The organism is Methylomonas rivi, assembly GCF_024505165.1.
In the GTDB taxonomy this organism is placed as follows: Bacteria; Pseudomonadota; Gammaproteobacteria; order Methylococcales; family Methylomonadaceae; genus Methylomonas; species Methylomonas rivi.
This window is the reverse complement of sequence record NZ_JANIBK010000003.1, coordinates 1-57,671: the sequence shown is the minus strand read 5'-3', so window position 1 is coordinate 57,671 and position 57,671 is coordinate 1. Positions and strand designations below refer to the sequence as shown.

Annotated in this window: 56 protein-coding genes (1 of these 56 running past the window's edge); 46 read left to right on the top strand and 10 right to left on the bottom strand. The window is 52.7% G+C overall.

The window, feature by feature from the left end; translation table 11 throughout:
• From NP596_RS01335 to NP596_RS01290, 10 genes are all read left to right on the top strand, one after another.
• Positions 1-289, top strand: partial view of a homoserine dehydrogenase gene (locus tag NP596_RS01335; RefSeq protein WP_256613401.1) — the 3' end only. The gene continues 1,022 nt to the left of window position 1, outside the view; 289 of the gene's 1,311 nt are visible here — the last part of the coding sequence; the start codon falls outside the window, past its left edge; it ends in the stop codon at positions 287-289.
• Positions 290-292: 3 nt separating this feature from the next.
• Positions 293-1,387 carry a threonine synthase gene (thrC, locus tag NP596_RS01330; protein ID WP_256613400.1) on the top strand — a complete coding sequence of 365 codons (1,095 nt, stop codon included), beginning with the start codon at positions 293-295 and terminating at the stop codon, positions 1,385-1,387.
• A 54-nt stretch (positions 1,388-1,441) separates the two neighbouring features.
• On the top strand, positions 1,442-3,187 hold the full coding sequence (gene recJ, locus NP596_RS01325) for a single-stranded-DNA-specific exonuclease RecJ (RefSeq protein WP_256613399.1): 1,746 nt from the start codon (positions 1,442-1,444) through the stop codon (positions 3,185-3,187).
• A 7-nt stretch (positions 3,188-3,194) separates the two neighbouring features.
• Positions 3,195-4,712 (top strand): ArnT family glycosyltransferase, encoded by a 1,518-nt coding sequence (locus tag NP596_RS01320; protein WP_256613398.1) that lies wholly within the window; start codon positions 3,195-3,197, stop codon positions 4,710-4,712.
• A gap of 1 nt (position 4,713) precedes the next feature.
• Positions 4,714-5,418, top strand: a complete 705-nt coding sequence (locus tag NP596_RS01315; RefSeq protein ID WP_256613397.1) for a phosphatase PAP2 family protein — start codon at positions 4,714-4,716, stop codon at positions 5,416-5,418.
• A complete protein-coding gene (locus NP596_RS01310; RefSeq protein ID WP_256613396.1) occupies positions 5,415-5,870 on the top strand; it encodes a YaiI/YqxD family protein in 456 nt (151 codons plus the stop codon). The genes NP596_RS01315 and NP596_RS01310 overlap by 4 nt, the downstream gene beginning before the upstream one ends.
• A 71-nt stretch (positions 5,871-5,941) precedes the next feature.
• Entirely contained in the window at positions 5,942-6,817 is an 876-nt protein-coding gene (gene dapA, locus NP596_RS01305) for a 4-hydroxy-tetrahydrodipicolinate synthase (RefSeq protein WP_256613395.1), read from the top strand.
• A gap of 3 nt (positions 6,818-6,820) precedes the next feature.
• Positions 6,821-7,681 (top strand): NlpB/DapX family lipoprotein, encoded by an 861-nt coding sequence (bamC, locus tag NP596_RS01300; RefSeq protein WP_256613394.1) that lies wholly within the window; start codon positions 6,821-6,823, stop codon positions 7,679-7,681.
• A gap of 87 nt (positions 7,682-7,768) precedes the next feature.
• The gene (gene purL, locus NP596_RS01295) at positions 7,769-11,713 is read left to right on the top strand and encodes a phosphoribosylformylglycinamidine synthase (protein ID WP_256613393.1); all 3,945 of its coding nucleotides are present in this window, start codon (positions 7,769-7,771) and stop codon (positions 11,711-11,713) included.
• Between the two features lie 12 nt (positions 11,714-11,725).
• Complete coding sequence (locus NP596_RS01290) at positions 11,726-11,974, top strand: hypothetical protein (RefSeq protein WP_256613392.1); 249 nt, start codon at positions 11,726-11,728, stop codon at positions 11,972-11,974.
• Positions 11,975-11,985: 11 nt separating this feature from the next.
• Here the strand turns inward: NP596_RS01290 and dtd are convergent, their stop codons facing one another.
• From dtd to greB, 3 genes are all read right to left on the bottom strand, one after another.
• Positions 11,986-12,426, bottom strand: coding sequence for a D-aminoacyl-tRNA deacylase (gene dtd, locus NP596_RS01285; protein WP_256613391.1), 441 nt, complete (start codon positions 12,424-12,426; stop codon positions 11,986-11,988).
• 57 nt (positions 12,427-12,483) lie between these two features.
• Positions 12,484-12,888: a gamma-glutamylcyclotransferase family protein gene (locus NP596_RS01280; protein WP_256613390.1), complete on the bottom strand. Its 405-nt coding sequence runs from the start codon at positions 12,886-12,888 to the stop codon at positions 12,484-12,486.
• Between the two features lie 178 nt (positions 12,889-13,066).
• Positions 13,067-13,558 (bottom strand): transcription elongation factor GreB, encoded by a 492-nt coding sequence (gene greB / locus NP596_RS01275; RefSeq protein ID WP_256613389.1) that lies wholly within the window; start codon positions 13,556-13,558, stop codon positions 13,067-13,069.
• Positions 13,559-13,611: 53 nt separating this feature from the next.
• Between greB and NP596_RS01270 the strand changes: the two genes are divergently transcribed.
• The 15 genes from NP596_RS01270 (at position 13,612) to gspD (ending at position 26,937) form a co-directional block, all read left to right on the top strand.
• Complete coding sequence (locus NP596_RS01270; RefSeq protein ID WP_256613388.1) at positions 13,612-14,088, top strand: FKBP-type peptidyl-prolyl cis-trans isomerase; 477 nt, start codon at positions 13,612-13,614, stop codon at positions 14,086-14,088.
• 156 nt (positions 14,089-14,244) lie between these two features.
• On the top strand, positions 14,245-15,222 hold the full coding sequence (gene hflK, locus NP596_RS01265) for an FtsH protease activity modulator HflK (protein WP_256613387.1): 978 nt from the start codon (positions 14,245-14,247) through the stop codon (positions 15,220-15,222).
• Positions 15,219-16,181 carry a protease modulator HflC gene (gene hflC, locus NP596_RS01260; protein ID WP_256613386.1) on the top strand — a complete coding sequence of 321 codons (963 nt, stop codon included), beginning with the start codon at positions 15,219-15,221 and terminating at the stop codon, positions 16,179-16,181. The genes hflK and hflC overlap by 4 nt, the downstream gene beginning before the upstream one ends.
• Positions 16,182-16,251: 70 nt before the next feature.
• Complete coding sequence (locus NP596_RS01255; RefSeq protein WP_256613385.1) at positions 16,252-17,628, top strand: AAA family ATPase; 1,377 nt, start codon at positions 16,252-16,254, stop codon at positions 17,626-17,628.
• The gene (locus NP596_RS01250; protein ID WP_256613384.1) at positions 17,625-18,101 is read left to right on the top strand and encodes a hypothetical protein; all 477 of its coding nucleotides are present in this window, start codon (positions 17,625-17,627) and stop codon (positions 18,099-18,101) included. The genes NP596_RS01255 and NP596_RS01250 overlap by 4 nt, the downstream gene beginning before the upstream one ends.
• 30 nt (positions 18,102-18,131) lie before the next feature.
• The gene (locus NP596_RS01245; protein WP_256613383.1) at positions 18,132-19,349 is read left to right on the top strand and encodes a type II secretion system F family protein; all 1,218 of its coding nucleotides are present in this window, start codon (positions 18,132-18,134) and stop codon (positions 19,347-19,349) included.
• Between the two features lie 13 nt (positions 19,350-19,362).
• The gene (gspG, locus tag NP596_RS01240) at positions 19,363-19,788 is read left to right on the top strand and encodes a type II secretion system major pseudopilin GspG (RefSeq protein WP_256613382.1); all 426 of its coding nucleotides are present in this window, start codon (positions 19,363-19,365) and stop codon (positions 19,786-19,788) included.
• Between the two features lie 6 nt (positions 19,789-19,794).
• Complete coding sequence (locus NP596_RS01235; RefSeq protein WP_256613381.1) at positions 19,795-20,256, top strand: GspH/FimT family pseudopilin; 462 nt, start codon at positions 19,795-19,797, stop codon at positions 20,254-20,256.
• Positions 20,240-20,671: a type IV pilus modification PilV family protein gene (locus tag NP596_RS01230; protein ID WP_256613380.1), complete on the top strand. Its 432-nt coding sequence runs from the start codon at positions 20,240-20,242 to the stop codon at positions 20,669-20,671. Before NP596_RS01235 ends, NP596_RS01230 begins: the two co-directional genes overlap by 17 nt.
• A complete protein-coding gene (locus tag NP596_RS01225; RefSeq protein ID WP_256613379.1) occupies positions 20,668-21,345 on the top strand; it encodes a prepilin-type N-terminal cleavage/methylation domain-containing protein in 678 nt (225 codons plus the stop codon). The genes NP596_RS01230 and NP596_RS01225 overlap by 4 nt, the downstream gene beginning before the upstream one ends.
• Positions 21,335-22,315, top strand: a complete 981-nt coding sequence (locus NP596_RS01220) for a type II secretion system minor pseudopilin (protein WP_256613378.1) — start codon at positions 21,335-21,337, stop codon at positions 22,313-22,315. The genes NP596_RS01225 and NP596_RS01220 overlap by 11 nt, the downstream gene beginning before the upstream one ends.
• The gene (locus tag NP596_RS01215) at positions 22,287-23,483 is read left to right on the top strand and encodes a PilN domain-containing protein (protein ID WP_256613377.1); all 1,197 of its coding nucleotides are present in this window, start codon (positions 22,287-22,289) and stop codon (positions 23,481-23,483) included. The genes NP596_RS01220 and NP596_RS01215 overlap by 29 nt, the downstream gene beginning before the upstream one ends.
• Positions 23,476-24,054 carry a type II secretion system protein GspM gene (gene gspM, locus NP596_RS01210; protein WP_256613376.1) on the top strand — a complete coding sequence of 193 codons (579 nt, stop codon included), beginning with the start codon at positions 23,476-23,478 and terminating at the stop codon, positions 24,052-24,054. Before NP596_RS01215 ends, gspM begins: the two co-directional genes overlap by 8 nt.
• Positions 24,051-24,662, top strand: a complete 612-nt coding sequence (locus NP596_RS01205; protein ID WP_256613375.1) for a hypothetical protein — start codon at positions 24,051-24,053, stop codon at positions 24,660-24,662. The genes gspM and NP596_RS01205 overlap by 4 nt, the downstream gene beginning before the upstream one ends.
• Positions 24,643-26,937, top strand: coding sequence for a type II secretion system secretin GspD (gspD, locus tag NP596_RS01200; protein WP_256613374.1), 2,295 nt, complete (start codon positions 24,643-24,645; stop codon positions 26,935-26,937). Before NP596_RS01205 ends, gspD begins: the two co-directional genes overlap by 20 nt.
• A gap of 125 nt (positions 26,938-27,062) precedes the next feature.
• On the opposite strand, the gene nadB is transcribed toward gspD, so the two are convergent.
• A complete protein-coding gene (nadB, locus tag NP596_RS01195; protein WP_256613373.1) occupies positions 27,063-28,709 on the bottom strand; it encodes an L-aspartate oxidase in 1,647 nt (548 codons plus the stop codon).
• A gap of 137 nt (positions 28,710-28,846) precedes the next feature.
• Here nadB and rpoE point away from each other — a divergent pair, with 137 nt between their 5' ends.
• Genes rpoE through NP596_RS01155 form a run of 8 tightly spaced genes read left to right on the top strand, consistent with a single transcriptional unit; the run spans position 28,847 to position 36,322 of the window.
• Positions 28,847-29,437, top strand: a complete 591-nt coding sequence (gene rpoE / locus NP596_RS01190) for an RNA polymerase sigma factor RpoE (protein ID WP_256613372.1) — start codon at positions 28,847-28,849, stop codon at positions 29,435-29,437.
• 10 nt (positions 29,438-29,447) lie between these two features.
• Positions 29,448-29,951 (top strand): sigma-E factor negative regulatory protein, encoded by a 504-nt coding sequence (locus tag NP596_RS01185; RefSeq protein ID WP_256613371.1) that lies wholly within the window; start codon positions 29,448-29,450, stop codon positions 29,949-29,951.
• Between the two features lie 8 nt (positions 29,952-29,959).
• Entirely contained in the window at positions 29,960-30,904 is a 945-nt protein-coding gene (locus NP596_RS01180; protein WP_256613370.1) for a MucB/RseB C-terminal domain-containing protein, read from the top strand.
• Positions 30,905-30,949: 45 nt separating this feature from the next.
• Positions 30,950-32,347, top strand: coding sequence for a DegQ family serine endoprotease (locus NP596_RS01175; protein ID WP_256613369.1), 1,398 nt, complete (start codon positions 30,950-30,952; stop codon positions 32,345-32,347).
• Between the two features lie 14 nt (positions 32,348-32,361).
• Positions 32,362-33,267, top strand: coding sequence for a cysteine synthase A (gene cysK, locus NP596_RS01170; protein WP_256613368.1), 906 nt, complete (start codon positions 32,362-32,364; stop codon positions 33,265-33,267).
• A gap of 31 nt (positions 33,268-33,298) precedes the next feature.
• On the top strand, positions 33,299-34,552 hold the full coding sequence (locus NP596_RS01165) for a hypothetical protein (RefSeq protein WP_256613367.1): 1,254 nt from the start codon (positions 33,299-33,301) through the stop codon (positions 34,550-34,552).
• Positions 34,549-35,619 carry a hypothetical protein gene (locus NP596_RS01160; protein WP_256613366.1) on the top strand — a complete coding sequence of 357 codons (1,071 nt, stop codon included), beginning with the start codon at positions 34,549-34,551 and terminating at the stop codon, positions 35,617-35,619. The genes NP596_RS01165 and NP596_RS01160 overlap by 4 nt, the downstream gene beginning before the upstream one ends.
• Entirely contained in the window at positions 35,612-36,322 is a 711-nt protein-coding gene (locus NP596_RS01155) for a DUF4136 domain-containing protein (RefSeq protein ID WP_256613365.1), read from the top strand. The genes NP596_RS01160 and NP596_RS01155 overlap by 8 nt, the downstream gene beginning before the upstream one ends.
• 35 nt (positions 36,323-36,357) lie before the next feature.
• On the opposite strand, the gene NP596_RS01150 is transcribed toward NP596_RS01155, so the two are convergent.
• The gene (locus NP596_RS01150) at positions 36,358-37,191 is read right to left on the bottom strand and encodes an HDOD domain-containing protein (RefSeq protein WP_256613364.1); all 834 of its coding nucleotides are present in this window, start codon (positions 37,189-37,191) and stop codon (positions 36,358-36,360) included.
• A gap of 272 nt (positions 37,192-37,463) precedes the next feature.
• On the opposite strand from NP596_RS01150, the gene NP596_RS01145 reads away from it, so the two are divergent.
• Both NP596_RS01145 and NP596_RS01140 read left to right on the top strand, forming a co-directional pair.
• Complete coding sequence (locus NP596_RS01145) at positions 37,464-37,859, top strand: CBS domain-containing protein (protein ID WP_256613363.1); 396 nt, start codon at positions 37,464-37,466, stop codon at positions 37,857-37,859.
• A 34-nt stretch (positions 37,860-37,893) separates the two neighbouring features.
• On the top strand, positions 37,894-38,562 hold the full coding sequence (locus tag NP596_RS01140) for a Crp/Fnr family transcriptional regulator (protein ID WP_256613362.1): 669 nt from the start codon (positions 37,894-37,896) through the stop codon (positions 38,560-38,562).
• Here NP596_RS01140 and NP596_RS01135 read toward each other — a convergent pair.
• Complete coding sequence (locus NP596_RS01135) at positions 38,559-38,738, bottom strand: hypothetical protein (protein WP_256613361.1); 180 nt, start codon at positions 38,736-38,738, stop codon at positions 38,559-38,561. The two genes, NP596_RS01140 and NP596_RS01135, sit on opposite strands and share 4 nt — an antisense overlap.
• A gap of 170 nt (positions 38,739-38,908) precedes the next feature.
• On the opposite strand from NP596_RS01135, the gene NP596_RS01130 reads away from it, so the two are divergent.
• From NP596_RS01130 to NP596_RS01090, 9 genes are all read left to right on the top strand, one after another.
• On the top strand, positions 38,909-39,073 hold the full coding sequence (locus tag NP596_RS01130; protein ID WP_256613360.1) for a hypothetical protein: 165 nt from the start codon (positions 38,909-38,911) through the stop codon (positions 39,071-39,073).
• A gap of 814 nt (positions 39,074-39,887) precedes the next feature.
• Complete coding sequence (locus NP596_RS01125; protein WP_256613359.1) at positions 39,888-40,583, top strand: SDR family oxidoreductase; 696 nt, start codon at positions 39,888-39,890, stop codon at positions 40,581-40,583.
• 538 nt (positions 40,584-41,121) lie between these two features.
• Positions 41,122-44,760 (top strand): pyruvate:ferredoxin (flavodoxin) oxidoreductase, encoded by a 3,639-nt coding sequence (gene nifJ, locus NP596_RS01120; protein ID WP_256613358.1) that lies wholly within the window; start codon positions 41,122-41,124, stop codon positions 44,758-44,760.
• Positions 44,753-45,766: a dihydroorotate dehydrogenase-like protein gene (locus tag NP596_RS01115; RefSeq protein ID WP_256613357.1), complete on the top strand. Its 1,014-nt coding sequence runs from the start codon at positions 44,753-44,755 to the stop codon at positions 45,764-45,766. The genes nifJ and NP596_RS01115 overlap by 8 nt, the downstream gene beginning before the upstream one ends.
• A 420-nt stretch (positions 45,767-46,186) precedes the next feature.
• Positions 46,187-47,071, top strand: coding sequence for a diguanylate cyclase domain-containing protein (locus NP596_RS01110; RefSeq protein WP_256613356.1), 885 nt, complete (start codon positions 46,187-46,189; stop codon positions 47,069-47,071).
• A 29-nt stretch (positions 47,072-47,100) separates the two neighbouring features.
• Positions 47,101-48,894 carry an HD domain-containing phosphohydrolase gene (locus NP596_RS01105; RefSeq protein ID WP_256613355.1) on the top strand — a complete coding sequence of 598 codons (1,794 nt, stop codon included), beginning with the start codon at positions 47,101-47,103 and terminating at the stop codon, positions 48,892-48,894.
• A gap of 4 nt (positions 48,895-48,898) precedes the next feature.
• Positions 48,899-50,314, top strand: coding sequence for a TolC family protein (locus tag NP596_RS01100; protein ID WP_256613354.1), 1,416 nt, complete (start codon positions 48,899-48,901; stop codon positions 50,312-50,314).
• Positions 50,315-50,442: 128 nt separating this feature from the next.
• Positions 50,443-51,315: a PhnD/SsuA/transferrin family substrate-binding protein gene (locus NP596_RS01095; protein ID WP_256613353.1), complete on the top strand. Its 873-nt coding sequence runs from the start codon at positions 50,443-50,445 to the stop codon at positions 51,313-51,315.
• A 119-nt stretch (positions 51,316-51,434) separates the two neighbouring features.
• Positions 51,435-52,337, top strand: coding sequence for a PhnD/SsuA/transferrin family substrate-binding protein (locus tag NP596_RS01090; protein WP_256613352.1), 903 nt, complete (start codon positions 51,435-51,437; stop codon positions 52,335-52,337).
• A gap of 232 nt (positions 52,338-52,569) precedes the next feature.
• Here NP596_RS01090 and NP596_RS01085 read toward each other — a convergent pair whose 3' ends face one another.
• Positions 52,570-53,139, bottom strand: a complete 570-nt coding sequence (locus NP596_RS01085; RefSeq protein WP_256613351.1) for a c-type cytochrome — start codon at positions 53,137-53,139, stop codon at positions 52,570-52,572.
• 121 nt (positions 53,140-53,260) lie between these two features.
• Here NP596_RS01085 and NP596_RS01080 point away from each other — a divergent pair, with 121 nt between their 5' ends.
• Complete coding sequence (locus tag NP596_RS01080) at positions 53,261-54,928, top strand: putative transporter (RefSeq protein ID WP_256613350.1); 1,668 nt, start codon at positions 53,261-53,263, stop codon at positions 54,926-54,928.
• Between the two features lie 10 nt (positions 54,929-54,938).
• Positions 54,939-55,532 (top strand): alpha-ketoglutarate-dependent dioxygenase AlkB family protein, encoded by a 594-nt coding sequence (locus tag NP596_RS01075; RefSeq protein WP_256613349.1) that lies wholly within the window; start codon positions 54,939-54,941, stop codon positions 55,530-55,532.
• An 89-nt stretch (positions 55,533-55,621) separates the two neighbouring features.
• On the opposite strand, the gene NP596_RS01070 is transcribed toward NP596_RS01075, so the two are convergent.
• The 3 genes from NP596_RS01070 to NP596_RS01060 form a co-directional block, all read right to left on the bottom strand.
• Complete coding sequence (locus NP596_RS01070; RefSeq protein WP_256613348.1) at positions 55,622-56,413, bottom strand: PP2C family protein-serine/threonine phosphatase; 792 nt, start codon at positions 56,411-56,413, stop codon at positions 55,622-55,624.
• Positions 56,414-56,427: 14 nt separating this feature from the next.
• Positions 56,428-57,189, bottom strand: a complete 762-nt coding sequence (locus NP596_RS01065) for a M48 family metallopeptidase (protein WP_256613347.1) — start codon at positions 57,187-57,189, stop codon at positions 56,428-56,430.
• 4 nt (positions 57,190-57,193) lie between these two features.
• The coding region (locus NP596_RS01060; RefSeq protein WP_256613346.1) for a hypothetical protein at positions 57,194-57,671 on the bottom strand (478 nt) is incomplete at its 5' end.

Here is a 57,671-nt window from a genome sequence, read left to right as displayed (position 1 = left end):
TATGCCGGTATTGTCCGCCGACGACATCAAAACCGCTTATTACCTGCGCCTGACCGCCGAGGACAAACCCGGCGTGCTGGCCGATGTGACCCGCATTCTGGCGGCGCACCAAATCAGCATCGAAGCGCTGATTCAGAAAGAACCCTTGGCGGGCGAGTCGTCGGTGCCGATTATCATGCTGACGCAGCAGACCCTGGAAAAAGAAATGAACGCGGCGATTGCCGAAATCGAGGCCTTGGCAACCGTTACCGGCAAAGTCGCCCGCATTCGCCTGGAAACTTTAGGATAAAACATGGCAACACAACAACGTTATACGGGGCTCATCGAACGCTACCGCAGCCGCCTGCCGGTTTCCGCCAGCACCCGCTTGATCAGTCTGTGCGAAGGCAACACGCCGCTGATCCGGTTAGAGAATATTCCGCGCCTGATCGGCAAGGACGTGGACATTTATGTGAAATTCGAAGGTTTGAATCCGACCGGTTCGTTCAAGGACCGCGGCATGACCATGGCCGTTACCAAAGCGGTGGAAGAGGGTAGTCAGGCCATCATTTGCGCTTCGACCGGCAATACCTCGGCGTCGGCCGCCGCCTATGCGGTTAGAGCCGGCATCAAAGCCTTCGTGTTGATTCCGGAAGGTAAAATCGCCTTGGGCAAATTGGCGCAAACCTTGATGTACGGCGCGCAAATCATCCAGATCAACGGCAATTTCGATGCCGGCATGAACATCGTCAAGCAAATCGCCGACCATGCGCCGGTTGCCATCGTCAACTCCATCAATCCGTTTCGTTTGCAAGGGCAGAAAACCGCCGCCTTCGAAATCATAGACGAATTGGGTGGGGCGCCGGATTATCACTGCTTGCCGGTCGGCAATGCCGGCAATATTTCCGCCTATTGGATGGGCTATACCGAATACGCGCAAGACCTGCCGGGTTTGCCGGCCGTTACCGATAGACGTCCCATCATGTGCGGTTACCAAGCCGCTGGCGCGGCGCCGTTCGTGGCCGGTAAAATGATCGATCATCCCGAGACCGTGGCCACCGCCATTCGTATCGGCCATCCGCAATCCTGGGATCTGGCCTGGAAGGCGCAACAGGAATCCGGCGGCTGGTTCGATTCGCAAACCGACCAGCAAATTCTGGCGGCGCAAAAAATGTTGTCGCAATATGAAGGCGTATTCTGCGAACCCGCTTCGGCAGCCTCTCTGGCCGGCGCCCTGCAGGACATTGGCAGTGGAAAAATCCCCGAAGGCAGTCGTATCGTCTGCACCCTGACCGGCAACGGCATCAAGGATCCGGATATCGCCATCAGCCAATGCAAGGATGCCCATCCGGTGACCATAGAAGCGAACCTGGAAGCGGTGAAAAAAGCCATTCTGGACTCGATGTAATCGCCACCATGATTATGCAAAAGCCGGCGTTTGCCGGCTTTTTTATTCGCTGATATGTACCTGCAAGGCGTCAAAAAAATCATAGCGCAGCGGCCGCAAGCGGCCGGAAAGCTCCAGCTCGGGGACATCGATCCGGTATTGCAGCGCATATTCGCCAGCCGGGGGGTTCAACAAGCGGACGAGTTAGAACGCTCTCTGGCCAAATTGCCTTCGCCCTGGTTGTTGAGCGGCATGCAAAACATGGTGGAACAGTTGATTGCCGCGCTTCAACAGCAAAAAGCCCTGACGGTGGTAGCGGATTTCGACGCCGACGGCGCCACCAGTTGCGCGCTGGCCATCAAGGGCTTGGCCTTGCTGGGGATGAAAAATCTGAATTTCGTGGTGCCCAACCGCTTCGAATACGGCTATGGCCTGACGCCGGAAATCGTCGAGCTGGTCAAGCGGCAGCGCCCCGACATCATTCTCACCGTCGATAACGGCATTTCCAGTATCGAAGGCGTCAAGGCCGCCAAGGCCGCCGGCATGCAGGTGCTGATTACCGACCATCATTTGCCCGGCCATGAATTGCCCGCCGCCGACGCCATCGTCAATCCCAATTTGCCGGAAGACAAATTCCCCAGCAGCAATATCGCCGGCGTGGGGGTGATGTTTTATGTGTTGATGGCCTTAAGGATACGCCTGCGGGAATTGCATTGGTTCGAAAAGAACGGACTGGCCGAACCCAATCTGGCGCAATTGCTCGATTACGTGGCGCTAGGTACGGTGGCCGATGTGGTGGCGTTGGATCATGTCAATCGGGTTTTGGTGCATCAAGGCTTGTTACGGATACGCTCGGGACAATGCCAATGCGGCATCAAAGCCCTGGTGGAAATTTCCGGCCGCCAGCTGGCCAATATCCACGCCGCCGATTTGGGCTTTGCCATTGCCCCGCGTTTGAACGCCGCCGGGCGCATGGATGACATGTCCTTGGGTATTCAGTGCTTGCTGACCGAGGATGCCGGTTTAGCGAAGGATATAGCTGTGCAGCTTGACGCCTTGAATCAGGATAGGAAAGAGGTCGAAGGGCAGATGAAAAACGAGGCGATGGCCTTGCTGGCGGACATGCGGGCGCTGGACGAGCAGCACGTGCCGGCGGGCGTGTGTTTGTACGATGCCAACTGGCACCAGGGGGTGATCGGTATTCTGGCTTCGCGGATCAAGGACAGGCTGCATCGGCCGGTGATCGCCTTTGCCCCGGCGGAAACCGGCGAGTTGAAAGGCTCGGCCCGCTCCATCAACGGCGTGCATATCCGCGATGTGTTGAGCGATATTGCCGCCAGGCATCCGCAGTTGTTAAGCAAATTCGGCGGCCACGCCATGGCGGCCGGCTTGACGATCAAACTGCACGATTATCCGCATTTTGCCTTGTTGTTCGCGGATGCTGTAGCCGCCAAGCTGACGCAAGTCGATCTGGAACAAAAAGCTTGGTCCGACGGCCAGCTGGACCAACAGCATTTGACCCTGGAATTTGCCGAGCAATTGCAGCAGGCTGCGATTTGGGGACAAGCGTTTCCCGAGCCGGCCTTCGACGGCGTGTTCGATGTCTATCAATGCCGTGTCGTCGGCAAGCAACATCTGAAATTCGTCTTAAAGCTGCCTTTCAGCAATTTACTGATAGACGCCATCGCTTTTTTTGCCGATAAACCGGAAATTTGGTTGGGTTGCCGCAAGGTTAAGGCCGTTTATAAGCTGGATATCAACGAATATCGCGGCCAGCGCAGCCTGCAATTGCAACTGCATTATCTGGAAAAACTGGAGTAGAGCCTTTATGTTGGAAAAAGCCTTACGCTGGATCGATGCCCATCTACTTATCGTGCTGGTTGCGGTACTGGCGTTGCGGAGCGGATTTTTGTTCGGCAACGGCTTGAATTTGATCGGCGACGAAAGTTATTACTGGGATTGGTCGCGGCGGCCCGACTGGTGTTATTACAGCAAGCCGCCCATGGTAGCCTGGCTGATAGGCGCCGCTACCTGGCTGTTCGGCGACTATACGGCCGTGGTGCGCTTGCCCACGCTGGTGTTGGGGACGGTGTTTCTGGCCTATTTTCATGCTACCGCCAAGGCATTTTACGGTTCCCGCGCCGCCGCCATGGCGTTATTGCTGATGCTGGCCACGCCGATCAATGTGTTGGCCAATTTTTTGATGACCATAGACCCGCCGTTGTATTGCTTTTGGATCATGACTTTGTATTACCTGCGCAGGGCCTTGTTCGATGGCGATGCCAAAGCCTGGCTGTGGGCGGGTTGCGCCAGCGCGGCCGCTTTGTTGAGCAAGCAGGCGGCCATGGCCTTGCCGATCATGTTGCTGGTTTTTTTGGCTTGCGACCCGCGGCGCCGGCACTATGTAAAAAGCGAGTATTGGTTGTATCTGCTGCCGATGCTGTTGGCCGCCGTGCCTATTTTGTGGTGGAACCAGCAGCATGACTGGGTCATGTTCGGGCATAGCAAAGGCCATTTCGGTAGTCACGAAGCCACCAGTTTGGCCCGGCATTTTCAGCATGCCCGCGATTTTATGTTGTATCAGTTATTGTTGTTGTCGCCGGTCATCTGCGTCCTGGTGATATGGACCAGTTTACAAGCGGCTTGGGGATTCAAGCGCCTGGATGCCGAGCAACAATTTCTGTGGCTGATGGGGCCGGTGCTGGTGCTGGGGGTTTTGTTATTGAGTTTCCTGCAAAAAGTCCAAGGCAACTGGCCCATGCCGTTTTATATCAGCGGACTGATTTTGCTGGCCGGTCGCTGGGCCGCCGGCGCCTGGAAGAAAACCGTTAAATTTGCGCTCGGTTTCGGCTATTTGCTGGTAGCGATGACGTATATATTGCCGGTATTGCTGCATGCCTTTCATTTGAAAGGCACGGCCCTGGATCCGACCAAACGCTTCGAAAGCTGGCAAGAGCTGGCAACCAATGTGCATTTCGAACGTTTGATCGCCCAGCCCAACTTGGATGACGCTTTTATCGTGGCGTTGGGGCACCGCTATCTGGCCAGCGAATTGGGCTTTTACTTGCCGGACCACCCGCGGGTCTACCGTTATGAAGAGTCGGGCCGGATCATGAGCCAGTACGAAGTGTGGCCCGGTCCCGATCGATATGCGGGCAAAAATGCCTTTATCGTCGGCGAAAGGCCGGCGGAAGCCGTGCCCCAAGCCCTGAAAGACGCCTTCGCCCGCTTTAGTTTCGTGGCGGAAGTGGCCAATCCCAATAATCCCGCTTCGCCTTATTTTATCTATCTGGGCGAAAATTTACTGGCTTGGCCGGATCCGGCTAAGCCAACCAACCAGGAATAATATGCCGCATCGGAAAATCAAGCGGGCCAAGCTGGAATTGCTGGTATTGTTGTTGCTGGCTGTCTCTACTACCTTGCTGTTTTGGCTGACCGACCTGGATTTCAGGTTGGCCGCGCTTTTTTATTATCCAGGACATGCGCTTGCCGATTGGCCCGTGCAATATTGGCCGCCGATTAAATTTCTGTATGACTACGCTTTTCCGTTTACGGTAATCGCCGGACTATCGGCCTTGACGGTATTTGTAAGCGGCCATTTTCATAGTTTTACCCGGCGGTTTCGCAGGCGGGCGCTGTATGTTTTACTGGTGATCGCCATCGGCCCTGGCTTGGTGGTTAATCTGGTCTTCAAAGACCATTGGGGGCGGCCGCGGCCGGTGCATATCCAGCAATTCGGCGGCGAATATGCCTATGTGCCGCCCTTGAAGCCGGGCCACACGCCGGACAAGTCGTTTGTTTGCGGGCATTGTTCGGTGGGATACGCTTTCTTTGTGCTGTATTTTCTATCGCAGAACCATAAAGTCTTCTACTTTACGTTGACGTTGGTGCTCGCCTGGATCATGGGGTTTACCCGCATGACCGCCGGCGGCCATTTCGTCTCGGATATTTTATGGTCGGGTTATTTGGTGTTTCTGGTGGCCTATGCCCTGTACTACGGCTGGTTTGTACGTAAAAGTTTGGGGCACACCAGTTCGGACCGTATCCCATGAGTCCGACTATCTGGGTGGATGCCGACGCTTGTCCCAATCCGGTTAAAACCGTGCTGTTCCGGGCCGCGCAAAAAAGACAGCTCGATACTGTGTTGGTGGCCAACCAATTCATCGGCGCGCCGCCTTCGAAATACATTCGGACCGTCCGCGTCGGCGGCGGTTTCGATGCGGCGGACGATTATATCGTCCGGCACATGCGGGGCGGCGATCTGATCGTTACCGGCGATATTCCGCTGGCGGCGCAAGTCATTCAACATCAGGGTTTTGCCCTTAATCCGCGCGGCGAGTTGTATAGCAAGGACAATATCGGCGAAAAGCTGGCCATGCGGGATTTCATGGCGCAAATGCGCGACAGCGGCATGGTAACGGGCGGAGCGGCCGCCATGGCGGCCAGGGACGTGCAGAATTTTGCCAACGCCCTGGATCGTTTTCTGGCCGGCAAGCAAATATAACAGGCTGGGTTTTACGGTTTTGCTTGTTATAATGCCGGCTGTTTTTGGAAAAATTCTGACGAGAGATGTGCATGATTCAAGGTAGTATCGTTGCTTTGGTAACCCCGATGACTGAAGACGGCGCGGTGGACAACGTGAGTCTGAAAAAGTTGGTGGAGTTTCATGTCGAGCAAGGTACGGATGCGCTGGTCGCGGTAGGCACCACCGGCGAATCGGCCACCTTGGACGAAGACGAGCACTGCCAAGTCATCAAAACCGTAGTGGACTACGTGGCGGGCCGCATGCCCGTCATCGCCGGCACCGGCGCCAACTGCACACGGGAAGCGATACGCCTGACCCAACGCGCCAAGCAAGCCGGCGCCGACGCCTGTTTATTGGTAACGCCGTACTACAACAAGCCGACCCAGGAAGGTCTATACCTGCATTACAAAGCCATTGCCGAAGCGGTCGATATTCCGCAAATTCTGTACAACGTGCCTGGCCGGACCGGCTGCGACCTCTTGCCGGAAACCGTGGGCCGCTTGTCCCGCATCGATAATATTGTCGGCGTCAAGGAGGCCACCGGCAAACTGGAACGGGTCAAACAAATCCGCGAGCTGACCGGCGAGAATTTTGCCCTTTATACCGGCGACGATGCCACCAGCCTGGAGTTTTGCCTGTTGGGGGGCAACGGCAGCATCACGGTGACCGGCAATGTGGCGCCTAGATTATTGCGCGACATGTTGGCCGCCGCTCTGCGGGGCGACCGGGCAACGGCCGAAGCGCTGGACGCTAAATTGACCGGCTTGCACAGCAGCTTGTTTATTCAGTCCAATCCGATCCCGGTGAAATGGGCGGTGGCGGAAATGGGTTTGATGGGTAAAGGCATCCGCCTGCCGCTGACCTGGCTGAGCGACGACTGCATCGCTCCGGTCCGCGCGGCCATGCAGCAGGCCGGCGTTTTATAAATTATGAATAAAAACATGATTCTGCGCGGGATGGCCGGCAGTTTGATCCTGTGCGGGCTTTCCGCCTGCGGCACGATCAAGAGTTGGTTTCCGGATAAAGAAAGGGATTATCAGTTTACTTCCGAAATACCCGAGCTGATCGTGCCGGACGATTTGAAAAACAAAGGCTTGGCCGGCGCGATTGCGCCCGAACCGGCGGTATCGGCCGACGAAGCCGGCACGGTTTCGGATGCCGCGGCATCCAATCCGGAAGCGGAGGCTGTTTCCCTTGCCGCCGCAGCCGGTCCGGAAAATGACCGCTCCGGCGTATCCAAGGCCGAGCCGCCCGGATCCGAAACCGCCGAAATAAATGCCGAACCGCAAGCCGTTCCGGAAAATGCCGAGCCCCAACAGGCGGCGCTTCCCGAGACTCATGCAACCGGCGGCGTCAGCAGTTTGCAAATCGATCAAGCCAAAATGCAGGCCACCCGTATGGTGGGCCGGGCCTTGACCCGGCAAAAAGTCGAAATCGTCGAGCGTAATATCGATAAAGGCTATTTTTACGTTAAATACGACCCGAACGCGGTTGAAGCCCGCGATGAAAGCATCTGGGACGAATTCAATTTTCTGTTCGGCGACGATCCGAGCCAGGAACGGGAATACCGCATCAGTGTGCGGGGGGTAGGTGCGCAAATGAGCGAGGTCACCGTCCGGGACGAGCAAGGCAAGGCGCTGTCGACCCCCGCCGCCAATGCCTTGTTGAAATTGATCACCGAAGGCATCAACCAAGCGGTCGATCAGGATAAGGCCGCCGACGAGCCCGAGCAGCCGGCCGCCGAACCTGTCAGGCAGCCAATCACTGAAAACCCGGTCATACATGACTAGCCAGGGTTGATTCGGATCGGCATTTTTCAGCCTGTTAATCCCCCCCAGTTCTTCCGTAACCCGCTTTACCATTTATTCGAAACCGCCATGTTGACTATTCCCGGAACCGCCGCCCTTTCTTCGTTTCGCATCGAAAAGCTACTCAGCCGGTTGCAAGGCTTGGATGCTTCCATCCAAGCCGTATCGGCCCGTTTCGTGCATTTTGCGCAACTGGAAGGCCCGCTTACCGATACCCAAACCCAAATGCTGTCGCGTCTGCTGGATTACGGCGATGTCGCCCAGGAAGCGGCCGCCGCCGAAGATACCCGGGCCGAGACTGTTTTTACGGCGTCATTATGGGTTGTGCCCAGACTGGGCACTATTTCGCCCTGGTCCAGTAAAGCCACGGAAATTGCCGAACGCTGCGGCCTGTCCGCGGTGAAACGCCTCGAACGCGGAATTGAATATACGTTTACCGGCTCCGTTCAACTGAACGCGGACGCCTTGCACATCTTAGCTACCGTGCTGCACGACCGCATGACCCAGCAAGCCGTGACCGACCCCGCGCGGTTGGATTTATTTGCCGAGCACGATCCCAAGCCCTTGCAAAGCGTCGCCATCATCGAACAAGGCCGCGCCGCGCTGGTCAAGGCCAATACCGAACTGGGGCTGGCTTTGTCGGCGGATGAAATCGATTACCTGACCGACAGTTTTACCCAACTGGGCCGCAACCCGACCGACGTCGAGCTGATGATGTTCGCCCAGGCCAACTCCGAACACTGCCGGCACAAAATTTTTAACGCCAGCTGGACTATAGACGGCGAGGAACAGGCTAAGTCGCTGTTTGCGATGATACGCAACACCCATACCCAACATCCGGAAGGCATTTTGTCCGCCTACAGCGATAACGCGTCCGTCATGGCAGGCCCGGAAGCGCACGTATTTATCCGCGACGCCGGCAGCCATGCCTATGGCTACGTGGAAGAAGCCGCGCATATTTTGATGAAGGTGGAAACCCATAATCATCCGACCGCGATTTCGCCGCATCCGGGCGCCGCCACCGGTTCCGGCGGCGAGATACGCGATGAAGGCGCCACCGGACGGGGTTCCGCCACCAAGGCCGGCCTGACCGGTTTCAGTGTTTCGCATCTGAAAATTCCCGGTTTCGCACAACCGTGGGAGGCCGATAACGGCAAGCCGGAGCGTATCGTTTCCGCGCTGGACATCATGCTGGAAGGGCCGATCGGCGGCGCGGCGTTCAACAACGAATTCGGCAGGCCCAATATCGCCGGTTATTTCCGCAGTTTCGAACAAAATGCCGAAACCGGAGAGCCCAATACGTTTCGCGGTTATCACAAGCCCATCATGATCGCCGGCGGCATGGGCAACATCCGTCCCATGCTGGTCGATAAACATCCCATTCCGGCCGGTTCGTTGATCATCATTCTGGGCGGGCCGGCCATGCTGATTGGCTTGGGCGGCGGCGCCGCCTCCTCGCAAACCTCCGGCGAAAGCGCGGCCGAACTGGATTTCGCCTCGGTGCAACGCGAAAACCCGGAAATGGAGCGCCGTTGCCAGGAAGTGATCAACCACTGCAATTCGCTGGGCGACAACACGCCGATCATCTCGATTCATGACATTGGTGCCGGCGGCTTGTCCAATGCGGTGCCGGAAATTATTCACGATTGCAACCGCGGCGGCCGCTTCGAGCTGCGCAAGGTCAACAACGCCGATAAAGGCATGTCGCCGATGCAAATCTGGTGCAACGAAGCGCAGGAACGTTATGTGGTGGCCATCAAACCGGAGTCGCTGGCGCTGTTCCAATCCTTCTGCGAACGCGAACATTGCTTGTATGCTGTGATCGGCGAGGCTACCGACCAGGAACATTTAACACTGAGCGATGAATGGCTGGGCGGTCGCTCTCAGCATCCTGCCTCCCGCGACACTGGCACATCCGTGTGCGTCGGTAACCCGGTGGATCTGCCGATGTCGGTGTTGTTCGGCAAACCGCCGAAAATGCACAAAGATGTGTGCCGCCTGACTAAAACCTTGCCGGAACTGCAACTGCAATCCGTGCAGCTGGCCGACGCCGTTAAACGGGTGCTGGCGTTTCCGGCCGTGGCGGATAAAAGCTTTTTGATTCACATCGGCGACCGCTCGGTGACCGGTTTGGTGGCGCGCGATCAGATGGTCGGTCCCTGGCAAGTCCCCGTGGCGGATGTGGCCGTAACCGCTTCCGGTTTCTATGCGCATAGCGGCGAAGCGATGGCGCTGGGCGAACGCACCCCGTTGGCGTTGATCGACGGCCCGGCGTCCGGACGCATGGCCATAGGCGAGGCCTTGACCAATTTGGCCGCGGCCCGCATCGGTAAACTCGGCGACGTCAAATTGTCCGCCAACTGGATGGCCGCCGCCGGCAGCCCCGGCGAAGATGCGGTGCTGTTCGATACCGTCAAGGCCGTCGGTATGGAACTGTGCCCGGCCTTGGGTATCGCCATTCCGGTGGGCAAGGATTCCTTGTCGATGAAAAGCGTCTGGCGCGAAGACGGCTGCGATAAAGTGATGACTTCGCCGGTGTCGTTGATCATTACCGCATTCGCGCCGGTCCGGGACGTCCGCCGCACCCTGACGCCAGAGTTGCGATATACGGACAGTGTGCTGTTGCTGATCGATCTGGGGCAGGGCAAAAACCGCCTCGGCGGCTCGGTATTGGCGCAAGTGTACAACCAGCTCGGCAATCAAGCGCCGGATCTGGACGACCCCAAGCTGTTCAAGGCTTTTTTCGACACTATTCAGACCTTGAACCAGCAAGGCCTGTTGCTGGCGTATCACGACCGTTCCGACGGCGGTTTGCTGGCTACGCTAGCCGAAATGCTGTTTGCCGGCCGCAAGGGCGTTGACATTGATCTGTCCGTGTTGGGTGGCGACGTCTTGGGAGCCTTGTTCAACGAAGAATTGGGCGCGGTGATCCAGATCAAAACCGCCGACCTCAACCAAGTCGCCAGAATCCTGGATCAAGCCGGACTGGACGATTGCAGTTTTCAAATCGGCCGCGTGGTATCCGGGCAGCAACTGCAAATCAAACACGGCGGGCAGTTGCTTTACTCGGCCGGACGCGCCGAATTGCAACAGACTTGGTCGGAAGTCAGTTACCGCATGCAGGCCCTGCGCGACAATCCCGATTGCGCCCGCCAGCAATTCGAGCGTATCGCCGATGACAACGATCCCGGTTTATCGGCCTCGCTGAGTTTCGATATCAACGACAACATCGCCGCCCGCTTCGAGCGTACCGTCAGGCCGAAAGTGGCGATTTTGCGCGAGCAGGGCGTCAACGGCCATGTCGAGATGGCGGCGGCCTTCGATAGGGCCGGTTTTGCGGCCATCGACGTGCATATGACCGACATCATTGCCGGCCGGGTCGGTTTGGCCGATTTCACCGGCTTGGTCGCCTGCGGCGGTTTTTCCTACGGCGACGTATTGGGCGCGGGCGGCGGCTGGGCCAAATCGATCCTGTTCAACCCCAAGGCCCGCGACGAGTTTGCCGCCTTCTTCGCCCGCGAGGATACCTTCGGCTTGGGGGTTTGTAACGGTTGTCAGATGATGTCCGGTTTAAAGGACATTATCCCCGGCGCCGAGCACTGGCCGCAATTCAAACGCAACCTATCGGAGCAGTTCGAGGCCAGGGTGGCGATGGTGAAAGTGCAGGCGTCGCCGTCGATTTTCTTTACCGGCATGGCCGGTTCGCTGTTGCCTGTTGTGGTCGCGCACGGCGAGGGCCGCGCCGAGTTCGGTTCGCAAAATCCGGCGGATGTGAATATTGCCGTCAGTTATGTCGACAACCACGGCAAGGAAACCACCGCTTTTCCGGCCAATCCGAACGGTTCGCCGCTGGGGATTACCGGGTTGACAACGGCGGACGGCCGTTTCACCATCATGATGCCGCATCCCGAGCGCTGCTTCCGCGCCGTGCAGAATTCCTGGCATCCGGCGGATTGGCTGGAAGACGGCGCCTGGCTGCGGATGTTTAGAAATGCCCGGGTTTGGGTGGGTTAAACGTTTGCGGATATGTCGGTGGATCACGCACAAGTGTTGCAACTGGCCGCGGCGGGCAGATGGGATGAGGCGCATGAATGGGTGCAATCCCATGCAGATACGCTGTCATGCCTGATTCACGGCTATTTGCATAGAGTGGAAGGCGATTTAAGCAATGCGCGCTATTGGTATAGGCGCGCCGGCCAGAATATGCCGGATAACACCTTGCCGCAGGAGTTACAGCGTCTGCGCGGGTTGCTTGATGCGAGCCAGCCGGAATAGCCGCGCCTGAACTAATTACAGCGCAAGGTAAACGTCACCGGCCCGTCGTTGATCAGCGCCACTTTCATATCGGCGCCGAACTGGCCGAACTGGCTGCCGGGATAAACCAAGCTGGCTTGCTGGCGGAAATAGCCGAACAGTTCGCGGCCTTTTTCCGGCGGAGCGGCCGAGGCAAAACTGGGGCGGTTGCCTTTTTGGGTGTCCGCCGCCAGTGTGAATTGCGGCACGATCAATAATCCGCCTCGAATCTCACGCAGACTCAGATTCATCTTGTCGTCGGCATCGGCGAATATGCGGTAATTCAAAATGCGCTCCAGCAGGCGGTCGGCTTGCGGTTTATCGTCGGATTTTTCCACCGCCACCAGCGCCAGAATGCCTGGGCCTATCGCGCCGACATCGACATGGTTTACGGTGACTTTGGCTTGCGCGACGCGTTGGATGATGCTGATCATAATGTTGAGTTGGGGAAACGATTTTATCTTTGTTGGTAATGCTGTTTTAGGCTCGGTTTAAGCCAGGTAATCGAAATAATCGCCGCTTTCAATGCGTTGCAGCCGGATAGTGGGTTTGCGGTATAGATAAACCCAGCAGTTTAATTCGCGATTATCCGCCAGCGTCACGGTATTTAACATTCTTTGGTATTCGTGAGGCGGCGGGAAGCGCGGGGTGCATTCTTCGTAATCATCCAGTATCGGCAAGAGTTTTTCCGGCTGCAACAGTTGGTAGACCTCCCCGGATACCCGGTTCCGGCTATCGATTGCATCCGGTACGGCACCAGGATAATTGCGGACTCGATATAGCTTGCCGGGTATTGAGGCGTTGCCGATAAAACGGGTTCGATTCGCCAGGAAAGGATGAATCCGCCCGGCTCTGTTTTTTCGTAAGCTGCCGTAAACAAAAAGATACTGCGCCATCACGGATTCATGCGGTCGGAATATAATTTATCGACAAATTTTTTGAACCCGATTGGGCGAAACAGAAAAATATAGATAAAAACGGCGGCCGAAAATGGAATGGGGCCGAAATCGAGCGCCATCATGAACAATAGCAGCAACAGCCATTTTAAGCGCCAGAACAAGCCGGGCTTGGTCATTAGTATTTTATCGCCACAATGTAATAACGGCTTTGCCGGCCGCCTTGGTTAAATACGACTTCATCGTCCAGATGTTTTTTTAACAAAGCCGTTGCTAGCGGCGAATCCAGGCTGATCAAACCGCCGCTGGTATCGATTTCGTCGGCGCCGACTATCCGGTAGGTGATTTCCTCGCCGTCTTCATTTTCCAGGGTGACCCAGGCACCGAAAAATACCTGGTTTTGCTTGCCGGGTTTTTCCGAAACCACAGTCAACGAGGGTAGGCGTTTTTGCAGATAATGGATGCGGCGATCGATTTCGCGCAATTCCTTTTTGCGGTAAATGTATTCGGCGTTCTCGGAGCGGTCGCCTTCGGCGGCGGCGGCCGATAATGCGGCGGTGACGTGCTTGCGCCTGTCCCACAGTTGCGCCAGTTCCTGTTCCAGGGTTTTGTAGCCTTCCTGGGTGATATAAGGGGAAGATTTTGGCCGGGGTGGTCTCCAACGTGACATGCGTTTCCGGGATAAGGTTATAATGGCAATTTATTTCAAATTACAAGGCAGTCATGCAAATTACTGATAAAACAGCCGTTTCATTCCATTATACCCTAACCAATCCCAGCGGCGAGCAACTGGACAGTTCGCGTGGTGAAGAGCCGTTGTTATATTTGCATGGCGCCGGCAATATTATTGCAGGATTGGAAGCCGCATTGGCCGGTAAATCGGCGGGCGACACGTTTAGCGTCACCATTCCGCCCGAGGACGGCTACGGCGAATTGGCGCCGGAGATGGTTCAGGTGGTTTCCAAGAAAATGTTCGAAGGCATGGATGTGGAAGTGGGCATGCAGTTTCATGCCGATGTCAGCCACGGCTCCGGCATTATCACCATTACCGAAATCGACGGCGACGATGTGACCATAGACGGCAATCATCCCTTGGCCGGCGAAACCCTGATTTTCGATGTGGAAGTAGTCGATGTCAGACCGGCTACCGACGATGAAATGGCTCACGGGCATATTCACGGTGCGGGCTGCCATCATTAATATTGCATGGGGCGCGGTGAAAACCCGCCCTAAATGTTTTTTCGGCTTTGGGCTTGCTCAATAAAGCCTAAAGCCGGATTATTCCGAATTATTTTTCTACTCACAGGCCAAGCCGAGCGTTTCGCCATCCGTCTTTTTTGAATTATGGAGGTTTGCGTGAACGATCCGAGCACGTTGTTCGAACGCTTAACGGCTGTACTGCCGTTATCGCCAAAAATCCTGTTACTGGCGGTTTTGCTATTAACCGGCGCCAATATGTCGTTTTATACCATTCCCGCGGAATCGGAAGGCATCGTCTTGCGTTTCGGCCGGTACATCGACAAGGTGCCCTCCGGCCTGCATGCCAAATTACCGTTTGGCGTCGATAACGTCATCGAAGTGCCGACCCAGCGCCAGCAAAAACTGGAGTTCGGTTTCGCCACCCCCGGCTACACGAATCCGGACCAAATCGGCAGCGATCCGGCTCTGGAAAAATCCATGGTCACCGGCGATTTGAATTCGGCGTTGGTCGAGTGGATCGTGCAGTACCGGATTACCGACCCGGAGAAATACTTGTTCGATGTGCGCGATCCAGGCATAACCTTGCGGGATATTTCCGAAGCGGTGATGCGGGAAGTGGTGGGCGACCGCACGGTGGACGAAATCATCACCATAGGCCGGCAGGAAATCGAGGATTCGGTGCTGATCCGCACCCGCGAATTGGCCCAGCGCTACCAGTTGGGGGTGACCGTCAACCAAGTGCAGCTGAAAAACGTCAATCCGCCGGTGCCGGTACAGCCGTCCTTTAACGAAGTCAATCGCGCCCAACAGGACAGGGAAAACGTCATCAACATCGCCAACGGCGAATATAACAAGGCCGTGCCCCGGGCGCGCGGCGAGGCCGATCAGAACATTCGCGCCGCCGAGGGTTACCGCTTCAAACGCATCAACGAAGCGGAAGGCGATGCCTATGCCTTTACTCAAGTGCTGGAGCAGTACGTAAAAGCCCCGGACGTGACCCGGGCCCGGATTTATCTGGAAACCCTGGGCGATGTGTTGCCGCAGGCCAGACAGCAAATCATCGTCGATGACAGCGTGCAGCAAATCATGCCCATGCTGCCGATGACATCCAAACTATTGGAGGCCGCGCCATGAGTTTTTCCGGAAAACCCGGCCTGCTGCTGGCCGTGCTGGCGTTCACCGCGTATTTGTCCGCCTTTACCGTCAACCAGGCGGAACAGGTGATTATTACCCAATTCGGCCGGCCGATCGGCGACCCCATCACCGAGCCTGGCCTGCATTTCAAGTTGCCTTTCGTGCAGCAGGTCAATAGCTTCGACAAACGCTATCTGGCCTGGGACGGGCCGATGGTGGAAATGTCCACCAAGGACAAGACCTATGTACAGGTCGATACCTTCGCCCGCTGGCGCATTACCGATCCGATGCGCTACTACCTGCGTTTACGGGACGAACGTAGCGCCCAATCCCGTCTGGAGGACATCCTGGGCAGCGAAACCCGCACCGCCATTGCACGCCACGAGCTGATCGAAGTGGTGCGTACCGATAAAGACCGCAAGCCGTTTCTTGATGAAACGCTGGGCGATTTGGCCGGAGAGGGCACGCTGGGAGTATTACGGCCGATCCGGGTCGGTCGGGTCGCCATCGAAAAAAGTATTTTCGAATCGGCGGCGCCCAAGTTGGAAGAATTCGGTATCGAATTGCTGGACGTGCGCTTCAAGCGCATCAATTACAACCAGCAGGTGCTGGAACGGATCTACCAGCGCATGATCAGCGAGCGTTTGCAGATTGCCCAGCGCTTCCGCTCGGAAGGCGAGGGCGAGGCGGCCCGCATCAACGGCAACAAGGAGCGCGACCTCAACGAAATCCAGTCCACCGCCTACAAGCGGGTGCAGGAAATTCAGGGCGAAGCCGACGCCAAAGCCAGCGAAATTTACGCCAAAGCTTACGGGCAAAGACCGGAAGCGGCCAAGTTCTATAAGTTCATGAAAAGCATGGAAACTTACCGCAAGGTCATCAACAGCGACGCCAGCATCGTATTGTCGACCGATAGCGAGTTGTTCGGGATGTTGAAGCGGGCGGAGAAGGGGGAATGAATTTTGTTTCTGCACAACCCAGTTTCGAGTTTATAAAAAACAGCAACCGTAAAATGAAGGTAATGAATCTATGAAAATTGCGGTAACGAATCTCGGCCCAATAAAAGAAGCCACGGTTGAACTGGGTGGGCTGACGGTCTTTGTGGGACCGAACGGTACAGGGAAAAGCTATTTGGCGAAGGTGATTTACGGGTTGCAGAGACATGAAACACTAGCGGCTAGTTATTTCAATCATGCGGAACATTTTTATCAAGCGTTGTTTGGTAAAGCTATGGGTACCGTGCAAGAGGTCTTAACAGACTTGCAACGACTGAAACCTTCTTCATTGCAGCAAGCGATGCCAAATTTAGCCAATTTGTATGCGGAACTGTTTAAAGACAAATTGGGCGAATATTTTAATGACGATAGCCAATTGTTTTACGAAACAACAATTACTTATTCGGATGTTATTGTTTTGCCGGAAGAAGTATTGGAAGAAGTTATTAGTGCGGCAATCGATCAAGCTAAGACATGGATAAATGCTCAAAGCAGTGCAACATTGTTGACTAGAGAGGAAGTTAAACCGGAACAATTCATCTGGGCATTGTGTTGGTACCTTTTTTGGGGTGTAGGCGGTGGTGTTGCGGATTATTTTCCGGCTGCGCGGTCCAACTTTATGCTCACTTATAAGGAGATATATAGGGCACGAGCCGATGAACATGTGGGTTTGGAAACCATATCCGACAAACTCTTGCTGGCCAGCAGAGGCCATCAAACTCGCAAGACAGGCAAACTGGCTCGATTCGATAGACCGACCGAGGACTTTATTAGTCGACTCTATGATCTGGATAGCTCCGTGGTTGGTCCTTTAGCCGATATTGCGGTGGAATTACAACGCCGGTTATATCGTGAAGACCGTATCGTGATTGAACAGTCTGAGGGTCAGCTGCCTGACTTTCGCTACCAAGTCAACGATATAGCAACTAAAATTCGCCTGCATCTCACTTCGTCTATGGTAACGGAAACGTCCGCGCTTTTGATAGGGTTTTGGCATTGGATTGAACCCAATAGCATAGTAATTATTGACGAACCGGAATCTCATCTGCATCCTGAAGCGCAAAAAACGCTAGTCAACGGCCTAGCCGAAGCGATCAATCAAGGTTTAAGGGTTATTTTGATCACCCATAGTCCCTACATATTGTCTTGCGTGAATAACCTGATCAAATTCGGTAGTCTGATTAAGAACTTCCCGGATGATAGCAATGTAACAAAATTGAAGGGCGAACATCCCGATATGGTAGCCCTGGAAAAACACGTCTCGGCTTACCATTTCGGGCGTGATGGGATGGTAAAGGATATTGTTTTGGCTTCCGGCTTGATCGACGAAGCTGAATTTACCGAGCCTTTTGACCGGATCAATGATTTATATGAGGCGATGCGCGATATCGAGTGGGAGCATCGCAGATGATCTCGGCAATTAGAAAAAAACTTTCCGCCATGGATAAAGCCAACTGCGAAAGCGATTCTCTGATTGGTCAGGAAAAAGGCAGAGGGGTTAAGTTAACGCCAAGTTCAAACGGGAAGGCCATGAAAATCAAGGTGGATGATTGCTTGATTACCGATACCCGGCGATGCGATTGCCTATATTTTTATCAACAATCGAAAAGTAAGCGTCATTCCTTTCTGGTTGAGCTTAAAGGCAATAATTATGCTTACGCACTTGAACAACTCGAGGCTACAAAAAATCATCCCAATTACATTGCGTTAATGAATGAAAATAGACCGTGCAATGAATTAGCTGTTGCCATAGTGTCGAAAAAAGCAAGGACAAATAATCCCAAGAAAGAAGAATGGGAAGATTTGAATCAACTTAGGCTTATGGTCATTCCGATTGAAGATAACGATACTTATGATTTAAGAATGCTCACTAAATCTGCTTAACCATCTTTCATTGAATTCGCTAACAGCAACATGCCCTTATTTTCCTACAAGGTAGTTAACAACCAAGGCCTGACCGAAGAAGGCGTGCGGGATGCCAAGGACGAGCCAACGCTATTGCTGGAGTTGCAAAACCAGGGATTGATTCCCATCCGCATCGAACCGGCCAAGGATAAAACCTTTCTCGGTATTCGGCTCAAATCGGCCGCCGTGCGCTTGTCCAATAAAGAAATCGGTATGTTGACCGGTGAGCTGGCGACCTTGCTGGAATCCGGCCTGCCGCTGGACCGTTCGTTGACGATTTTGTTGCAGTTGACCGAAGACAATCCCAAATTGAATAAACTGGTGGCCAATGTGCTGGAGAAGGTCAAGGCCGGCAAGGCGCTGGCCGATGCGCTGGAAAGCCAAAGCGGGGTGTTTTCCAAGTTTTATCTGAACATGATCCGGGCCGGCGAAATGGGCGGCAATCTGGGCGGGGTGTTGCAACGCTTGGGCGATTACATGGAGCGCAGTCAGGAGTTGAAAGACACTGTCAGTACCGCGTTGATATACCCGGCGATTTTGCTGGTGATGTCGTTGGCGTCCTTGTTTGTGATGCTGACTTTCGTGGTGCCGCAGTTCAAGGAAATGTTCGATAGCGCCGGACAATCGTTACCGGTTCCCACCCAGATCGTGGTGGGCTTGGCGGAGTTTTTGCAAAGCTACTGGTGGCTGCTGCTGCTGTCGGTGTTGGGCGCGGTGCAGTTCATGAAGTCGCAGCTGAGTAATCCCGCCAGCAAAAAAGACTGGGACCGGCGTTTTTTGCGCGCGCCTTTGTTCGGCGAGATTGTCGTCAACATGGAAACCGCCAATTTCAGCCGCACCTTCGGCACTTTGTTGGGCAATGGGGTGTCCATCCTAAAGTCGCTGGGCATCGTGCGGGAAACCGTTACCAACACGGTGCTGGAAGAATTGCTGGCGGATGCGGAAGAACAGTTAAAACAAGGCCGTACCATGTCGGAGGCTCTGGCCAAACAAAACCTGTTTCCCAAGCTGGCGGTGCAAATGATTAAAATGGGCGAGGAAACCGGTAAGTTGGAAGAAATGCTGCTGCGTATCGCGGTCATTTACGACAAGCAGCTGAAAACCACCATCCAGCGCATGCTGGCCTTACTGGAGCCGGCCTTGATAATTTCCTTGGGGTTAATGATAGCCGGTATCATTGTCTCCATTTTATTAGCTATTTTGAGTGTCAACGATCTTGCTGTTTAAAGGAGGAGCAATCATGCAACACACATATCGCCGCCAAAGCGGTTTTACTTTGCTGGAACTGCTGGTGGTATTAGGGATTATCGCCTTGCTGGCCGGTATTGTCGGCCCGCAGGTTATGAAGCACATGGGGGCGTCCAAAACCAAGGCGGCCAAAGTGCAGATAGAAGATCTGGCGGCGGCGCTGGATATGTACAAATTGGATGAGGGGCGTTACCCCAGCCAGCAACAAGGCCTGACGGCCTTGATCGAAAAGCCCAACGACGCCCGGCGCTGGAACGGCCCGTATTTGCGTAAGGAAAAGGTTCCGCAGGACCCCTGGATGAACGAATATCATTACGTGTTCCCTGGCCAACACGGCAGCTTCGATTTATTCAGCTACGGCGCCGACGAAAAAGAAGGCGGCGACGGCGAAGACCAGGATATCAATAGCTGGGAATAAGCCGCCGTGCCGATTGCCGTAACATCCGCGCGGGGCTTTACCCTGCTGGAGCTGATCATCGTTTTGCTGATCAGCGTGCTGGGCTTTGCGGTAGTCGGCGGCAATATTTCTTCCGGTAATCAAAGCACCCGTATACAGGCGGCGGCGCGGGATATTGCGTCAGCCTTGCGTTACGCGCATGGCCAGGCCTTGATGTCCCGGCAGCCGGTCGGCGTTACCGTCAATCTGGACGACAACAGTTATTCGATCGGCAATCGCGGCAAAATTTACCGCCTGGATCGCGAAATCGCGATTTCCGTTACCGTCGCCGAAGAAGAGTTTGGCGAGGGGCAGCAGGCCGGCATCCGTTTTTTCGGCGACGGCTCGTCGACAGGCGGCCGAATTACGCTTGAATGGGGCAAGCAATTGCGGCGTATCGATGTGAATTGGATTACCGGCGCGGTGGAAATACATGATACGGCGGCATAAGGGCTTTTCCCTGCTGGAGATCTTGGTGGCGTTCGCCATCATGGCCGTGGCGTTGACCATCGTGTTGCGCATATTCGGTGCCGGCGTTAATACCGCGGTCATTTCCGAAGAATACAATCTGGCCGTACAGATTGCCGAATCGATACTGGCGCGCACCGGGGTGGAAACGCCTTTGCAAGCGGGTGAAAGCGCCGGAACCGAGGCGGATAAATACGCTTGGCTGGTCAGAATAACCCCGGTGGCCGAGCCGCCCGCGGCCGGACGCCGGTTCCAATCCCGGCAGGACCAATCTCCCGCCCAGCCCAGCCGGAAATTGATGAAAGTGAGCGTGCGGGTAAGTTGGGGCGACGCTGCCGAAAGACAACGCAGCGTGCAATTGGATAGCCTAAGAATGATACTGGAACCCGTCCTGTGAAACTGTTTCGACGGAACGGTTTTACCTTGATCGAAGTGTTGATTGCCATGACGCTGTTGGGCGTGATGGTGGTTTTGCTGTTCAGCAGTCTGCGGATTGCCGCGCAAAGCTGGAACGCCGGCGAAAACAAGATGGCCGCCGTGAACCAAAAGGCTGTGGTGTACCGGTTTTTCAAGCGCCATCTAATGGCGGTTCGGCCTTTGCCGGCGTTAAATCCCGAGCCCGAGTCCAGCCCGGAAAGTACGCAGGTTTTTCAAGGTCTTGCACAAAGTTTAAGGTTTGTCGCCGGTTTGCCCGCCAGTTCCGCGCGTAAAGGGTTGCAGGTATTCGATATTGCCCTGGCCCCCGATAACAGCTCGATATTATGGGTAACTTTAACGCCTTACCGATTGGCCGAGCCCGAGCGGGAGCCGGTTAAACCTGAGGTGTTGCTGGAGAACATTGCCGGTTTGAAATTCGCTTATTTCGGCAGGATCGAAGAATTCGCGGAACCGCAGTGGCAGGAGGAATGGGTGGCCGCCGAGCGCTTGCCCAGTTTGATCAAAGTATCTATTGCCTTAAAGGACGGCAGTTACTGGCCGGAGATGGTTTTTCCGCTGAAAATCAGCCGGGCGGCCAATACGCCGAACGTGGCCGACGACGGCCGGATTGATGAAGATAGCGATGAACGCTAAATTACCGCCGCTGTCGAGTAGCCGACAGCATGGCTTGGCGTTGGTCATCGTGATCTGGATATTGACCTTGCTGACTCTGATGGCGGGTAGCTTCGCTATCGGCATGCGCCGCGAAAGCAGCGTCAGTTCCGCCATTACTGCGAATGCCGAAGCCCTGGCCTTGGCGGAAAGTGGTGTCCATTTGGCGGAATTTAATTTGAGTCAGGCCGATCCCGAGCAACGTTGGCTGGCCAATGGCACGATTTATGAAATAATCGGCCAGGAAAGCCGCATGCGGATACGTATTTTTTCCGAAGCCGGCAAAGTCGATATCAACATGTCCGGCGAAGACCAACTGGCGGCGGTTTTAAAGTCAGTGTTGCCGGACGACTGGGAACGCCAGCATTTGTTGAATGCTATCTTGGATTGGCGGGATGCCGACGACGACACCCGCACCCAAGGCGCCGAAAAACGCCAATATAGACTAGCCGGTTTGTCTTATGGGCCCAGTAATGCCGCTTTTCAAAGCTTGGAGGAATTGCAGTCGGTTTTAGGTATGAATGAAGCCGTATATAATGCCATTCAGCCCTACCTTACCGTTTATTCGTCCACTGCCGAGGTTAACCAACGCGACGCTTCGCCCGAATTGCTGAATATTCTGGCGGCGGACCTGAAAGACCGCCATATTCAGGATGCCGCGCTGCAAAAAAATTTAAACGGCGCGGATAGCGCCGATAACGCGCCAGCCGATTTGGAGCAGGCATTTACCGGCGAAAATCAAACCTATACTATTATTGTTGAAGTGGAAATGCAGCAAGGGGCCTCGGCGGGTCTGGAGGCGGTGGTGCAATCGCAAGCCGGCGACGGCACAACCTCTTTCGATACGCTGGATTGGAAACAACATTTACAAACTTCGTCGTTATTTAACACTGCAATGGAATATTCTGTAATTACGATTCAAGATGAATTTAGATACGACGATCGATTTTGATTTAAAAAGATTTTTTCGATGGTGGGGCGGCGAGCTGGCGTTTTTGGTGCCGAAAAGCCTGTTGCAACACTTGCGCGAACGGCATGGCAGCGTGATTTTTACCCCATCGGCACAGGGGTTTGAAGTGGCTTTGCTGGATGACGACGAACGAATCGTCGCTCGGCGTAGCGTCGATGTAAACCAGCCGGACGGTTTCAAGCAGCTTAAAGGTCAATATCCGGCCATGGAAAAAGCCGATTTTGTGTTGCGGTTGTCCGCTGATCAGGCCTTGCATAAACTGCTTTATTTGCCCGCGGCCGCGCAAGAAAATTTGCGGCAAGTGGTGGGTTTTGAATTGGACAGGTATACGCCTTTTAATGCCGAACAAGTCTATTTCTCACTGATCCCCTTAGGCAGCACGGAGCATGCGCAACTGCGGATACTCTTGATTGCGGCACCCAAACCGCGTCTTGACGAACAATTAGCCAATCTGACGATACTGGGCGTGCAGCCGCATAAAGTGGATTACGCGCCGGCGGCGGCCGATTTTCCGCAAACCCGCAACGCCTATAATTTATTGCCGGACCGTTTTAGGCGCAACGGCGGCAAACTGGGGCAATCCCTGCAATGGCTGGCCGGCGCGGCATTGATGTTGCTGCTGTTGGCCGCGATGGTCTTGCCGGTCTGGTTGGAAGGACAGGCGGTCGAGAGCCTGCAAACCCGCATCAAACAACTGGAAAAACAGAATCGCGCCGTCGACCTGCAGCAAAGCGAAATCGACGCCCTGCGCGCGGAAACCCAAAAGTTGATCGATATCAAGCAGCAGTCGCCGGCGTTATTGGCGGTGTTAAATGAATTGAGCCGCCTGTTAAATGACGAAACCTGGCTGACGCATTTACATTTTTCCGACAATCGCATGCAGATACAAGGCCAATCGCCCGCCGCCTCGGCTTTAATCGGCACCCTGGAAGGTTCCGAATTTTTCAGCGACGTCAGTTTCGTTTCGCCGTTGACGCAGGATAAAACCAGCGGACGCGAGCGCTTTCAGATCAGCATGACGGTCAACACGCCGGTAAGCATAATGCAAACCGATAGCGCGGATGCGGCGGATGCCGAAAGTCCGGATGGGGGGGCGGAGCCGATATCCGAGCCCGAACCGGAAAATACCGGGGAGCAGGGCGATGAATGAATTGCGTTGGCAGCGTTGGCTGGCTGTCGGCTTATTCCTATTGGTCGTGTCGGCCGTGGTGTTTGCCGTGTTGCTGCCGTTAATCGGCACCGGCTTGGCGTATCACGAAGAAAAAAACGATTTATTGTTCCGCTTGCAACGCCAGCAAACCATAGCCGGCCGCGAAACCCAGGTGGCGGCGGCATTGGACGACATCAAGCAGCAATTTTCCGAACAAGGCTATTTCAGTACCAGTACCACCGAAGCCTTGGCTTCCGCCGAACTGCAAAATATCGTTAAAACCGCCGTGGCCGATGCCGGCGGCCAATTAACCAGCACCCAAGGTTTACCTGGCAAGGAAACGGACGGTTTTTTTCGGGTGGCCGTGAAAGTGCGCATGACGGGCAGCATGGAAGCGTTAGTCGGTGTATTGCAGAGTATCGAAACCGCCGTGCCGGTTTTGATCGTCGATCAACTGGACATCAACCCGGTGCGCGGCGCGCGCAACCGCAAAACCAATAAAGTCGAGCCTAGCGATCAGCTCAATGTCAGCTTTCAGGTGGTGAGTTTTTTACGGAGCCCCAACCCATGAATAGCCGGGTTTTCAAATGGCAATTAATCGCCTCCGCCGGCTTAAGCGTAATTTTGCTGGCCGAGTGGATCACGGGCGAAACTCAGCGCGGCCGGTTACAGGCTATCCTGGATAAAACCATCCAAAGCGAATACCAATCCGAACCGATGCCGGTCTTGCATCAGTCCAGGGCATTCAACGGCGGTATGAATGAGATCATCGAACGGCCCTTGTTCATCGAGGGGCGCAAACCCTTGCCCGAACAAGTGGTGGAGGGGCCGGATACCGCCGACAACGGCCAGTTGGATGACTGGTTGTTGATTGGCATTTACAATAAGGATAAGCGGAAGATGGCTTTGTTTCGCAAGCAAAACGAGGCCAAAACCTTTTTAAAACTCAACGAAAACCAAATGATAACCGGCTGGCAGCTTAAACAGATTCAGGACGACCGGGTGGTTTTGCAGCAAGGCGGGCAGCAAAAATCCATTGTGCTCAGAAAGCCGCGACTGCAGGTTCCGCTGGCGGCCTCGTCGAACAGACCCGTCATTCCAGCCAAACCCAGGGCTCCGGTAGCGCCGATTACTAATAATTCTCCAGAGAATAACACCAATGACAGTGAAAACCAGTAAAGCGCCGCGCATTTTGGCGCTGGCCTTGTCGATGACGGGCTGTGAATTTATCGGCCCGCAACTGCATGAAAAAATGCCGCTGCCGCAAGCGGCGCCGATCCGGGACGAACAATTCGCCGTGGCCGCGAGCGACGACGGCAGTTCCAAAACCGCCAAGGTGGAAATTTTTCCCAACACCGAGTCTAGTATCACGGCCGGCCGAGGCGGTTCCGCGGCGCCTAAAAGTTCGGGTAAGGGCGAATACAGTTTGAATTTCGACGATGCCGACTTGGGCGAAGTGGCCAAGGTGATCCTGAGCGACATTTTGGGTAAAAATTACACCCTCAGTCCGCAAGTCACCGGCAAAGTCACCTTGCAAACCACCCAACCCTTGACCAAGGAGGATTTGATTCCCACCCTGGAAATGCTGTTAAACGTCAATAATGCCGCCTTGGTGGTCGAGTCCGGCATGTATTTGATCAAGCCTTCCAACGAGGCCATGTATAGCAGTTCCTTTAAATCCTTGGGCACCTCCAGCTTGCCGTCCGGTTATCAAACCCGCGTGATCCCGGTGCACAACGTGGCCGCCGGCGAAATCGCCGACATTTTAAAGCCGCTGCTGCCGGAAAAATCGCAGTTGTATGCCGACCCGAACCGCAATATTTTGCTGGTGTCCGGTTCGGCCGGCGAATTGAACCGGATTTTGGATGTGGTGAGTACCTTCGATACCGATGTTCTGAGGGGGCGCTCGTTTGCCTTGTTTACCCCGGCCCATGTCGATGCCGGCAAAATTATCGAGGAACTGCAGCAGGTTTTCGGCCGTAAATCCGGCGCCGCCGGCGGCGAAAAGGCAGAGGAAAACAGTTTCTTCAGATTTATCGAAATCGAACGCATGAACGCGGTATTGGCCATCACCCACAACGCCAAGTACCTGCAGGACATCGAAAGCTGGGTGTTTCGGTTGGACAGGACCAATCCCGAGGCCAGCGGCGGCGTCAATGTCTACCGGGCCCAGCATGTCAGTGCCGTGGATTTGGCCAACACCTTGAGCAACATTTTCGGCACCGGCACCTCGAGAACGGGGCGTTCGGCATCGATAGCTTCGGGGCGCAGATCGACATCGGCCAGTAATAAATCGTCCGGCGGTATAGGCGGCAGCGGTTCAACCGGCGGTTCAAGCAATTCCAGTAGCGCTTCCGGCTCCAGCGCGGGTTCGAGCGGCGGCATTATGGATAAGTCGCTGAGCGATAGAAATCAGGGGGGAAGCATTGGCTCAAACTCGATAACCGGCAACTCATTCGGTAGCGGCGGCATTAACAATAACTCCGAAATGGCCAAAGTCCGAATTATTCCCGATGAAGGCAATAATGCCCTGATCATCGTGGCCAACTCGGAGGAATACGCCAAAATCCAGCGTATCCTTAAACAGTTGGACGTGTTGCCGTTACAGGTATTGATCGATGCGACTATCGTTGAGGTCACTCTAAATAATGATTTGAAATACGGTATTCAGTGGTACTTCAGTCATAATAACGGCGGCATTAATCAAATCAATGGCGGTTCGGCTCAAGGTATCGATTTAATTAGTTTGACCGAGGAGACCGCCAAAACGTTTTCTACCGGCGGATTTTCCTATGCGTTTTCCAGTGGTTCCAGGGATATCCAGGCCGTTTTAAATGCCAGCGCGACAAACAATAATATCAACGTGATTTCGTCGCCGTCGTTAATGGTGCTTAATAATCAAGAAGCTACCATTAAAGTGGGCGATTCGGTGCCGATCCGTTCTTCGGTTACCAGTAACACCAGCAATACCACAACGACAGGCATCGTGCAGACCAGCTCCATTCAAATGATAGATACGGGTGTTAATCTGTCGGTTAGGCCAAGAGTCAATGCCGGCGGCTTGGTAATAATGGATATTCTGCAAAGCGTCAATCAAGCGATAACCACCACAACGAGCGAAACCATAGATTCCCCTACCATACAAAAAAGGGAAATCGAAAGCAGCGTAGCCGTTCAAAGCGGTGAAACCATTGTGTTGGGGGGCTTGATTAAGGAAAATAACGACTATAAGCGCGATGGCGTGCCGCTGTTGCACGAGATACCGATCATAGGTCCCTTGTTCGGCGGCACCACGCGCAACAAGGACAAAAGTGAGCTGGTGGTGTTGATTACCCCCCGTGTGGTCAATACCCGGAAAGATGCTTCGCTTATCACCGACGAATTCCGCCGTAAGCTGTCTTCGATATACGAAATTCCGGCACCGGCGGTGGAAGTCGATACAGCCGTCCAATAGTCCGGTAGGCCGGAATATACCCGATGCCGCGTATTCTGGTAGGTCGCGTTGCCGCGATAGCGGTTACGTGACAAATGCGCTGACGTTTGTCAGGGAACGCTGCCGCGCACCCTGACCTACGATTTTTAGGGTGCTCTTAATTTAATGTTTTTTGGAGCTTTCAGTTCCGGCACCAGCACGGTATTCCGCGGCGGGCGGCTGTCATCCAGCTCCGGATAATCCTTGGTGTAATGCAGCCCGCGGCTCTCCTTGCGTTGCTGGGCGCTGCGGATGATCAGCTCGGCGACGATGACCAGATTCCGCAATTCCAGCAAATCGCTGCTGATACGGAATTTGCCGTAATATTCGCCGATTTCGTCTTTCAGCAGCACCAGCCGGTTCATGGCGCGTTCCAATCGTTTGTTGGTGCGGACGATGCCGACATAGTCCCACATGAAACGGCGCAGCTCGTCCCAGTTGTGGGCGATCACCACCTCTTCATCCGAATCGCTGACCTGCGATTCGTCCCAGGCCGGCAGCAACGGCGGTTCCGGGAGATTTGCAAATTGGCGGCGGATGTCCCGGTTGGCTTGTTCCGCAAACACCAGGCATTCCAGCAGCGAGTTGCTGGCCATGCGGTTGGCGCCGTGCAAGCCGGTACAGGCCACTTCGCCGATGGCGTACAGGCCGGGGATGTCGGTTCTGGCGTCCCGGTCGGTCAACACGCCGCCGCAGGTGTAGTGCGCGGCCGGTACCACCGGAATCGGTTGCTTGCTGATATCGATGTCCACTTCCAGGCATTGGCTATAAATGGTGGGGAAGTGTTTTTGAATGAAATCCGTGGGCTTATGGCTGATGTCCAGATACACGCAATCAATGCCGTGTTTTTTGATTTCGCTGTCGATGGCGCGGGCGACGATGTCGCGGGGCGCCAGTTCCATGCGTTCGTCGTAACGGCGCATGAAGCGTTCGCCGTTCGGCAATATCAAATGGCCGCCTTCGCCGCGCACGGCTTCGCTGATCAAAAACGAGCGGGCGGACGGATGGTAAAGGCAGGTGGGGTGGAATTGCATAAATTCCATATTGCCGACCCGGCAGCCGGCCCGCCAAGCCAGGGCGATGCCGTCGCCGCTGGAAATGTGCGGGTTGGTGGAATACAAATACACCTTGTTGGCGCCGCCGGTGGCCAGCACCACGACTTTGGCGGCAAAGGTTTTAATGGTATCGGCCTTGCTGTCCAATACATATGCGCCGCAGATGCGCTGCGGGGACAAGCCCAGTTTTTCGGCGGTGATCAGTTCGACGACATTATGATGTTCCAATAAGTCGATGTTGGGGTGCTGTTGCGCGCGTTCGATCAACGACAGCGAAACGGCTTTGCCGGTGGCGTCGTCGGTATGCACGATGCGGCGATGCGAATGGCCGCCTTCGCGGTTTAAATGCAATTGTTTGTTGCCATCGGCACCTTTTTCCTCGGTAAAATTGACGCCTTGGGCGCGCAGCCATTCGATGCTTTCGCGGCCCTTGGATACCGTTAGTTGCACGATATCCGGATCGCAAAGGCCGGCTCCGGCAATCAGGGTGTCTTCGATGTGCGACTCGATGGAATCGTATTCATCGTCGAATACGGCTGAAATGCCGCCTTGGGCATAATAGGTGCTGCACTCGGTCAGTGCGAATTTGGCCAATACCGCGACTCGATAAGTGTCCGCCAAATGCAGCGCCAGACTGAGGCCGGCACCGCCGCTGCCGGCGATCAATACGTCATAATGTAGGTTGGAATGCGCTGTCAATGTGGTCTATTTGAGAATATGAAGGTTTTATTACGCTGAGGGAAAATCATAACGTGTTTTAGCGCGACGGTAATTTTTTTTGTATTGCCAGAACTAATGATGTTTAATTCTGTCCATTCCACTATCGTAATAGCTCAGTGAACGAATCAACAAGGCTCTCCGAAGATATAGATCAGGACTTGGTGCGCAGGGTCCAGCAAGGCGATAAAGCCGCCTTCGATCTTCTCGTTATCAAGTATCAGCACAGGATTGTGCATCTGGTCAACCGGTATGTAAAAGACCCTAGCGAAGCGCAAGATGTGGCGCAGGATTCTTTTATCAAAGCCTATAAGGCCTTGGGCGATTTTAGGGGCGATAGCGCTTTTTACACATGGCTGTATCGAATAGCGATCAATACCGCTAAAAATTACCTGTTGTCGCGCTCCAGGCGGCATTCCGACTATGAAGTCGATATGCAGGATGCCGAACAAATCGAGAACGCCCCGCAGTTGAAAGACATAGAAACACCGGAGCATCAATTGATGAACGATCAGATTATTGCCGTAATCAAATCGGCCATCGAGAAATTGCCCGAAGAAATGCGCATTGCCATTACCCTAAGGGAGTTTGAAGGCATGAGCTACGAAGAGATTGCCGAAGCCATGGATTGCCCAATCGGCACCGTGCGCTCCCGGATATTCAGGGCCCGCGAGGCTATCGACGAAAAATTAAACCCATTGCTCGGTTAAAGGTATTACCATGCAAGCACAACAAATTGAAAAACTCTCATTACTGGTTGACGATCAACTCGATAACGCACAGGCCATACCGTTGTTAAAGTCGGTACAGCGCGATCCGGAACTGCAAGCCAAACTGCAACGCTATGCGCTGATTAGTCAGGCGCTAAAAGGCGAACAAGGCGCGGTGGCCGATTTGGATTTTGCCGAGAAGCTCAAGCGGCAATTGAAATCGGAACCGGTTTATTTCTTGCCGCGGAAAAAGTCGGACGATCACTTTAAAAAAACCTCCCTGGCGGTGGCCGCTTCGGTAGTTTTGGCCGTGGTTGGCTTTTATGCCGGAAAAATGCAAAACCGGATCCAACCCTTTGCGGAAATCACGACGGCGGCACAGAGCCAGACTCCGGCGGATCAAATGAACGCGCAGTTCAAGGATTATTTACAAGCCCACGACAATGTTTGGTACGTTAATAATAATGTCGGCGTCAAATCGTATGCCCGTCTGGCCAGTTATCAACCCAAATAAGCTTGTAAATGCGATTATTATTTGTTTTTCTGCTTTTTATATCTTGTGCCTTTGCGAATGACGATCAGACTTTAGACGGCCGGCAATGGCTGGAAAAAGTCAATCATGCGATGAAAACCTTGAATTACCACGGCACCGTGGTATTCATGAAACACGGTCAAGTCGATACCATGAGGTATCGGCATACCTTTGAAAGCGGCATTGAAACCGAACGCTTGACTTCGCTGAATTCCCCCTTGCGGGAAGTGACCCGGCATTCCAATGAGATCAGTTGTCTGTACAAGGAAAGCCAACAAAAAGTCGAAACCCAACATCCGATAGACCGGTCCTTCATCGTCAATTTGCCGTTAAAGCCGGAACGTTTGCACGACGAATATCTGTTTGCGGTGGCAGGTCAAGAAATGATCGCCATGCGCCCGGCGCAAATCATTGCGGTATTACCCAAGGACGACTTGCGCTATGCGCGCAAACTCTGGATCGATACCGCCAGTCTTCTGCCGCTGAAAGTTGAAGTTTACGGGCAGGACGGTAAAACGCTAGAGCAAGTTTTGTTTACCGAGTTGAATGTGGATGCGTTGGCAACGCAAACCGACGCCGATCAAACGGCGGCCGACGAAGAGAGCAAACACCATCAACACGTTTCGCAAGCCGAAGCGTTTGAAAAATCGCCATTTGAATTAAAAAATTGGCCGGCGGGGTTTGAAAAAATTTTTTTCATCCGCAATACCATGCAGCAGTCCAAAAAAACCGTGGACCATTTGTTGATTAGCGACGGTTTTTCCAGCGTTTCGGTTTATTTTGAAGCCAAGGGTGAAAAAGGCATCGAAGGTTTACGCAGCTTGGGGCCTGTCAATTCTTACAGCCGGGTGATAGACGATCTGCAAATCACCGCGCTGGGGGAAGTGCCCGTGCAAACCGTCGAGTTGGTTGCCAAGGGCGTATCGTTACGTTGAAAAAATTAACTGCTTTTAAGTATGAAATGTATGAATGGAGAATGCATGTTTAATAAATTTGTAAATAGCGTATGGTTATGGATGCTGATGACATCGCTGGCTTTCGCGCAGTTGCCCGATTTTACCGAAATGGTAAAAAACAATGGCGATGCGGTGGTCAATATCAGCACTACCCAAAAAGCGCCGGAACTGCAGATGGAGCCCGATCAGCAACAAATCCCCCAGGATATCCCGCCTGAATTGGAGGATTTTTTTCGGCATTTCTTTCAAGGGCCTGGCCGGGGCTATGTTCCCAAGGAAACGAATTCCCTGGGTTCGGGTTTCGTAATTTCCAAGGACGGTTATATTTTGACCAACCACCATGTGGTCAACAATGCCTCGGAAATTGTGGTTAAACTGAAGGATCGGCGCGAACTGTTGGCGAAATTGGTGGGTTCCGATGAAAGTACCGATGTGGCGTTGCTGAAAGTGGATTCCAAGGATTTGCCCGTGGTTCAAATCGGCGCCCCCGAACAATTGCAAGTTGGGGAATGGGTGTTGGCCATAGGCACGCCGTTCGGTTTCGAACAATCCGTGACCGCGGGTATCGTCAGCGCCAAGGGACGCAGTCTGCCGGATGGTAATTATGTGCCGTTTATACAAACGGACGTAGCCATCAATCCCGGCAATTCCGGCGGTCCGTTGTTCAACATGCAGGGTCAAGTGGTGGGAATCAACTCGCAAATTTACAGCCGATCCGGCGGTTATATGGGCCTGTCTTTTGCGATTCCGATCGATGTGGCCATGAATGTCGCCGAACAAATCAAAGTCAAGGGCAAGGTATCGCGCGGTTGGTTGGGCGTGCAAATTCAGGACGTTACCCGCCAGTTGGCCGAATCGTTCGGCATGGACAGACCGCATGGCGCCTTGGTTGCCAAGGTCATACCCGGCGGTCCGGCCGAAAAGGCCGGTCTGCAGGTTGGCGATATTATCGTCGAGTTCGATGGCCACGTCATCGAAACGTCCGGCGAATTGCCGCCTATCGTGGGCATGACGCCCGTCGACGAGAAAGCCACGCTGAAAATCATCCGCCAGGGCGACAAGGAGGATTTGTCCGTAAAAGTGGGTCTGCTGCCGGCTCAGGCGGTACAGTTGGCGCCTAGTTCGATGCCTGAAACTACTGTAAACAGGCTTGGTTTGGCGGTGGCCGATCTGACCGAAGAGCAGCGTCAGCAATTGCAGGTTGAAAAAAACGGTGTGCTGGTGCAAAAAGTCGGCAAAGGTATCGCCCTGGATGCCGGTATTCAACCCGGAGACGTCATTTTACGGGTGCAAAACGCGCCGGTAAAAGATGTTGCCGACTTTAATAAAATTGTTGCTAAACTGCCGGTGGATAAATCCATTGCCATGCTGATTCAGCGTAACGGCAGTCCGGTTTTTTTAGCGTTCAAGATCGATAAATAAGAGGTATTTTGCATATGGCTAACGCAATCAACATTACGCAATTAATTGGTAATACGCCGTTAGTCAAACTGCATAGGATTGTGCCCGATGACTCGGCCACCGTCCTGGTTAAGTTGGAATCCAGAAATCCGGGCGGGTCGGTCAAGGACCGGATCGGCCAGGCTATGATCCAAGCCGCCGAAAAATCGGGCGTTTTAAAAGCCGGGGGCAGCATTGTCGAACCCACCTCCGGTAATACCGGTATTGCCTTGGCCATGATAGCCGCCGCGCGCGGCTACCGCTGTACCTTGGTGATGCCGGATACCATGTCGATCGAAAGGCGGCAGCTACTGGCTTTGTACGGCGCGGAAATCGTACTGACACCCGGCGGCGAAGGCATGAAAGGGGCGATTAATAAAGCCCATGAAATTGTGGCCGAAACCGGCGCCTTCATGCCGCAGCAATTTGAAAATCCGGCCAATCCCGAGGTGCATCGGCAGACCACGGCCCAGGAAATCTGGTCCGGCACGGATGGTCAGATCGATGCGTTTGTCTGCGGGGTGGGGACGGGGGGCACGATTACCGGGGTCGCCGATGTGCTTAAAAACCGCAATCCCGAGTTTAAGGCGATTGCCGTGGAGCCGTCCGAATCGCCGGTCATCTCCGGCGGCACGCATAGTCCGCACAAGATACAAGGCATCGGGGCGGGTTTCGTGCCTAAAAATCTGGATGTGGATTTATTGGACGGTATCGAGCTGGTCAGCACGGAAGACGCTTTCGCCATGCGTAAACGGCTGATCCGGGAAGAAGGCATTATGGCCGGTATTTCTTCCGGTGCCAGCGTGTGCGCGGCGTTGCGCGTCGCTGCCCGGTTAGGGGTCGGCAAAACCGTCGTCACCATCGTACACGATACCGGCGAGCGCTATTTGAGCATGAGCTAGCCTCGCGGTTTATCTATTTACCTCTTGCCGAATGAAAGATTCGCGAATTAAACTGCGCTCTGCCGGGTTGGGTTATCTGATCAACCGTATCCAGACGCTGTTCGTCAGTATGCTGCGCATATGGACGATTCCGATTGTGTTGATGCTGAGCGTGTCGTCGGGGTTTACCACCTATTACGGGCTGTCGCATTTCATTACGCCCTGGATCGCATTGATCATCACCATTGCCATTCAATCCATTATCGTGATTTGCTCCCTGGAAATGGCCGGCATACATTGGACAGCCAATCGCGTCCGCTATTTTTCGGTGGTTAGCTCGCTGTGCATAGCGGTGACGGCATCGATTACGTTTTCGTATTTCAAGTTTTATGAAATATCCGAACAGGAATCCCTGCATATCGACCGGGTGCAGCAGATCAGGCAGGATATTAAATCCTATCTTGGCAGCGTTCTGGCGCAAAAAAGCCAATTATTGCAAAATCATCAACAGGCTTTGGATAAAGCGTCCGCCGACGTATCCCAGGCCTATTTCGGCACCCACGAACAAATAGCGCCCGGCTATAAAAATCAAATCGGAGAAGGGCCTTTTTGGCGGCATTACAATCAGATATATCAGGAAAAAAAACAGGCGTTTCAAGTTCAAGAGCAAGCCTTTCTGGATTTGGATGCCAAAATTCGCCAGCTGCAAACCAGTTTGGGGGATTTGGATGTCGCCCAAAATCAGGAGACGGCTTACTATCAGATGTTGAAAAACTACCAGGATATACAGCTGATTGTGAATCAACTCTCCAGCAGCGCGGGCTTGCAGTTGCCTGACGCACCCATGCTGATGACTTATAAGCAATTCGTGGAAGAGGTGAAGCCTTCGTTTGCCATGTGGCAGGGTTTTTCCTGGTTTGCTTTTGCCTGCGCGGCCATGGTGGATTTTTTTACCGTGTTGCTGTCGTACCGTCTGGAATTTACCGCTCCCGGGCCTTTAACGGTACAGGAAGAGGAATTGGTATTCGAATGTTTGCGGCAATTTTCCGAGTTTCGCATCAATCAAAACGACGAGCTGGAAATGGTCATCGAAAAGTCCGAGCTGGAAAAAGCCCGCCGTTATTCCGACTGGTCGCGGATGTTTGTGGTCGGCTTGCTGCTGAGCCGGGGGTTTTTAAGAAAAGTGGACGCCCGAACCGTTGAATTCGCGCCCAGTCTCTATCCGCTGATTGCCGAAAAAATGTCGGACAAGATAGCGGCCCTCAAAGCCAAGTCTTTGCCTAAAGCGCCTGCCGACGAGCCATGAATAGTGCCGATAACGAGCTGGAAGCGTGGCTGGCGGGCGAGGACCTTTTCGAGCAAAACTTGCCGGATCCCGAGCAGTGGGTGGCCGGTTTCGATGCCGATCGGCAAGTAGTTGTACTTAAAATCGGTCCCTTCCAGCGCCTGTTTTTGCGCCCCGGCAAGTTCACCAAGCGTTTTTTTCACCAGTTATACCCGTTAACGATTGAAACCTGGCCTTATCGGCGGCAAGTAAATTTATTCGACGATTTTTGCACGGTGAATATTGCGCTGGATTTGCGCTTTCAGGCCACCTTGAATTACGTGCAAAAGAATCCGGAAGTGCTGGATAGCATTAATCGGCATATTCAGGGGCTTTACGCGGCTGTTATCGAAGATAAAATCAACCAGGAACTGCATAAGTTAGCGGATGGCGGCTGGGTGCAAAAGGGGCTGGCCGAGCACGAAAAGCGCATAGCCATTACGGTTTGCGAAGTGTTGACCCAGCAGCACATCCAGGCCGAAGCCGTTTGCCATATGACGGTGGTTTTTGCCGACTTTCCCGAGGTTCGGTTAGGGAAAGACAGCGTTTATCTGCATGTGCTGAAAAAAACCTTCGAATTAAACGAAGAAAAAAATCGGGAACATCAACGCCAACAGCGTTATAACGAACAGCAGGCCTTGCAGGCAAAACAGCAGGAACTGGAACATCTTAAACAACTGGCCGAAATGCAGCGCCGAATCCAGTTGGCCGAGGCCGAAGCGCAAATTCAATTGTTACAGGATAAGGAGCAACAGCTTGCCCGGCAGCTCGAGGTGGAAAGGCGCTTACATGCCGCGCGAATGGAGCATGAGCAGCAACTCAAGGAAACGAGTCTTGAAATTGAATTGCGTTCTCTGCAAGAGCTTGACGCCAAGCAGCGCTTGGCGGAAGCCCGGCAGCTGACGGAACGGTTGGCGCATCAGGCTGTTTTGGCGGATAAGCAGACGCTCGCGGAAATCCAGCGGCGCGACTCTGCTCGGCGACATTGGCGCGCGGCGGGAAACCTTGACAGCGATGGCGAAGACGGCATTGAGAATACCGATGTATAAAATGCGGTGCAGCCTTTTTCTCTATATCGCATTAATGCTGTTGTCCGCTTGCGCCATGGGGCCGCGGAAATTGCAAATTAATGCCGAAGTGGATGCGCTGGCGGCAAGTGATGTCCAAGGTAAGCGGCGCTTCGTAATATTGCCCGCCAACAAAGACATTAAACCGCAGGATTTGCAATTTATGGAGTTCAAGGGATATGTCGAGAAGGCTTTGCTTAACCGGGGGTTTGTCAAAGTCGAACAGATGCAGGATGGCGATGCGGTGCTGTTTTTGGATTACGGGACGGGAGAGCCGCAAATCCGCCAATACAGCTACGAGGTACCTATCATGAACAATTTCGGCTATTACCCGTATTACCGCTCTTATCGGTATTATCCAAGCATGGCTTACGGCTATACTCAGCATATCGAAACCTATACGGTTTTCAAACGGCATTTGACGCTTGAAGCCTACGATATGGCCGCCTATTTACTGCAAAAGCCCCCGGTACAGCTCTGGAAGGTCAGCGTGCAAAGCCAAGGCCAAAGTAATGATCTGCGCTTGATTTTCCCTTACATGGTGACGGCCATGCAGCCTTATCTCGCCGCCAATACCGGGCATATGGTAGCGGTGCCGGTGGACGAAACCGATCTGCTATTGAAGGATATTGTAATGAACAATCCGCACCGCTTGCCGGCGGCCTCTCCCGCGCCCCAACCTTAAAAAAGCCCATGCAAGACAGGCTTTTTAGACGCGCTTTAGTCCGCCAGCCCTTCCAGCTTGGATTGTAGGGCCATGATTTCAGCAAGATGGGCGTTAAAAAACGTTGCCGATAAGCCGATTTTTTCCGCAACCGGCAAGGGAAGCGCGGCCAAAATATCTTCTTCCGATGTGCCTTTTTCAACCGCGTCGCTGATAAATTGCGCAAGATGCAGACAGCAAGCGATAGGGGAGGGTTGCTCAAAAGTCAAGGGCTCGCCGGAATGCTGAATGGCTTCCACCAGTTCGCCGCCGAATTTCCAGCGGCGGCATAATTCCGCACAGACATCCTGATTGGTAAAACCCAAACAGGTTCTTTCGAAGTTGGCGCGCGATGAACGGCCGGCCCGGGTATGTTGGTCGATTTCGTTGGCTTCGCTGGGTAGGCCGATATGAATCAACAGATTTCCCAGATTGCCGATTAAACCGGCGGTATAGGCAATCTCACCGGAATTGCTAATGCGTTCGGCCAGCCATTTGGCGTAAACGGCCGTTCTGAAACAGTTGCTCCAGAATTTTCTGATGTCGAAATTTTCGATTTTAGGCATGGAGGAAACAATGCCCGAGGCTATGACCAGGGTTTTTAACTGGTTCATGCCCAGCATGACGGTGGCTTCATCGATAGAGGATATTTTCCGCGACAGGCCGAAATGCGCCGAATTGACCAAACGCAAAATTTTCAGCGAAATAACTTGTTCTTTTTCAACATTTTTAGCGATGTCCAGCATTTCCGCGCGAGGGTCGTTAAGTTGGTTGATGATGGTTCTAACGACTTCCGGAATTTGCGGCAGCTTAGGAATGTTATCGAACAACTGGTTCATCTGAATCGGCATATAGTAGGAATCCTTGAAAAGTGAGAAATCGCCAACAGTTTAGCTGAATTTGGTTTTTCAACAATAAAAAACCATGAAAAATCAGCCGGCTTTATTAATCCGGCCACGACGGCAAGGACGGCCAAGACAAAATCGAATTTATTGCGGAATAAATGCCGATAAAACTGGATACTGGCGCGGATTTTTATAATAATCGGATGGCGGAAAACAACGGGCGATTTAGGTCTCCGGCGCTTTCCGTCCAACAATAATAACCACAATGAGGTGACACCATGCTAGCTAAAATTGCTGTAGCCGATTACATGTCCAAGCATCCGGTAACCGTAAGCCCCGACACCGAAGTGTCTTTGGCATTTAAGAAGATGTTGGACCACAAAATCACTAGCGTGCCGGTAGTCGATAGCCACGGTAAGCTGGTGGGTATTTTTTCCGAAAAAGACGGCATGAAGGTTGTCATCGAATCGGCATACAACCAAAGTATGACCGGTAAAGTGAGCGAGTTTATGACGGCGGCGCCATTGGTGGTCGATATTGAAGACAGCTTGGTCGATGTGGCCGCCAAGTTTCAAAATTCACCGATCAGGAGTTTTCCGGTTTTTCAAGATGGTGCCATGGTGGGTATGATCAGCCGGGTAGACGTCCTAAGAGCATTGGTTTCCGCGCATTAATCGGTAGGGCCTTGGACGCGCTTTGACCATGGTGATGCAGCTGGCTTTATGGAAACAAAACTTTCCGGAGTTCGTCAATCAAGACGACAAGGTTCTTAAGCAGTTGATGGATTCGGCCGTGCTGGTAAATCTGCCTGCCGGACAACAAGTGTTTTATCCCGGAAAAATCTGCGAAAATTATTTGCTGATGTTATCCGGCAGCGTCAAGGCGCAAATTATTTCCGCCGATGGCCGGGAAGTTCTGCTCTACCATGTCCGGGCCGGGGATTCGTGTGTGCTGACCACATCCTGTCTGCTTGGGGACAATCGTTATCCGGCGGAAGGGTTTACGGAAACCGAAGTCAAGGCATTTGCCATTCCGGCTCCGGTCTTTCATCGCTGTCTGGGGTATTCGGCGTTTTTTCGCGAATTTGTGTTTCGCAGCTTCTCCTCTCGTTTGGCCGATGTGATTAAACGCATGGAAGCGCTCAGTTTTGGCACGGTCGATCAAAAATTGGCCAGGGTACTGTTGGCCGGCCAATCCGGGACGATACATAAAACCCATCACGAACTGGCCCTGGAAATGGGCTCGGTTCGTGAAGTGGTTTCCCGGCATTTAAAGCGGTTTGAAAGTTATGGTTGGTTGAGTATGAAAAGGGGCAGCATTGAAATTGTCGATGCCGAAGCATTAAAACAAGTCATTGCCGGTTCGTCCGAACATTAGTCGTTCCGATCGTTTTTCGACTTGTTTTCATTGGCGATAAAATGCAACATGATGAAGCCCATCACGAAACCCAATACGGCCGAAAACACCAAGGGTAATGCGAAGGGAATGTCGTGCGGGTCCCTCAGGTTCATATGCAGAATGCCCGAGGCAAAGTTAAAAATTAAGTCCAACATGATTTCCTACCTTTTCTAATTGTTAAGTTGGCCTGCAAAACCAGTAATGGTTTAGAGGCGATTTAGAATATAAGGATAGATTGATAAAATGTCGGTGACTAAGTTACACAACTTGTTGCATGGCGCGATATATCGGTAAAATGCCGGCACTTTTGCGGGGGGAGAAAGCCGTGACAAATAGAATTAACGATGATGGTAGCAGACGGGTCAAAAATATTGCCGCTGTGTTGTATTTATTGGTGCTGGCATTCGTGGTGGGCGGGTCTTATATTAACCAGCGGCACAACGAAGCGGTATCGGCGCGGGAATCGAATAAAGCCGGGCTCGCCCAATAAGCTTAATGCCATGTTTTAGAGCTCTATTTCTTTTCGGGCCGTTATTGCGGATAAAAGCCCTTCAAGGCAATCGCAAATAGCCTGGAAAAAAGCGTCCAACCGCATCCTCCCCGGCAGCTTCATGGTATCTCTCGGCGGCGCAAGGACAGATGCCGAGGTAAGGCCTCCACCAACCGGACTTGGCATGTTCCTTTTCCCGGCCTGATGCTCCGGCTCCGAACGCAGGGGGACAGGCATGCCGATATTGCCGGTAAAACCTAAGCCTACGTACTTCAAACTTATGCATTACATACCTTCATCCGGGTGTGGGTTTTGAGGGGGGGCTCTTCGCTCCGGCGGTTGAAGAGCGACGTTTCCGGTAGAGGCATGCGTGGAGGTCGACATGAAATAACCATGTCGAGCCATTCCCGTCTTGGGGAGTTAGTTAAATATCATGTGCTTGAAGGCTTTTGTTGCAGTAATGTGTCCGGTTTTTTGCCGTTTCCGGTAAAACATATAGAACGCTTGGAGATGCAAAAACCTGCCGAATTCATGCGGCGCTAGCATTTTCCACGGCTTGGACGATAGTTTAAAACTGTATTTATTATCCGAACTTAACGGCGCTGGATTTTGCACTGTTTGCTCGTAACCCGTTTTTTTGTTTCACGGGAAACTTCTCATGTTGCAAGAGAAATAACTTTAACTTTATCTATTTTTAACATTAAGTATGGCATTCAATTTGCTGATATTTAATGATTTTTTAGAAATATTTGCGGGCATATTCTCAATGCCGTGATTGTGCAAGCCAACGATAATATTGAAACGAGGTAATAGTGTGAGGACAGTATTAATAACAGGGGCCAATCGAGGGCTTGGATTAGAGTTTTGCCGGCAATATGCGCAGTCGGGCTGGCGGGTAATCGCAACTTGCCGGCATCCGGATGCGGCAAGCGGATTGAATGAACTGGCTCGCCAGCATGCGCATTTACAAGTTCACGGTTTGGATGTGGCCGATTTTTTTCAAATCGATGCGTTAAGCGGCGCATTGGCCGATTCAAGCATCGATGTGTTAATTAATAACGCCGGCATCTATACCGACATTGCGGGGAAAGGGTTCGGCCATTTGGATTATCAGGCCTGGTCGTCGGCGTTTTTGGTCAATAGTATGGCGCCGGTAAAACTGGCCGAAGCGTTTTTGCCCCAACTTATACGTAGCCGGAAAAGGCTGATCGTTGCCATCAGCAGCCTCATGGGTAGCATGACCGATAATACCAGTGGCGGCAGCCTGCAATACCGTTCGAGTAAAGCCGGTTTGAACGCGGCCATGAAAAGCTTGGCAATCGATTTGCGCCCGCAAGAGATTGGAGTGTTGGTACTGCATCCGGGTTGGGTGAGAACCGATATGGGCGGTAAAGATGCTTTAATCGATGTGGAGGAAAGCGTTGCCGGTATGCGCCAGTGTATAGATGCATTTTCCTTGGCGCAATCCGGAAGCTTCCTAAAGTTCGACGCCAGTTCGCTGCCTTGGTAGTTTTTTGCCGGATAAGCGTAATTTGTTGTTGACATTGCCGTTTAAATTTTAGGTTATGCACAAAAACCGGTTTTGTCCGCCGCTTAAAAAATGCTTGACAAGGCAACTTATTGAATTTTGGTAAAAAATACATAAGTCATTGATAGTTAATGATTATATGCGCTTGTTCAAGTTTGCTCCAATTTAACGAAGGGTCAGTAAAATCAGGGGCTGCCGTCCATTTCCGACATTTAACTCACAGAGTTATCCACAGCTTTTGTGAGTAACTCATCCCTGGCACGGACCATCAACATGCAAGGACTTTTAGGCATAAAGGCCGATTTTTACCGTATTTCGGCCAAGCGGCTAGACTGGCTTAACAGCCTCTATTAATGTATGGCTCATAACTTAAAATCGATCGGGTAATGCTTATCGCACCATTCGTTCCGTTCTCCACCAGTTGTTTTTTGCAAGGGCCTATAATTAGGAGTAAAAGGAATATTAGGTTTTGGACACATTGATATCGGACTCGTCTTCTTCTCAGTTAAAAGGTTGTTATATGCAAAACCAGCAAACACTCACCATTGACGGTAATCAGGCCGCGGCTAGCGTCGCCCATAAATTAAACGAAGTGATTGCCATTTATCCGATAACGCCTTCTTCGCCCATGGGCGAATGGGCCGACGAATGGTCTTCGCGCGGACAAACCAACCTGTGGGGCACGGTACCGCAAGTTGTGGAGATGCAAAGCGAGGCCGGCGCCGCCGGCGCCATACACGGCGCGTTACAGGCAGGTACCCTGGCTACCACGTTTACCGCTTCGCAAGGCTTGTTGCTGATGCTGCCGAATATGTACAAAATTGCCGGCGAACTAAGTCCGACGGTGTTCCACATCGCCGCCCGTTCGCTGGCTTGCCAGGCCTTGTCGATTTTCGGAGACCATTCCGACGTCATGTCGGCGCGCATGACCGGCTTTGCCATGTTGTGTTCCAATTCGCCGCAGGAAGTGCAGGATTTTGCCTTGATTGCTCATGCCGCCAGTTTGGAAGGCCGGATTCCCTTCATGCATTTTTTCGACGGTTTCCGTACTTCGCACGAAGTGGCAAAACTGATCACTATCGATGACGATGTGCTGCGCGGCATGATACGGCAGGAGTGGGTCGGCGCTTTTCGCGGCCGGGCACTGACCCCCGATAATCCGGTGCTGCGAGGCACCGCGCAAAATCCCGATGTGTATTTTCAAGCCAGGGAGGCGGTCAATCCTTTTTACCAGGCCTTGCCCGAGATTGTGCGGAATGCCATGGACCGTTTCGCCGAGCTTACCGGACGCCAATATCGCTTGTTCGAATACCTGGGTGCCGCGGATGCGGAGCGAGTGATGATACTGATGGGCTCCGGCGCAGAGGCCGCCGAAGAAACCGTGGATTATCTGAACCGGCAAGGCGAAGCGGTCGGCCTGTTGAAAGTGCGTTTGTACCGGCCTTTCTCCGCCGAGCATTTTCTCGCCGCATTACCGGCCGGCTGCCGCAAAATCGCGGTGCTGGATCGCACCAAGGAACCCGGTTCCGACGGCGAACCTTTGTATAAGGATGTGTTGAGTGCCATTGCCCGGCACGTCTGCGGCGCTAACAGCAAATTCGACAGTATGCCTAAAGTGGTGGGGGGGAGATATGGCCTGTCATCCAAGGAGTTTACCCCCGGCATGATCAAGGCGGTGTTCGACGAACTGAAGCAGGATCAACCGAAAAATCAGTTTACCATCGGCATCAACGACGATGTTTCCCACACCAGCCTGCCTTGGGATGCCGGTTTCAGAACCGATATGTACAATGGAATTTTTCAAGCCATGTTTTACGGTTTGGGTAGCGACGGTACGGTGGGAGCGAATAAAAACACCATCAAAATCATCGGCGAGGAAACGGCGGATTTCGCCCAGGGTTATTTCGTTTACGACTCCAAAAAATCCGGCGCGATCACGGTGTCGCATTTACGCTTTGGTCCCAAACCGATCAAGGCCACTTATCTGATCGGCGAAAACGACGCCAATTTCATCGGCTGTCACCAAACCATTTTTCTGGAACGCTACGACATGCTGGTCAACGCCGCCGATAACGCGGTGTTTTTGCTGAATACGCCGGAGCCGGCCAACATGGTTTGGGACAGTCTGCCGCAAACCATGCAGCAACAAATGCTGGCTAAAAACATTCGTTTTTACGTGATCGACGGTTATGCGGTAGCGGAAAAATGCGGCATGGGCAAGCGTATCAACACCATCATGCAGACCTGCTTTTTCGCCATTTCGGGCGTGTTGCCGCAGGAACAGGCTATCGAAGCCATTAAACATGCGGTGGAAAAAACCTACGGCAAAAAAGGCCGCCGTATCGTCGAGCTGAATTTTAAGGCCATCGACGATACTCTGGCCGGCTTACAACAAGTCAGCTTGCCGACAAAAATCAGCAGCCAGTTCGATATTCAAGACCATATCAACGAATCCGCTCCGGATTTTGTCAAACGCGTTACCGCGGAAATCATCGCAGGCCGGGGCGATTTGTTGCCGGTCAGCGCGATGCCGGTGGACGGCACCTTTCCGACCGGTACCACCGCCTATGAAAAGCGCAACCTGGCGTTGGAAATTCCGGTCTGGGAAACCGATTTATGCACCGAATGCGGCAAGTGTGCCATGGTGTGCCCGCATGCGGCGATCCGCAGCAAAATCTATCCGGTCGAAGCGCTGGAAAATGCCCCTGAAACCTTTCAGCATGCGCCGATGTTGGGCAAGGATTTTCCGGCCGGATTGGCGATGACCTATCAAGTGGCGGCGGAAGATTGTACCGGTTGCAGTTTGTGCGTGGACATTTGCCCGATTCGGGATAAATCCAATGCCAGCCGCAAGGCTTTGAACATGCATCCGCAATCGCCCTTGCGCGAACCCGAGCGGGAAAACTGGGATTTCTTCCTGTCCTTGCCGGAATATGACAGACGGCAGCTGAAAGTCAACACCATCAAGGGGGCGATGGTGTTGCAACCTTTATTCGAGTTTTCCGGCGCTTGCGTCGGCTGCGGTGAAACGCCTTACATCAAACTGGCCTCGCAATTATTCGGCGACCGCATGATCGTGGCCAACGCCACCGGCTGTTCTTCGATATACGGCGGTAATTTGCCCACCACGCCGTGGACCAAAAACCCGGAAGGGCGCGGCCCGGCCTGGAGTAATTCCTTGTTCGAGGACAATGCCGAGTTTGGCCTGGGCATGCGGGTGTCGATAGATAAACAAATGGCTTTTGCCCAAGAATTATTGTCGAGTTTACGCGCACCGTTAGGCGATGAAACCGTGGATGCGCTATTGCACGCCGATCAATCCGACGAAGCGGGCCTATACGAGCAACGCCAACGCGTGATGGAATTGAAACAGCGTCTGCAAGCGCTATCCGATCCGGCTGCCGAAACCCTGATGCAACTGGCCGATTACTTATGCAAAAAAAGTGTCTGGATTATCGGCGGCGACGGCTGGGCTTATGACATCGGCTACGGCGGTTTGGATCACGTGTTGGCCAGCGGGCGTAATGTGAATATTCTGGTATTGGACACCGAAGTGTATTCCAACACCGGCGGACAAATGTCGAAAGCCACTCCACTAGGCGCCGTTGCCAAATTTGCGTCCGGCGGTAAAGCCGTGGCGAAAAAGGATTTGGGCTTATTGGCGATGGATTACGGCAATGTTTATGTCGCCCATGTGGCGTATGCCGGCAAGGATATTCAGACTCTGAATGCCTTTATCGAAGCGGAAGCGCACGACGGCCCCTCCATCATTATTGCCTACGCGCCTTGTATCGCCCACGGCGTGGATATGTCCAACAACCACCGCCAGCAAAATCTGGCGGTCAAAAGCGGGCATTGGCCGTTGTTCCGTTTTAATCCCAATCGCATCAAACAGGGCAAAAACCCGATGCAGCTGGATTCGGCGGAACCGTCTATCCCGTATCGCGAATTTGTCATGAGCGAGACCCGGTTCAGCATGCTCTGGCAATCGCATCCGGACGCTGCGGAAGGCTTTTTAAAACGTGCGCAGCAAGATGTTAAAAACCGTTACCGTTATTACAAGCAACTGTCCGAACTGGAGTGGAATGATGCCACCAGCGTTTCGGCATTAAAAGCGCAACTGACGACCGAGACTGCCAAGGAGACCCAACATGGTTGATTTAACGACGGATTATTTAGGCCTGAAACTGGCCCATCCTTTGGTGCCGTCAGCGTCCCCGCTCGGCAAAAATCTGGATAGCGCCCGTAAGCTGGAAGATGCTGGTGCTGCGGCCTTGGTCTTGCCGTCCCTGTTCGAAGAAAAAATCGAAGCCGAACAGGAACAAATGGCGCGGTTCTTTTATGGGCAGGCCATAGGTTACGGCGAAGCGGATTCGTTTCATCCGGTACCCGACCGGATTCTGACCTATCAGGAGCAATATCTGGAGCACCTGCGGCAAGTTAAAACCGCACTGAAAATACCCGTGATCGCCAGTCTGAATGGAACTTCGCTGGGTGGTTGGATTGAATATGGCGTGGCGTTGCAACAGGCCGGCGCCGATGCGCTTGAGCTGAATATCTATCATTTGGCCGCCAATATTGATGAGGATAGTGAAACGGTGGAAAACCGTTATCTGGACATACTGCGCGAATTAAAAAGCCAAGTCGGCATTCCGCTGACCTTAAAACTGTCGCCGCAGTTCAGTTCGCCGCTGCATTTTGCCCAACGTCTACAGACGGCCGGAGCGGACGGCATTGCTATCTTCAACCGTTTTTACCAGCCCGACATCGATCTGGAAACCTTGCAGGTGGTGCCCAAACTGGAACTGTCGACCGCCCAGGAGGCCTTGCTGCGCATCCGTTGGACAGCCTTGCTGTACGGCCGGGTAAACATGTCCCTGGCGGTAACCGGCGGTTTTCATGAAACGGCGGATGTTATTAAAGCCTTGCTGGCCGGAGCGGATGTGGTGCATCTTTGCAGTGTACTGCTGGAAAAAGGCGTTGGCCGTTTATCCGAAATAGTTGCCGAATTGCGCGATTGGCTGGAAGCCCACGAATACCAGTCCATCCGCCAGTTAAAAGGCAGCGTCAGCCAGCAGCATTCGATCGATCCCGGCTTATACGAACGCGCCAATTACGTGCAGGTGCTGGATAGTTATACGCCGGCCAGCGGCGTTATGAGATAAGGCCTTCGGTTCGCGCATTCCGTTGCAAATTACCGGTCATAAGAGGCAATCAGTTAGAAGAAGGCTTTTGCCATCCGGCAAAAGCCTGTTTCCGCCGCGGCCGTGGGGCGTGGGTTTTGACCCCGATTCAATCCGCTGCCAAATGCCGCCACTTTTGCAATCTTGCTTATTGACTGCAAATTCGCAGGTCGGCCGAGTATCTCCTTGGACGTACAGTCTTTTTCGCGTTAACGAATCCGGCGTTAATCGCGCCGTAGTCAATGGCTTTTTGTTAAGGAATGAATGGCATCCAACGCTTTAGGCGTACCGGGCAGCGCTTAAATCGATGTGAGAGAATACCTGCGAACAAAATCCGGCCGATTGGCGGAAGCCGATTCAAAGTGCGTGTTGTTACTGGAAATAACCAAGGCTTTGCTTACTGTGACAGATTTAATTTCGCTAACAAATCAGGTTTATCAGCAAAGCAGCGTTGCCATGCTGATTATGGATTGGGATTTCAAGATTGTGACGTGCAATCCGGCCTTTATCCAATTAACCGGGTTCGAGCTAACCGAATTGAGGGGAGGGCCTTTGTCGTCGATATGCGATGAATTGGCCTATGCACGAGTAATACGTGAAGCCGACAATAAGCTGGCGCTTACCAACTGTTTTAGCGCCGAGTTGGCTTTGCGCCGAAAAAGCGGCGAGTGCTATGCCGCGCAACTCATTATCGATGGTTTGCAAAATTCAAACCGGATAATTCAGCATTATCTGGTGTTAATTCTGGATATTTCCGAGCAAAAACAACGGGAATCCGAATTGCGTTATTATGCCGAAATAGATCCGCTAACGCATTTAGGTAACAGAAAATATCTATTTCAAAGTCTGGAAAGCGCCATTGCCTCGGCCGATCGGTTTAATTACACGGTAGCCGTGATGTTTTTGGATCTCGACGGTTTCAAACAGGTCAACGATTTTTTCGGCCACGGCGAAGGCGACAAAGTGCTGCTGGAAGTCGCGCAGCGCTTAAAACGCTGCGTCAGAAAAGTGGATAATGTTGCACGCTTGGGAGGCGATGAATTTGTGGTCATTTTGAACGGCACTTCCATTGATATGATTGCCGTTACCGCTCAAAGGATCATCGATTTTCTGACCCTGCATATCAAAGATCAAACCCGCGAGATACAAGTTTCCGCCAGCATCGGCATTTCTCTTTACCCGCGAGACAGCAAAAATCCATTGGTTTTATTGAAGTATGCCGACAAAGCCATGTATAAAGCCAAAGCTAAAGGTAAACGGCAATTCCGCTGGCATTTGGAAACATAATAATTAAACGGCAACCAGCCCCATATTCAATGACAAGAATTAGAACGCTTACAAATTTGTCCGGCATCCGCGTGCTGTATGTCGAAGATGATCTGGAAACTCGGGAAGAACTGCAATCCATTTTGGAATTGTATGTGGCTGAGTTGTATACGGCAAAAAATGGCAAGGAAGGGCTGGCGCTCTACAAGCAACATAAACCGGATATTGTGGTAACCGATATTCAAATGCCGGAAATGAATGGCTTGTCCATGGCGGCAGACATTAAAACACTCAATTCCGAACAACAAATTGTCGTTTTGAGTGCATACAATGATGTGGAGTATTTATTTCGGGCTTTGGAGTTGGAGATCCAGCATTACATTACAAAGCCTATTAGTGTGGAAAGGCTGTTGAATAAACTGGCTGAAATGACAGAGCAAATGGATTTGGCCAAAAAAGCCGCCAAAGACCATAAGTTATTGGAACAATACAAATTACTGGTGGATGAAAAAGCCATCGTCGCCAAAATAGATTTAAACGGTAATATTAGTTACGTCAATCGGCATTTTTGCGAATTGTCCGGCTACTCCGAGGCCGAATTATTAGGCCAACATTATTTATTTAGTTTCGACGGTACCGATCAGCAAGATATTTTGAGCGATTTAAAAAAATCGGTATTAGAAACCAAGAAATGGAAAGGGTTGCTCAAAAAAAGGACTAAAGCGGGCGATATTTATGTGGTGGATGTTAGCGTAGTTGCCGTGGTCGATACCGATAACAACATTGAAGAGTTTGTCGCCTTGATGGTGGACATGACGGAAGTGTATGAAAAATTCGAACGGCTGGCGCTCAATTTAAAGCAAGATTTAAGCGAACAAAAACATTATTTACAGGAATACGAGCGCGCGCTGGAGTTAGGAACTTCCTTGTGCGTGGCCGATACGGACGGCAATATTATCAGCGCCAATCATAATTTCAGCGCCACTTTAAATTATAGTGCCGAAGAATTGGTCGGGCAGTCTTTGTATGATTTGGTGCAAGATTGTAATGATTTTAAAGAGCGGGTATTGAAAAAGATTAACGAGCAAGGCTTTAGTTCGCGGGTAATCAAAATTGCCGGCAAGGGCGGTATCCGGCGCACATTAAGTACGGTGATTGTGGGTATTCATAATCAACAGGGCGGCATTCATTCGTTAATGAGTTTAAGCCATGATATTAGCGAAACTATCCAATTAAACGAAAGCATAATAGAAAATCAAAAGGATTTGATTTATGTGCTTGGCGAGGTAGTTGAAAACCGTAGTCAGGAAACAGGCTTGCATATTAAACGCGTCGCGCTTATTTCGGAGTTGTTGGCACTGAAATACGGTCTGAGCGAAGAATATGCCGCCATGATAAAAGTCGCTTCGCCGCTGCATGATATTGGCAAAATCGGTATACCGGATAATATTTTGAATAAGCCTGAAAAGCTATCGGAGGCCGAATTCAAAATTATGAAAAAGCATGCGGACCTGGGTTATCAATTACTCAATAAACTGGATAAGCCGCTCATTAGAATGGCTGCGACGATAGCCCATGAGCACCACGAATACTATAACGGCGCCGGTTATCCCGCCGGCTTGGTCGGCGAACATATTGCCATTGAGGCCCGAATCGTCAGTCTGGTTGACGTTTTCGATGCGTTAAGCACCCGGCGCATTTATAAAGAACCTTGGCCGGACGAGGAAATCATCGAGTATTTAAAGAATAATAAAGGTGTCCAGTTCGACCCGGAGTTAGTGGATTTATTTATAGAAAACCTCGACGAAATCCTAGGCATTCGCGATTTGTTGAAAGAACAATAAAACCATGACGTTTAGAACCACTCTCCTGGCGATGGCCCTGCTTTTGTGCGGCTTATTTGAATTAAGGGCGGAAACTGTGCAGCCGGAAAAGTTAACGCTGGAAGACTGCGTCCGTATCGCCTTGCGGAAACACCAAGCATTGAATGTGTCGGCCGCGAATATTGCCATGGCCGAAGCCATGTATCAGCAAGCCATGTCGGCATATTGGCCGCACATTGCCGCGCAGGTGAATGCATCCCGGGCCGATCAGGACAGAACGTTTACCATGGATGGGGCGTTTACATTGCCAAGCTCTATAACAAATAGCCCAGCACTAGGGGCGGTTGGGCTTGGTGATTTAGCTAAACCCATCCCCATCAACATGGATATTAAGCTACTCGACAAGGATCTGGTGCAATCCTCGTTGAATTTGACTTATCCGGTCTTCACCGGTTTGAAACGGGAGGCGCTGGTCGCGCAAGCGGAGAAAGGCATCGAGATGGCCGAGCAAGGCCAACGCAAAACTCAGCTGGAAATCGTCCGCGATGTCAAAAAATATTATTACGCGGCCCAGTTCGCCCTGCAAATGGAAAAGCTGGCCGACGACACCCTGGAACGTTTCAAGGCTCTGGAAGATTTAACCGAGCGCCTTTATCAAAACGGCTCGATGAAAGTGAAAAAAACCGACTATCTGCGCACGAAAACCACCACCGCGGTCACCCGCACCATGCTAAGCGAAGCCCGCTATGCCCGCGAAATGGCGCACGAAGCGCTGGGGAATGCCATGGGGCAGGAATGGAGCGAGAGCGTTGTGCTGGCGGAAGCCGATCAAGCCGCGCCGCTTAGCGAAGGTCTGCGGGAGTTAGTCGAATCGGCGCAAAACTTCAATCCGGATATTCAGCAGCTCAAATTAGCGGTGCGGATCAGCGATGACCAAATCACCGAGGCTCGCAGTGGCTATTTCCCGATGATCGGCATTCAAGCCGAGGTCCATGATATTCAGACGCCTTATCGCGGCGGCCTGACTAACGCCGCCAATCGAGACGGCTGGACCATTGGGGTGGGCATGCAATGGAACCTGTTCGACGGTTTCCAAACCGCCGGTAAGGTGAATCAGGCTAAAGCCCTGCAACGCAAATTGGAAAGCCAACAGATACTGCTGGACCAAGCTATCGCATTACAGGTTAAACAGCAATTTTTAAGCATTCGCAGTGCCGACAAGCAAAGCAAGGATAGCCGGGAAGCGGTCGGTTATGCCAGTGAAAACCGTAAACTGCATGTGCGCGCTTATCAGGAAGAGTTGGTGGAAACCAAGGATGTGATTGAAGCCCAGGTTGTGGAGACCTTTGCGCAAAGCACGTATTATCGGGCCCGCTATGCCCTGGAAATGGGCCTGTTGTCGCTGGAGTTCCTGATTGGGCAAAATGTGCAAACGCTTTAATCGGATGGATTTTTTTCCTCAATGATCGCCGGGTTTTAATATGAATTCAGTACCGGCTATATTTCGGCATCTCTTAATAATACTTTCAATATGTGAATATTCGTAGCCGCCTAAAGTTATCGATTATCATGATACAAATACCCTATTTTCTGGGTATTTCGGCGTTTGCCGATACCGACGCCGTAACCGAAAACAAGCTACGGGTCGGATATTACGCCAACTCCTTTCCCGACTTTTCATTAGCCGATATACAGATATCCGTAAAATTATTCGCCGAGGAATTAGGCGAGTCCATGGGTATTCCGGTAAATGTCATGGCATATGCGGATATTGACCGGATGAGTAACGATTTTTCTCAGGGTAAGCTTGATTATGTCGGCGGCTCATCGCTTATTTTAGCGACAAAGTTTGATACGGGTTTATTTGCCGATGGATTTAGTTTGATACGTAATGGCGATTATGCGAATTCCCTGATAGTTTTAGCGCAAAAACAAGCTGGAAAGATAGAATTAAAGGATTTGCGTGGCAAACGGCTGGTGCTGGCGGAAACCGATCCATTGGTTGATTTATATATCGACTATTTATCTAGGTCGGTGTTTAAGAAAAGCTATAAAAACGTTTTTAAAGTTATGCCAAGAGAGAAAAAAGCACATCAAGTTATATTAAAGCTGTTCTTTGGCAAGGCGGATTTAATTTGTGTGCATAATTATTCTTACAAGCTCGCTATCGATTTAAACCCACAAATACAAGATAGCTTACAAGTCGTCGCTAGATTAGATAATATTCGCGAAGGAACCGGATTTTTTCATAAAAATACCGAGCCGGAGTTTCGTGAGTATGTCATAAAAAAAGTGATGGATTTACCCAATACCGCGCGAGGGCGGCAATTCCTGGAGATATTTAAATCGGATGGAGTTGTAAGATCCGGCATGCCGGATCTTTTGCCGGCAAAAAAATTGTTTGATACCAATCAACAGCTGATCAACCGTGATATACATTAATAATTTATGGCAAGCCTAGTGGAATGTTCGAGAGCGGAGTTAAAGCCATTCGATCAACTCATTCAAGAGCGTCAAGCCTTGGAAAAAGGGTTGTAGCCGTGAGGCATCGGTTAATGCGAGTGAATTGGGTGCTCATTGCTTTGTTAAGCAATGGGATAATGTGCCTGGCGCATTCCGAGGAACAGGAAGCGAAATCAGGCCGGGTTAACATGGGGCTATACACTAAATCGATTACCGAGCAAGCCAGTATCAGTGATATAGAAATATCCATGAATTTTTGGGTTAAAGATGCTCTAGCCTTTGAGGCGCGGAAAGCCGGGATTGAAATTCAATCGACCGGTGCCTTTTTATACGAATCCATGCAAGACATGCGTGCCGATTTCGATCATGGCAAACTGGATATTATCGTGGCGCCACCGCTATTGATTTCCAGGTATTTTAAGCGCGATGAAATTACCGATGGTTTTTCCGGTATGCTGGAAGGTAGAAAACCGGACAACTTATTACTGATCGTACGTACGGAGAGTAATATTCAAAGTATTCGGGATTTACGGGGGGAACGCATCGCCATGCTTGAGGGTGACGAATTGGCGGAAATGTATATGGATACGCTTTTTCTAAGAACATTTAAACAAGGCTATAAAAATATGGTCGCATCAATACAGCAGCAGACTAAAGCAAATCGTATTGTTTTGGATTTATATTTTAATAAAGCAGACGCAGGGTTGGTTTATGTTAATTCCTATCAGGTAATGTCGGAGTTAAATCCGGATATTAAGAATAAAGTTAAAATTTTGGATACATTTGAGGTCAGGAGTAAAAATTACAGTTATATACGTAAAGGTTATCCTTTGGCGAATGAAATGCGACAAATTGCCTTATCTTTTTATAAAAGCGCGCGCGGCAAGCAAATACTGGATATTTACAAGACCCCGGAGTTGGATTTTCTCAAAGTCGACGAACTGGATACCGTGGATCAACTGGATAGGGAGCATGCGCGTTTAATGGCAGGTAAAAACTAAAAACGGCAACCGGAACGAACGCATTAACCGCGAATTCGTTTGATCCAGTTAAGGAGAGGGATTTTTTCGTTATTCGAGGCAAACAATACCTCATACAGCGCAACATCGAAACCTTTTCGACGTAATAATCGACCGGCGTAGCGCGGACGCCGCGGCAACCGCCTCGCCCCCAAACAATCTCCCGCCCGGTGAATCGGTGGCGTCCGCGCTAAACGGTTTCATTAGGCTTGCGCTAAGGGTTTTTCAGCGAGCCGATATATTCGGCCAAGGCCTTGATATCGTCTTCGGACAAGGTTTTGGCGATGGCGTTCATCTGGCCGGCTTTGCGGGCGCCGCTTTTAAAATCCGTTAGTTGTTTGCCGGTATATTCCGGATGCTGGCCGGCCAGTTTGGGGAATTGGCCGTTGCCCTGCAAGTTGTTGCCATGGCAGCCCATGCACATGGCGGCTTTTTCCTGGCCCGTCCGCGCCAGGTTGGCGTCTCCGCCCGCCGATTTGCCCGGCAAGCCGGCATAGTAGGCCGCCAGATTCTGAATGTCCGCATCCTTTAAATCCTTGGCCATGGCATTCATGGTGGCGTTGGCGCGCTCGCCGGCGCGGAAATGCTTCAATTGCGTTTCCAGATAAGCGCTGCTTTGCCCGGCTAAACTGGGGAACATGCCGCTGTTGCTGACACCGGCGCTACCATGGCAGCCCATGCAAGCCGAGGCGCGGGCTTTGCCGGCGCCGATGTCCGCGGCCCGAGCGGGAAAGAGCAGTAGCGCCAAAACTAGGCTGAAGCCGATTTTATAAGTAGTGTTCATAGTGATGACCTCATGGGCTTGTTGTACAATCTGTTAACGATAGCGCCTTGGCTGATTCGCATCATAAGCAGCGGGTATCCTATTTAGCAAACAGTAATTTCAACTTGCCGAAAGGTTTTAAATGCTCTGGATTGTCGATTTGTTCCAGCGGGATTCCGTGCCCCACGCCATGCTTATTATCAGTCTGGTGGCGGCAAGCGGCTTGGTACTGGGTGGGCTGAAGGTGGCGGGCATCCGCTTGGGGATTGCCGGCGTGCTGTTTTCCGGTTTGATATTCGGCCATTACGATTTAACGATCAACGCCGAGGTCATGCATTTTCTGCGCGAATTCGGTTTGGTGCTGTTTGTCTATGCCATCGGTTTGCAGGTTGGGCCCAGTTTCGTCAGCTCGTTTTTCAAATACGGCCTTAAACTCAATGGGCTGGCGGCCGCCATCGTGGTGTTGGGCGCCTTGATTGCGGTGGCGATTAGCGTGGTGGGCGATATCCCTATGCCGGTGGCGGTCGGTCTGTTTTCCGGAGCCACGACCAATACCCCATCGTTGGCGGCCGCGCAACAGGTGTTAAGCAGTTTGCCCCATGTAGACGGCGAAACCCTGAAACTGCCCGGTCTGGCCTATGCCGTGGCCTATCCGTTCGGTATCGTCGGTATTATTTTGTCCATGATGCTGGTGAAACGGTTGTTTAACATCCAGGTAGATAAAGAAGCCGGGGACTTTGCCCGGTACCAGCAGCAACATGCGCAAATTCCGGTTTGGGAAGATTTGGTGGTGGAAAACCCCAATTTGAACGGTTTGACCATCGCGCAAATTCCCTTTTTCGAAGGCATGGGGGTGGTGATCACCCGCATCCTGCACAAGGGCGAAACCGATGTCGAAATCGCCGGCCGCGATACCCCGTTGATGTTGGGCGATACCATCCGGCTAGTAGGCGAGCGGGAACCGCTGCAGCGCCTGAAAATGCTGATCGGCCCGGAGGCCGCAATCGACTTGCGGGAAATCGCCCAAAACTTGCGCAGCAAACGCTTGGTGGTGACCAACAAGGCGGCAATCAACCAGACCATCGGCAATTTATGCGTGCGCTATGGGGTGACTATTTCCCGGGTGCAGCGGCCGGATGTGGAATTTACTCCGACCAACGCCATGCATGTGCATTTCGGCGACGAATTGAATGTAGTCGGCAGTCAGGCTGCCTTGGACGACATCGAAAAAGCCTTGGGCAATTCCCTGGAAGAACTCGACCATCCGCAAGTCATGCCGATTTTTATCGGCATCAGCCTGGGTGTTTTGCTGGGAAGTTGGCCGTTTTACCTGCCCGGCGTGCCAAGCGAATTAAAGTTGGGCATGGCGGGCGGGCCGCTGCTGGTGGCCATTATGCTCAGCCGGGTGGGTAACTGGGGCACCATGACCTGGTATTTGCCGAAAAGCTCCAACATCATTTTAAAAGACATCGGTATCGTGCTGTTTTTGGCTTGCGTCGGCCTGCATTCCGGCGACGAGTTTCTGGAAACCCTGTTCAACGGCAGCGGCTTTTACTGGATGGCCTGCGCCGGTTTGATTACTTTGTTGCCTTTGCTGATGGTGGCCTTGTTCGGACGCATCGTCTTTAAGCTGAATTATTTGTCACTGTGCGGCCTGTTGGCGGGCAGTATGACCGATCCGCCCGCGCTGGCGTTTGCCAATAACCTGCATGGTTCCGCGGCGGTGTCGGTTGCCTATGCCACCGTGTATCCCTTGGTAATGATTCTGCGGATTTTAGCCGCGCAGTTGATTATCGTACTGGTCAACTGAAAGGTTACGATTGCAATTAGCCGCACTCGCAAATTTATTGGCCTCCGACGGCGAGTTATATTACTGGCCGCGTTTTTATCGTGCGGAAAAAGCCGACGCTTATTTCGATAGGCTTTATCGGGAGCTGGCTTGGCGGCGGGAACGGTTATTTATCTACGGCCGTTGGGTAAACGTACCCCGTTTGATGGCTTGGTACGGCGACCCGTCCGCGCGGTACCGGTATTCCGGCGTTGACCACCGGCCCTTGCCTTGGACGGCGGATTTGCAAACCCTGCGCGGCGATGTCGAAACGATTTGCAACGCGGCTTTTAACAGTGTGTTGGCCAATCTGTACCGGGATGGCCGCGATTCCATGGGCTGTCATGCCGACAATGAAAAGGAGCTGGGGCAAAATCCGCTGATAGCCTCGCTCAGCTTCGGCGACAGCCGCGTGCTGCGCTTTAAACATCTCGAAACCGGGCAAAAACTGGATCTTGAATTAAACCATGGCGATTTGCTGGTCATGGCCGGCGAGTTGCAACACCGCTGGCGGCACGAGTTGCCCAAAACCCGCAAACCCAAACAGCCGCGGATCAATCTGACCTTCAGGCATATTGCCGCTTAAGCGCACCGGTACCGGTCGCCGGCAGGCGCCCGCAATGCCAATCGCGGTTTTTAGCGGTATGCCTAACATACCGATTATGCCGTTCCAGCTTATGCCGTTAGCTTAACCGCGATGGCGCTGTAGTTGTCCGCCGGCTTGCCGGTACTATTTTGTTCGGCGGCTCTGGGTTCCAGCAATTGTTGTAATCCGGCCAGCCAGTGGTTGGCGGAGTGGCTGTTTTGCCAGCATTCCAGCAACTCGATATCGTTTACCAGTTCCCATACCCCGTCGGTACACAGCAAAAATCCATCGCCGGCTTGCATGGACACCGGGCCGTGAAGGCAAAATGCCGGGGTATCGTCTTGGCCCAAGGCGTGCAGAATCAGATTGCGTTGCGGATGATGGTTTATGTCCGCTTCCGGCAAGGCGCCGCATGCCACCAGCATGTTGAGCAAACTTTGATCCGCTGTGCGATGCATCAAGCGGCTGTCGCGGAAATGGTATAAGCGGGAATCGCCGACATGTCCCCAGATGGCCCGGTTTTTGGCCCTAATCAGCACGGCCGCGGTGGTCGCCATATTGGCGCCTGCCGTGTTGGGTCGGCGGGCGGTAAAAACCGCTTGGTGAGCGGATTCCAACAGCCGGCGCAGGTTGTTTTCGGTGCAGGCCGGGGTGTTGCGGAAGCCCGTCAAAATGCTGTCGACGGCTAATTGCGAGGCGATTTCGCCGGCCCCACGTCCGCCCACACCGTCGGCTATCACCCAGCAACCCGCTTGAGCATTCGGCACGGCATAAGCCAACGCATCTTCCTGATTGTCTCGGCCGCCGATGCCAATCAACGTTGCCGTCTCGATGCGATAGGCGGGTTTGCCGCATAAGCGGTTGTAAAGAAACGTCAGCATGCAAGGCCCATTCGTTAAAATCGGTTAACCGGCGCCTCGTTGAGCAAAATCCGTTTGATTTTCTGAAATTGCGCGGAACTGCCCGGACCGTCATTAAAGCCGGGAGCGTTTTCCAACAGACGGGCCAAGGTTTGAATTCTGATGCTATCCACCCAATGCGCGCCGGCATCTTTAGGCAAGCGCCTGGCCACCCGCAATAAGGTGTGCGGGTTATAGCCGGAGGCAAGCAGTAAGGATATGGCGATTCTATCGGCCTGCTGTTCCTTGATAGGGTCTATGGTTTGCGGCAGCGAGCCGAGATGGGCAATATCTTCGCGGCGCGAAGGCAGCGTATTCCCCAGTAGGTAGTCGAGAAAGTTGCCGGCGGGTTGCTGCCTTTGATTTTGACAAAAATGCCCGGCCAATTCGTGCCCTATCTCGTGGGCGATAATGGCGATTAATTCCTCTTCGCTTTCGGCAAAGGTCAAAGCGCCTTCGTTGATAAACACGAAGCCCCCGCCGATGGAAAAGGCGTTTGGGGATAAATTGCGTACCAGATAAATCCGCCAGGGGATCATGCCGGCATTAACCGAATACCGCGAGGCCAAACCCATTGCCAATTGCTGAGCGAATTCTGTCGCTTCGTCGTTTACCGGCCGCAACGGCCATTCGTCGAATATTTTCTGCCGGGTCGCTAAAGCGGCTTCCAGTTCGCCGGGGCAAAAATTATTGGCAAAGGCCGCGGCATCGCCGGCTAACGTGGCCAGAAAACCGCAGGCAAGAATAAAGCCTCTCACCTGATCAGTTGATTACATCGAAAGTGGACAAATTAAGGTCATAGCTGTTGCCGGATTGCACCTTGTGTTCTATCACATAGGTGCCATTGGCGGCACCGCTGGGAATCGGGATGACGGCATTGGCGTTCCAGCCGCCGGAGGCGCGCTGGCTTTCTTGTTGGGGCAGGGCGGCCAAAACCTGGCCGTCTTTTTTTAACATCCAGCTTTCCGATACCGGGGAGACCGTTTCCGTGCTGGGTAATCTGATCGAATAGTCGGTCGATATTTGCACGGAGCCGCCGGGTCTGACGGGGCTTGGCGTCGACGAGGTTTTGTTGATTTTGACTTGCGCGGTGTCGACGGACTTGGCCAATCCGTATAAACGCTGGTCTTCATTGACGGATCTGACTTGAGATGCCTGGTATTGCTGATATTGAACGGTTCCCCAACCGACTACCGCGCCGCTGACGGCGCCAATGGCCGCGCCTTTCGCGCAGCCGCTG

Coding starts and splice junctions, on each gene's coding strand:
- gspG (WP_256613382.1), top strand. CDS start 19,363: ATGCAACACACATATCGCCGCCAAAGCGGTTTTACTTTGCTGGAACTG.
- NP596_RS01100 (WP_256613354.1), top strand. CDS start 48,899: ATGACGTTTAGAACCACTCTCCTGGCGATGGCCCTGCTTTTGTGCGGC.
- NP596_RS01245 (WP_256613383.1), top strand. CDS start 18,132: ATGCCCTTATTTTCCTACAAGGTAGTTAACAACCAAGGCCTGACCGAA.
- bamC (WP_256613394.1), top strand. CDS start 6,821: ATGAATAAAAACATGATTCTGCGCGGGATGGCCGGCAGTTTGATCCTG.
- NP596_RS01105 (WP_256613355.1), top strand. CDS start 47,101: ATGACAAGAATTAGAACGCTTACAAATTTGTCCGGCATCCGCGTGCTG.
- dtd (WP_256613391.1), bottom strand. CDS start 12,426: ATGATCAGCATCATCCAACGCGTCGCGCAAGCCAAAGTCACCGTAAAC.
- NP596_RS01155 (WP_256613365.1), top strand. CDS start 35,612: ATGTATAAAATGCGGTGCAGCCTTTTTCTCTATATCGCATTAATGCTG.
- NP596_RS01290 (WP_256613392.1), top strand. CDS start 11,726: ATGTCGGTGGATCACGCACAAGTGTTGCAACTGGCCGCGGCGGGCAGA.
- hflC (WP_256613386.1), top strand. CDS start 15,219: ATGAGTTTTTCCGGAAAACCCGGCCTGCTGCTGGCCGTGCTGGCGTTC.
- recJ (WP_256613399.1), top strand. CDS start 1,442: ATGTACCTGCAAGGCGTCAAAAAAATCATAGCGCAGCGGCCGCAAGCG.
- NP596_RS01175 (WP_256613369.1), top strand. CDS start 30,950: ATGTTTAATAAATTTGTAAATAGCGTATGGTTATGGATGCTGATGACA.
- NP596_RS01080 (WP_256613350.1), top strand. CDS start 53,261: ATGCTCTGGATTGTCGATTTGTTCCAGCGGGATTCCGTGCCCCACGCC.
- cysK (WP_256613368.1), top strand. CDS start 32,362: ATGGCTAACGCAATCAACATTACGCAATTAATTGGTAATACGCCGTTA.
- NP596_RS01085 (WP_256613351.1), bottom strand. CDS start 53,139: ATGAACACTACTTATAAAATCGGCTTCAGCCTAGTTTTGGCGCTACTG.
- NP596_RS01215 (WP_256613377.1), top strand. CDS start 22,287: ATGAATTTAGATACGACGATCGATTTTGATTTAAAAAGATTTTTTCGA.
- gspD (WP_256613374.1), top strand. CDS start 24,643: ATGACAGTGAAAACCAGTAAAGCGCCGCGCATTTTGGCGCTGGCCTTG.
- NP596_RS01250 (WP_256613384.1), top strand. CDS start 17,625: ATGATCTCGGCAATTAGAAAAAAACTTTCCGCCATGGATAAAGCCAAC.
- NP596_RS01205 (WP_256613375.1), top strand. CDS start 24,051: ATGAATAGCCGGGTTTTCAAATGGCAATTAATCGCCTCCGCCGGCTTA.
- NP596_RS01320 (WP_256613398.1), top strand. CDS start 3,195: ATGTTGGAAAAAGCCTTACGCTGGATCGATGCCCATCTACTTATCGTG.
- NP596_RS01230 (WP_256613380.1), top strand. CDS start 20,240: ATGATACGGCGGCATAAGGGCTTTTCCCTGCTGGAGATCTTGGTGGCG.
- NP596_RS01280 (WP_256613390.1), bottom strand. CDS start 12,888: ATGGCGCAGTATCTTTTTGTTTACGGCAGCTTACGAAAAAACAGAGCC.
- NP596_RS01160 (WP_256613366.1), top strand. CDS start 34,549: ATGAATAGTGCCGATAACGAGCTGGAAGCGTGGCTGGCGGGCGAGGAC.
- NP596_RS01135 (WP_256613361.1), bottom strand. CDS start 38,738: ATGTTGGACTTAATTTTTAACTTTGCCTCGGGCATTCTGCATATGAAC.
- NP596_RS01255 (WP_256613385.1), top strand. CDS start 16,252: ATGAAAATTGCGGTAACGAATCTCGGCCCAATAAAAGAAGCCACGGTT.
- gspM (WP_256613376.1), top strand. CDS start 23,476: ATGAATGAATTGCGTTGGCAGCGTTGGCTGGCTGTCGGCTTATTCCTA.
- nifJ (WP_256613358.1), top strand. CDS start 41,122: ATGCAAAACCAGCAAACACTCACCATTGACGGTAATCAGGCCGCGGCT.
- NP596_RS01150 (WP_256613364.1), bottom strand. CDS start 37,191: ATGCCGATTCAGATGAACCAGTTGTTCGATAACATTCCTAAGCTGCCG.
- NP596_RS01185 (WP_256613371.1), top strand. CDS start 29,448: ATGCAAGCACAACAAATTGAAAAACTCTCATTACTGGTTGACGATCAA.
- purL (WP_256613393.1), top strand. CDS start 7,769: ATGTTGACTATTCCCGGAACCGCCGCCCTTTCTTCGTTTCGCATCGAA.
- NP596_RS01315 (WP_256613397.1), top strand. CDS start 4,714: ATGCCGCATCGGAAAATCAAGCGGGCCAAGCTGGAATTGCTGGTATTG.
- NP596_RS01270 (WP_256613388.1), top strand. CDS start 13,612: ATGCAAATTACTGATAAAACAGCCGTTTCATTCCATTATACCCTAACC.
- greB (WP_256613389.1), bottom strand. CDS start 13,558: ATGTCACGTTGGAGACCACCCCGGCCAAAATCTTCCCCTTATATCACC.
- NP596_RS01115 (WP_256613357.1), top strand. CDS start 44,753: ATGGTTGATTTAACGACGGATTATTTAGGCCTGAAACTGGCCCATCCT.
- NP596_RS01165 (WP_256613367.1), top strand. CDS start 33,299: ATGAAAGATTCGCGAATTAAACTGCGCTCTGCCGGGTTGGGTTATCTG.
- dapA (WP_256613395.1), top strand. CDS start 5,942: ATGATTCAAGGTAGTATCGTTGCTTTGGTAACCCCGATGACTGAAGAC.
- NP596_RS01310 (WP_256613396.1), top strand. CDS start 5,415: ATGAGTCCGACTATCTGGGTGGATGCCGACGCTTGTCCCAATCCGGTT.
- NP596_RS01070 (WP_256613348.1), bottom strand. CDS start 56,413: ATGCTGACGTTTCTTTACAACCGCTTATGCGGCAAACCCGCCTATCGC.
- NP596_RS01095 (WP_256613353.1), top strand. CDS start 50,443: ATGATACAAATACCCTATTTTCTGGGTATTTCGGCGTTTGCCGATACC.
- NP596_RS01180 (WP_256613370.1), top strand. CDS start 29,960: ATGCGATTATTATTTGTTTTTCTGCTTTTTATATCTTGTGCCTTTGCG.
- thrC (WP_256613400.1), top strand. CDS start 293: ATGGCAACACAACAACGTTATACGGGGCTCATCGAACGCTACCGCAGC.
- NP596_RS01140 (WP_256613362.1), top strand. CDS start 37,894: ATGCAGCTGGCTTTATGGAAACAAAACTTTCCGGAGTTCGTCAATCAA.
- NP596_RS01145 (WP_256613363.1), top strand. CDS start 37,464: ATGCTAGCTAAAATTGCTGTAGCCGATTACATGTCCAAGCATCCGGTA.
- NP596_RS01220 (WP_256613378.1), top strand. CDS start 21,335: ATGAACGCTAAATTACCGCCGCTGTCGAGTAGCCGACAGCATGGCTTG.